This is a genomic window from Microbacterium altimontanum (assembly GCF_058349865.2).
Map to the genome: position 1 here is coordinate 225,441 of NZ_JBYRJB020000006.1, position 55,602 is coordinate 281,042.

The 55,602-nt window shown below is 71.4% G+C and carries 55 protein-coding genes (2 of these 55 running past the window's edge); 27 read left to right on the plus strand and 28 right to left on the minus strand.

The features are described from left to right. Positions 1-121: the start of a PadR family transcriptional regulator gene (locus tag AC3RX1_RS12615; RefSeq protein WP_491501589.1), read on the minus strand. Its footprint begins 215 nt before the window's first position; 121 of the gene's 336 nt are visible here — the first part of the coding sequence; it begins with the start codon at positions 119-121; its stop codon lies off the left edge, out of view. A gap of 156 nt (positions 122-277) precedes the next feature. On the opposite strand from AC3RX1_RS12615, the gene AC3RX1_RS12620 reads away from it, so the two are divergent. Then, positions 278-1,252 carry an o-succinylbenzoate synthase gene (locus AC3RX1_RS12620; protein ID WP_491501590.1) on the plus strand — a complete coding sequence of 325 codons (975 nt, stop codon included), beginning with the start codon at positions 278-280 and terminating at the stop codon, positions 1,250-1,252. Positions 1,253-1,254: 2 nt separating this feature from the next. On the opposite strand, the gene AC3RX1_RS12625 is transcribed toward AC3RX1_RS12620, so the two are convergent. Beyond that, complete coding sequence (locus AC3RX1_RS12625; protein ID WP_491501591.1) at positions 1,255-1,407, minus strand: hypothetical protein; 153 nt, start codon at positions 1,405-1,407, stop codon at positions 1,255-1,257. 182 nt (positions 1,408-1,589) lie between these two features. Here AC3RX1_RS12625 and AC3RX1_RS12630 point away from each other — a divergent pair, with 182 nt between their 5' ends. Next, positions 1,590-2,597, plus strand: coding sequence for a patatin-like phospholipase family protein (locus tag AC3RX1_RS12630; protein WP_491501592.1), 1,008 nt, complete (start codon positions 1,590-1,592; stop codon positions 2,595-2,597). Positions 2,598-2,606: 9 nt separating this feature from the next. On the opposite strand, the gene AC3RX1_RS12635 is transcribed toward AC3RX1_RS12630, so the two are convergent. Then, positions 2,607-3,239, minus strand: a complete 633-nt coding sequence (locus tag AC3RX1_RS12635; RefSeq protein WP_491501593.1) for a TetR/AcrR family transcriptional regulator — start codon at positions 3,237-3,239, stop codon at positions 2,607-2,609. Between the two features lie 159 nt (positions 3,240-3,398). On the opposite strand from AC3RX1_RS12635, the gene AC3RX1_RS12640 reads away from it, so the two are divergent. Beyond that, positions 3,399-6,242 carry an MMPL family transporter gene (locus AC3RX1_RS12640; protein WP_491501594.1) on the plus strand — a complete coding sequence of 948 codons (2,844 nt, stop codon included), beginning with the start codon at positions 3,399-3,401 and terminating at the stop codon, positions 6,240-6,242. Then, positions 6,239-8,353 (plus strand): YhgE/Pip family protein, encoded by a 2,115-nt coding sequence (locus AC3RX1_RS12645; protein ID WP_491501595.1) that lies wholly within the window; start codon positions 6,239-6,241, stop codon positions 8,351-8,353. The genes AC3RX1_RS12640 and AC3RX1_RS12645 overlap by 4 nt, the downstream gene beginning before the upstream one ends. 66 nt (positions 8,354-8,419) lie before the next feature. Here the strand turns inward: AC3RX1_RS12645 and AC3RX1_RS12650 are convergent, their stop codons facing one another. Next, the gene (locus AC3RX1_RS12650; RefSeq protein WP_491501596.1) at positions 8,420-8,734 is read right to left on the minus strand and encodes a DUF2277 domain-containing protein; all 315 of its coding nucleotides are present in this window, start codon (positions 8,732-8,734) and stop codon (positions 8,420-8,422) included. Between the two features lie 246 nt (positions 8,735-8,980). Between AC3RX1_RS12650 and AC3RX1_RS12655 the strand changes: the two genes are divergently transcribed. Next, on the plus strand, positions 8,981-10,120 hold the full coding sequence (locus AC3RX1_RS12655) for a DUF4232 domain-containing protein (RefSeq protein WP_491501597.1): 1,140 nt from the start codon (positions 8,981-8,983) through the stop codon (positions 10,118-10,120). 138 nt (positions 10,121-10,258) lie between these two features. On the opposite strand, the gene ccsB is transcribed toward AC3RX1_RS12655, so the two are convergent. The 6 genes from ccsB to AC3RX1_RS12685 form a co-directional block, all read right to left on the minus strand. Further along, the gene (ccsB, locus tag AC3RX1_RS12660) at positions 10,259-11,281 is read right to left on the minus strand and encodes a c-type cytochrome biogenesis protein CcsB (RefSeq protein ID WP_491501598.1); all 1,023 of its coding nucleotides are present in this window, start codon (positions 11,279-11,281) and stop codon (positions 10,259-10,261) included. 5 nt (positions 11,282-11,286) lie between these two features. Continuing rightward, complete coding sequence (resB, locus tag AC3RX1_RS12665) at positions 11,287-12,984, minus strand: cytochrome c biogenesis protein ResB (RefSeq protein WP_491501599.1); 1,698 nt, start codon at positions 12,982-12,984, stop codon at positions 11,287-11,289. Between the two features lie 13 nt (positions 12,985-12,997). After that, positions 12,998-13,759, minus strand: a complete 762-nt coding sequence (locus AC3RX1_RS12670) for a cytochrome c biogenesis CcdA family protein (RefSeq protein WP_491501600.1) — start codon at positions 13,757-13,759, stop codon at positions 12,998-13,000. Then, entirely contained in the window at positions 13,756-14,364 is a 609-nt protein-coding gene (locus AC3RX1_RS12675; RefSeq protein ID WP_491501601.1) for a TlpA family protein disulfide reductase, read from the minus strand. Before AC3RX1_RS12675 ends, AC3RX1_RS12670 begins: the two co-directional genes overlap by 4 nt. Further along, a complete protein-coding gene (locus AC3RX1_RS12680) occupies positions 14,364-14,993 on the minus strand; it encodes a histidine phosphatase family protein (protein ID WP_491501602.1) in 630 nt (209 codons plus the stop codon). Before AC3RX1_RS12680 ends, AC3RX1_RS12675 begins: the two co-directional genes overlap by 1 nt. Positions 14,994-15,114: 121 nt before the next feature. Then, on the minus strand, positions 15,115-16,581 hold the full coding sequence (locus AC3RX1_RS12685) for a pyridoxal phosphate-dependent decarboxylase family protein (RefSeq protein WP_491501603.1): 1,467 nt from the start codon (positions 16,579-16,581) through the stop codon (positions 15,115-15,117). 102 nt (positions 16,582-16,683) lie between these two features. Between AC3RX1_RS12685 and aspS the strand changes: the two genes are divergently transcribed. Continuing rightward, the gene (aspS, locus tag AC3RX1_RS12690; RefSeq protein WP_491501604.1) at positions 16,684-18,024 is read left to right on the plus strand and encodes an aspartate--tRNA(Asn) ligase; all 1,341 of its coding nucleotides are present in this window, start codon (positions 16,684-16,686) and stop codon (positions 18,022-18,024) included. Positions 18,025-18,094: 70 nt separating this feature from the next. Here the strand turns inward: aspS and AC3RX1_RS12695 are convergent, their stop codons facing one another. The 7 genes from AC3RX1_RS12695 to AC3RX1_RS12725 all read right to left on the minus strand — a co-directional run bounded on the left by AC3RX1_RS12695 (position 18,095) and on the right by AC3RX1_RS12725 (position 21,224). Continuing rightward, positions 18,095-18,391, minus strand: coding sequence for a Dabb family protein (locus AC3RX1_RS12695; RefSeq protein WP_491501605.1), 297 nt, complete (start codon positions 18,389-18,391; stop codon positions 18,095-18,097). After that, positions 18,388-18,660: a glutaredoxin family protein gene (locus AC3RX1_RS12700; RefSeq protein ID WP_491501606.1), complete on the minus strand. Its 273-nt coding sequence runs from the start codon at positions 18,658-18,660 to the stop codon at positions 18,388-18,390. Before AC3RX1_RS12700 ends, AC3RX1_RS12695 begins: the two co-directional genes overlap by 4 nt. 66 nt (positions 18,661-18,726) lie before the next feature. Continuing rightward, on the minus strand, positions 18,727-19,020 hold the full coding sequence (locus tag AC3RX1_RS12705) for a rhodanese-like domain-containing protein (protein ID WP_491501607.1): 294 nt from the start codon (positions 19,018-19,020) through the stop codon (positions 18,727-18,729). A 72-nt stretch (positions 19,021-19,092) separates the two neighbouring features. After that, on the minus strand, positions 19,093-19,191 hold the full coding sequence (locus AC3RX1_RS12710; RefSeq protein WP_003792170.1) for a 30S ribosomal protein bS22: 99 nt from the start codon (positions 19,189-19,191) through the stop codon (positions 19,093-19,095). Positions 19,192-19,274: 83 nt separating this feature from the next. Then, positions 19,275-19,466, minus strand: a complete 192-nt coding sequence (locus AC3RX1_RS12715) for a helix-turn-helix domain-containing protein (protein WP_491501608.1) — start codon at positions 19,464-19,466, stop codon at positions 19,275-19,277. 142 nt (positions 19,467-19,608) lie between these two features. Next, a complete protein-coding gene (locus AC3RX1_RS12720) occupies positions 19,609-20,790 on the minus strand; it encodes a glycosyltransferase family 4 protein (RefSeq protein WP_491501609.1) in 1,182 nt (393 codons plus the stop codon). Positions 20,791-20,813: 23 nt separating this feature from the next. Continuing rightward, entirely contained in the window at positions 20,814-21,224 is a 411-nt protein-coding gene (locus tag AC3RX1_RS12725) for an ArsR/SmtB family transcription factor (protein WP_491501610.1), read from the minus strand. Between the two features lie 103 nt (positions 21,225-21,327). On the opposite strand from AC3RX1_RS12725, the gene AC3RX1_RS12730 reads away from it, so the two are divergent. The 3 genes from AC3RX1_RS12730 to AC3RX1_RS12740 all read left to right on the plus strand — a co-directional run bounded on the left by AC3RX1_RS12730 (position 21,328) and on the right by AC3RX1_RS12740 (position 24,017). Continuing rightward, complete coding sequence (locus tag AC3RX1_RS12730; protein WP_491501713.1) at positions 21,328-22,722, plus strand: TrkH family potassium uptake protein; 1,395 nt, start codon at positions 21,328-21,330, stop codon at positions 22,720-22,722. Next, positions 22,715-23,386 carry a potassium channel family protein gene (locus tag AC3RX1_RS12735; protein WP_491501611.1) on the plus strand — a complete coding sequence of 224 codons (672 nt, stop codon included), beginning with the start codon at positions 22,715-22,717 and terminating at the stop codon, positions 23,384-23,386. Before AC3RX1_RS12730 ends, AC3RX1_RS12735 begins: the two co-directional genes overlap by 8 nt. 247 nt (positions 23,387-23,633) lie before the next feature. Next, positions 23,634-24,017 carry a YybH family protein gene (locus AC3RX1_RS12740; protein ID WP_491501612.1) on the plus strand — a complete coding sequence of 128 codons (384 nt, stop codon included), beginning with the start codon at positions 23,634-23,636 and terminating at the stop codon, positions 24,015-24,017. A gap of 52 nt (positions 24,018-24,069) precedes the next feature. Here AC3RX1_RS12740 and proC read toward each other — a convergent pair whose 3' ends face one another. Beyond that, on the minus strand, positions 24,070-24,903 hold the full coding sequence (gene proC, locus AC3RX1_RS12745) for a pyrroline-5-carboxylate reductase (RefSeq protein ID WP_491501613.1): 834 nt from the start codon (positions 24,901-24,903) through the stop codon (positions 24,070-24,072). 93 nt (positions 24,904-24,996) lie between these two features. Here proC and AC3RX1_RS12750 point away from each other — a divergent pair, with 93 nt between their 5' ends. The 3 genes from AC3RX1_RS12750 (at position 24,997) to AC3RX1_RS12760 (ending at position 28,169) form a co-directional block, all read left to right on the plus strand. Further along, complete coding sequence (locus AC3RX1_RS12750) at positions 24,997-26,103, plus strand: alpha/beta fold hydrolase (RefSeq protein ID WP_491501614.1); 1,107 nt, start codon at positions 24,997-24,999, stop codon at positions 26,101-26,103. Positions 26,104-26,275: 172 nt separating this feature from the next. Then, positions 26,276-27,238 carry a cation diffusion facilitator family transporter gene (locus AC3RX1_RS12755; RefSeq protein ID WP_491501615.1) on the plus strand — a complete coding sequence of 321 codons (963 nt, stop codon included), beginning with the start codon at positions 26,276-26,278 and terminating at the stop codon, positions 27,236-27,238. 4 nt (positions 27,239-27,242) lie between these two features. Beyond that, the gene (locus AC3RX1_RS12760; protein WP_491501616.1) at positions 27,243-28,169 is read left to right on the plus strand and encodes an LLM class F420-dependent oxidoreductase; all 927 of its coding nucleotides are present in this window, start codon (positions 27,243-27,245) and stop codon (positions 28,167-28,169) included. Between the two features lie 16 nt (positions 28,170-28,185). Here AC3RX1_RS12760 and AC3RX1_RS12765 read toward each other — a convergent pair whose 3' ends face one another. After that, entirely contained in the window at positions 28,186-28,641 is a 456-nt protein-coding gene (locus tag AC3RX1_RS12765; RefSeq protein WP_491501714.1) for a nucleoside deaminase, read from the minus strand. Positions 28,642-28,702: 61 nt separating this feature from the next. On the opposite strand from AC3RX1_RS12765, the gene upp reads away from it, so the two are divergent. Together upp and AC3RX1_RS12775 are read left to right on the plus strand one after the other, a co-directional pair. Next, positions 28,703-29,335 carry a uracil phosphoribosyltransferase gene (upp, locus tag AC3RX1_RS12770; RefSeq protein WP_491501617.1) on the plus strand — a complete coding sequence of 211 codons (633 nt, stop codon included), beginning with the start codon at positions 28,703-28,705 and terminating at the stop codon, positions 29,333-29,335. A 196-nt stretch (positions 29,336-29,531) separates the two neighbouring features. Beyond that, on the plus strand, positions 29,532-29,882 hold the full coding sequence (locus AC3RX1_RS12775; RefSeq protein ID WP_491501618.1) for a hypothetical protein: 351 nt from the start codon (positions 29,532-29,534) through the stop codon (positions 29,880-29,882). A gap of 6 nt (positions 29,883-29,888) precedes the next feature. On the opposite strand, the gene AC3RX1_RS12780 is transcribed toward AC3RX1_RS12775, so the two are convergent. Both AC3RX1_RS12780 and AC3RX1_RS12785 read right to left on the minus strand, forming a co-directional pair. Further along, complete coding sequence (locus AC3RX1_RS12780) at positions 29,889-30,191, minus strand: DUF3467 domain-containing protein (RefSeq protein ID WP_491501619.1); 303 nt, start codon at positions 30,189-30,191, stop codon at positions 29,889-29,891. Positions 30,192-30,476: 285 nt separating this feature from the next. Beyond that, positions 30,477-33,989 (minus strand): TM0106 family RecB-like putative nuclease, encoded by a 3,513-nt coding sequence (locus AC3RX1_RS12785; protein ID WP_491501620.1) that lies wholly within the window; start codon positions 33,987-33,989, stop codon positions 30,477-30,479. Between the two features lie 77 nt (positions 33,990-34,066). On the opposite strand from AC3RX1_RS12785, the gene AC3RX1_RS12790 reads away from it, so the two are divergent. Continuing rightward, positions 34,067-36,130 carry an NAD(+) synthase gene (locus AC3RX1_RS12790; RefSeq protein ID WP_491501621.1) on the plus strand — a complete coding sequence of 688 codons (2,064 nt, stop codon included), beginning with the start codon at positions 34,067-34,069 and terminating at the stop codon, positions 36,128-36,130. A gap of 1 nt (position 36,131) precedes the next feature. On the opposite strand, the gene AC3RX1_RS12795 is transcribed toward AC3RX1_RS12790, so the two are convergent. After that, positions 36,132-36,728 (minus strand): hypothetical protein, encoded by a 597-nt coding sequence (locus tag AC3RX1_RS12795; RefSeq protein ID WP_491501622.1) that lies wholly within the window; start codon positions 36,726-36,728, stop codon positions 36,132-36,134. A gap of 119 nt (positions 36,729-36,847) precedes the next feature. On the opposite strand from AC3RX1_RS12795, the gene AC3RX1_RS12800 reads away from it, so the two are divergent. The 3 genes from AC3RX1_RS12800 (at position 36,848) to AC3RX1_RS12810 (ending at position 40,775) form a co-directional block, all read left to right on the plus strand. Next, complete coding sequence (locus AC3RX1_RS12800; RefSeq protein WP_491501623.1) at positions 36,848-38,311, plus strand: phytoene desaturase family protein; 1,464 nt, start codon at positions 36,848-36,850, stop codon at positions 38,309-38,311. Between the two features lie 4 nt (positions 38,312-38,315). Then, positions 38,316-39,797 (plus strand): lipase maturation factor family protein, encoded by a 1,482-nt coding sequence (locus tag AC3RX1_RS12805; protein ID WP_491501624.1) that lies wholly within the window; start codon positions 38,316-38,318, stop codon positions 39,795-39,797. 66 nt (positions 39,798-39,863) lie between these two features. Then, a complete protein-coding gene (locus AC3RX1_RS12810; RefSeq protein ID WP_491501625.1) occupies positions 39,864-40,775 on the plus strand; it encodes a DUF4190 domain-containing protein in 912 nt (303 codons plus the stop codon). 3 nt (positions 40,776-40,778) lie between these two features. On the opposite strand, the gene AC3RX1_RS12815 is transcribed toward AC3RX1_RS12810, so the two are convergent. Continuing rightward, positions 40,779-43,784, minus strand: a complete 3,006-nt coding sequence (locus AC3RX1_RS12815; protein WP_491501626.1) for an AAA family ATPase — start codon at positions 43,782-43,784, stop codon at positions 40,779-40,781. Then, positions 43,781-44,929, minus strand: a complete 1,149-nt coding sequence (locus AC3RX1_RS12820) for an exonuclease SbcCD subunit D (protein ID WP_491501627.1) — start codon at positions 44,927-44,929, stop codon at positions 43,781-43,783. The genes AC3RX1_RS12815 and AC3RX1_RS12820 overlap by 4 nt, the downstream gene beginning before the upstream one ends. A 91-nt stretch (positions 44,930-45,020) precedes the next feature. Between AC3RX1_RS12820 and AC3RX1_RS12825 the strand changes: the two genes are divergently transcribed. Further along, positions 45,021-45,857, plus strand: a complete 837-nt coding sequence (locus tag AC3RX1_RS12825; protein ID WP_491501628.1) for an MOSC domain-containing protein — start codon at positions 45,021-45,023, stop codon at positions 45,855-45,857. A gap of 24 nt (positions 45,858-45,881) precedes the next feature. Here AC3RX1_RS12825 and AC3RX1_RS12830 read toward each other — a convergent pair whose 3' ends face one another. Further along, complete coding sequence (locus tag AC3RX1_RS12830) at positions 45,882-46,181, minus strand: GNAT family N-acetyltransferase (protein ID WP_491501629.1); 300 nt, start codon at positions 46,179-46,181, stop codon at positions 45,882-45,884. A 469-nt stretch (positions 46,182-46,650) separates the two neighbouring features. Between AC3RX1_RS12830 and AC3RX1_RS12835 the strand changes: the two genes are divergently transcribed. The 3 genes from AC3RX1_RS12835 to AC3RX1_RS12845 all read left to right on the plus strand — a co-directional run bounded on the left by AC3RX1_RS12835 (position 46,651) and on the right by AC3RX1_RS12845 (position 48,938). Further along, a complete protein-coding gene (locus AC3RX1_RS12835) occupies positions 46,651-47,385 on the plus strand; it encodes a winged helix-turn-helix domain-containing protein (RefSeq protein ID WP_491501630.1) in 735 nt (244 codons plus the stop codon). Positions 47,386-47,471: 86 nt separating this feature from the next. Then, positions 47,472-48,482, plus strand: a complete 1,011-nt coding sequence (locus tag AC3RX1_RS12840; RefSeq protein WP_491501631.1) for a DNA-3-methyladenine glycosylase family protein — start codon at positions 47,472-47,474, stop codon at positions 48,480-48,482. A 39-nt stretch (positions 48,483-48,521) separates the two neighbouring features. Further along, positions 48,522-48,938 carry a VOC family protein gene (locus tag AC3RX1_RS12845; protein WP_491501632.1) on the plus strand — a complete coding sequence of 139 codons (417 nt, stop codon included), beginning with the start codon at positions 48,522-48,524 and terminating at the stop codon, positions 48,936-48,938. A 70-nt stretch (positions 48,939-49,008) separates the two neighbouring features. Here AC3RX1_RS12845 and AC3RX1_RS12850 read toward each other — a convergent pair whose 3' ends face one another. Beyond that, on the minus strand, positions 49,009-49,845 hold the full coding sequence (locus AC3RX1_RS12850; protein ID WP_491501633.1) for a siderophore-interacting protein: 837 nt from the start codon (positions 49,843-49,845) through the stop codon (positions 49,009-49,011). A 68-nt stretch (positions 49,846-49,913) separates the two neighbouring features. Between AC3RX1_RS12850 and AC3RX1_RS12855 the strand changes: the two genes are divergently transcribed. Beyond that, complete coding sequence (locus AC3RX1_RS12855; RefSeq protein WP_491501634.1) at positions 49,914-50,498, plus strand: YdeI/OmpD-associated family protein; 585 nt, start codon at positions 49,914-49,916, stop codon at positions 50,496-50,498. Next, on the plus strand, positions 50,495-50,713 hold the full coding sequence (locus AC3RX1_RS12860) for a hypothetical protein (protein WP_491501635.1): 219 nt from the start codon (positions 50,495-50,497) through the stop codon (positions 50,711-50,713). The genes AC3RX1_RS12855 and AC3RX1_RS12860 overlap by 4 nt, the downstream gene beginning before the upstream one ends. Before the next feature lie 27 nt (positions 50,714-50,740). Here the strand turns inward: AC3RX1_RS12860 and AC3RX1_RS12865 are convergent, their stop codons facing one another. Then, positions 50,741-52,819, minus strand: a complete 2,079-nt coding sequence (locus tag AC3RX1_RS12865; protein WP_491501636.1) for a S9 family peptidase — start codon at positions 52,817-52,819, stop codon at positions 50,741-50,743. A gap of 27 nt (positions 52,820-52,846) precedes the next feature. Beyond that, complete coding sequence (locus AC3RX1_RS12870) at positions 52,847-53,680, minus strand: aldo/keto reductase (RefSeq protein ID WP_491501637.1); 834 nt, start codon at positions 53,678-53,680, stop codon at positions 52,847-52,849. A gap of 118 nt (positions 53,681-53,798) precedes the next feature. On the opposite strand from AC3RX1_RS12870, the gene AC3RX1_RS12875 reads away from it, so the two are divergent. The 3 genes from AC3RX1_RS12875 to pgi form a co-directional block, all read left to right on the plus strand. Next, positions 53,799-54,044: a hypothetical protein gene (locus AC3RX1_RS12875; protein ID WP_491501638.1), complete on the plus strand. Its 246-nt coding sequence runs from the start codon at positions 53,799-53,801 to the stop codon at positions 54,042-54,044. A 78-nt stretch (positions 54,045-54,122) separates the two neighbouring features. Beyond that, positions 54,123-54,758 (plus strand): NADPH-dependent F420 reductase, encoded by a 636-nt coding sequence (locus AC3RX1_RS12880; RefSeq protein ID WP_491501639.1) that lies wholly within the window; start codon positions 54,123-54,125, stop codon positions 54,756-54,758. An 80-nt stretch (positions 54,759-54,838) separates the two neighbouring features. Then, positions 54,839-55,602 carry the start of a glucose-6-phosphate isomerase gene (gene pgi, locus AC3RX1_RS12885; protein ID WP_491501640.1) on the plus strand. The gene runs 913 nt beyond the window's last position, so the window shows 764 of its 1,677 coding nt (coding positions 1-764); it begins with the start codon at positions 54,839-54,841; the stop codon falls past the right edge of the window.

A 55,602-nucleotide genomic window follows, 5' to 3' on the forward strand; every position in this document is an offset into this window, starting at 1 on the left:
TGAGCTCCTCGAGCAGGCCGTACCCGTAGCCCGGCTCGACGAGGATGCGCAGGCACGCCAGCACCACGGTGCCGCGACGCAGCTCCTGCAGGTGCGTCTCGAGGGTGTCGTTGTCGCTCACATCCCACACTATACAGTGTGGCACACACCATAGTGCAACCCACAGTTCGTCGAAGTCGTACGATCCCGTCGACAGCACATGAAACTGCGCGCGGGATGATGTGGTTTCGCGGGGATCGTACGATCTCGCCGCAGAGGGCAGGATGGGAGGGTGAGGATGCCTTCGCTCGATGAGCTGCGCTCGTCCGCCCGCGTTGTCGCACTGCCGCTCGCGACGCGCTTCCGGGGAGTCACGACCCGCGAGGCCCTGCTGCTGGAGGGCCCCGAGGGCTGGACCGAGTTCTCGCCGTTCGTCGAGTACGACGACGCGGAGGCCGCTGCCTGGCTCTCCGGGGCGATCGACTTCGGATGGAAGCCGGCGCCTGCCCCTGTGCGCGGATCCGTACCGGTGAACGCGACGGTGCCCGCGGTTGCCGCGGTCGACGTTCCCGCCGTGCTCGCGCGGTTCGACGGATGCCGCACCGCGAAGGTCAAGGTGGCCGAGCGGGGGCAGACTTTGGCCGACGACGTCGCGCGCGTGCAGGCCGTGCGAACCCTCATGGGTCCCGAGGGCCGCGTGCGCGTCGACGCGAACGGCGGATGGAACGTCGACGAGGCCGAACGCGCCGTGCACGCTCTCGCCGACTGCGACCTCGAGTACGTGGAACAGCCGTGCCCGACGATCGAGGAGCTCGCCGAGCTGCGCACGCGCATCGCCCGGTGGGACATTCCGATCGCGGCCGACGAGAGCGTCCGCAAGGCCGCCGACCCTCTCGCCGTCGCCCGCGCCGGCGCCGCAGACGTGATCGTCGTCAAGGCGCAGCCGCTCGGCGGAGTGCATCGCGCGCTGCAGATCGTCGCGGAGGCGGGACTGCCCGCCGTCGTCTCGAGCGCCCTCGACACGTCGGTCGGCCTCGCGATGGGAGTGGCCCTCGCCGCAGCGCTCCCCGACCTCGAGTTCGACTGCGGCCTGGGAACGGCATCCCTCTTCACAGCGGATGTCGCAGCCCCCGCCCTGCGACCGTCAGGCGGAGGACTCCCGGTCGCGCGCGTCACCCCCGATGCGGCTCTCCTCGACGCCGTCGCGGCGCCGCCCGATCGCCGCGCGTGGTGGCTCGAGCGGCTCGAACGCTGTCACGCGCTGCTGAGCTGAGCTCAGTCCTCCGGACCGTCCGTCGCGCTCGACGCGGGCGCAGTCTGCCTGCGTGCGGCAGCGTCGGCGATTCCCGAGGCGACCGCGCGCCGGACGACCCAGTACAGCACGAAGAAGGATACGGCGGCGAGCGCGACCGAAGTGAGCGGGTCCATGGCGGCATTCTGGCAGGCTTTCCCGCCGCCCGTGCTAGCGTCCTTCTGATCGTGATTCGACCGCAGGAGGTGAGCCCCATGAACGCAGTATCCGCAATGGGTGCTCCCCGCATCGCACGATCCGGCGACTGAGACCGTCGCCCGGGAGCCGCCCGACAGGCACATCGCGAAAGGCGACTCCCATGAACACCACTTCCCCTTCGGCCCCCGCCTCCACCTCCCGCGCCCTCGTCCTCGCCGGCGGCGGCGCTGCAGGCAACGCCTGGCAGATCGGCCTCATCGCCGGACTCGCCGACGCGGGCGTCGATCTCACCGCCGCCGAGCTCATCGTCGGCACGTCCGCCGGGTCGACGGTGGCCGCACAGATCACGAGCGGAATGACGCCCGCCGACCTCTACTCCGCCGTCCTCGCCGAACCCGAGCGAGCGAGACGGACGCCGCAGCCCGAGCGGACGGGTCGCGCTCCTCAGCCGTCACTGCGATCAGGCCGCTCTCCGCATCGTCTTCCGGATCCAGACGGGCAGGAGCACGAGACATCCCGGCAGGGCGGCGGTCCCGCTCCGAGCGTCTCCGGGTCCGACTATCTCGCCTGGTCGGACGCGATCATCGCCTCGGCGTCGGATGCGGCGGACATGCGGCGCCGCATGGGTGCGGCCGCGCTCGCCCGCGACGCGTCCGACGGAGCGGACACCGCCCGGTGGCGCGACGTCGTCGCGGCTCGCCTGCCGCGTCACGAGTGGCCGGCGCAGCGCATCCTCATCACCGCCGTCGATGCGCACACCGGCGAGCCTGTCGTCTTCGATCGCGACAGCGGCGTCGATCTGATCGATGCGGTCGCAGCGAGCACGTCCTCCATGGTCCCGTATCGCATCGGCGAGCGGCGCTACCTCAACGGCGGCTACCGTCGCAGCGAGAACGCCGACCTCGCCGCAGGCTGCGGTGTCGTGGCGGTGCTCTCCCCGTTCGGCGGCAGGTCACGCATGCCCGACGGCTGGGGCATGGACCTCGCAAGCCAGGTCGCCGAGCTGCGCGCCGGAGGGAGCCGCGTCGAGACCGTGTTCCCCGACGCGGGCGCCGGCGACGTGTTCGATGCGAACGCCCTCGACCCGTCCACCCGCCGACCGGCCGCACAGGGCGGATTCACGCAGGGTCGGACGCTCGCACCGGAGTTCGCCGCGCTCTGGCGCTGACGCACCGGCTCAGTCGGAGAACCCCTCCACAACAGCCGCGGCGAGCATCTGCGTGCGCGCACTCATGAGCCTGCTCGTCGCGGCATCGTCGAGGCCGTCGATCACGGCGTTGACGGAGGTGGCCTCCCACATCTCGAGCATGACCTGCGCGAACTCCTCAGCGGGGATCCGCATCCGCAGACCGTAGGAGGCGACGAGATCATCGGCGATGCCCGCCACCCGCTGCGTCATGTGCCGGCGCCAGTCGCGATACTCGGCAGCCATGCGCTGGTCCCGCATCGCGTGGATGCGGATCTCGCTCATCAGCAGCACGCCCTGGCGGGTGTCGAGGGACACGTCGACGAGGCGCTGCACCATCTCGGCGGGGCCTGCGGCGGGCCGCCCCGCATCCTTGATGCCGCGCACCCACTCGGTGATCGTCTCGAGCTTGCGCTCCGACACCGTGGTCATGAGCTCGAGGAACAGCTGGTCCTTCGACTCGAAGTTCGAGTAGAACGCCCCGCGGGTGAAGCCGGCGCGCTCGCAGACCGCCTCGACGGAGGCAGCGTCCAGCCCGACATCGGCGAACACGTCGAACGCCGCGTCGAGCAGTCGCGCGCGGGTGTTCTCGCGGCTCCTGATCGTCGCCGGTGCGTCAGTCACACTCTCTCCTCGGGTCTCTCGGCCGGCATGGCCGCACATTCACAAGTCTTCACCAGTTTCAGCATGAGTGGCGGGATTACGATACACAACCGTATCCGATACATTTGTGTATCGGATACGCCGGCGTATCAGCATCCGTCCGTCCGATCCGGAGGCCCCGTGTCCACTCTTCTCGCCGCGCTCGGCCGCTGGTCGTTCCGCCACCCCTGGCGCGTGCTCGTCGCCTGGATCATCCTGCTGGGCATCGCCGGCGGCGGTACGGCGCTGTTCATGAAGGGCACCGACAACTCCTTCTCGATCCCCGGCACCGAATCGCAGGCCGGCCTCGAGCAGTTGAGCCGCACCTTCCCCCAGGTCTCCGGCACGAGCGCGCAGCTCATCGTGGTGGCGCCGGATGGCGAGTCCGTGGATGCCGCGGCCTACACCTCCGACATCGAGGCGGCGATCGACCGCATCGAGAAGCTGCGCGGCGTGCTCGCCGTGAACGATCCGTTCTCCCAGCAGGTCACCGGCATGGTCTCCGACGACAAATCGGCGGCGATCGTGCAGATGCAGTTCTCCGGACAGGTCACCGACGTCAGCGCCGACACGAAGGCCGATCTCGCCCACGTCACCGACCAGCTGCGCGACGAGCTGCCGGCCGGCTCCCAGGTCGAGCTCGGCGGCGACCTGTTCGCGACCTCGATGCCCACGATCTCGATCATCGAGGCGGTCGGAGTCGTGATCGCGCTCCTCGTGCTCATCGTGACGTTCCGCTCGTTCGTCGTCGCGGGCATGCCGCTGGTCACCGCGCTGCTCGGCGTGGGTCTGTCGATGGCCCTGATCTTCCTGTCCACCGCGTTCGCATCGATCTCGTCGACCACTCCGCTGCTCGCCCTCATGCTCGGCCTCGCGGTCGGCATCGACTACGCGCTGTTCATCATCTCGAGGCATCAGGACCAGGTGCGGGACGGCATGGATGCCGAGGAGTCCGCCGCTCGGGCGACCGGCACCGCCGGCTCGGCCGTCGTGTTCGCCGGCGTCACCGTGCTCATCGCCCTCATCGGCCTCGCGTTCGCGCAGATCCCGTTCCTCACCACGATGGGGATCGCCGCCGCCGTCGCCGTGGCGATCGCCGTCCTCGTGGCCGTGACCCTCACCCCTGCTTTCCTCGGCTTCGCCAAGGGCCGCGTCATCGGATGGAAGCGCCGCACACGGAAGGCCCGCCCGGCGACCGCTGAATCCCGGCCCCTGAGCGAGCCCGCGCGTCGCGCGCGCGAGACGAAGGGCGCCGCCCGCTGGGTCGGCATGGTGACGACGCATCCGATCGTCACGACCGTCGCGGTGGTGCTCGGCCTCGGCATGCTCGCGATCCCGGCGACGAGCCTCGCCCTCGCCCTTCCGAACGCCGGGATGCTGCCGAAGGACGACCAGGCGCGCAAGACGTACGACCTCATCTCCGAGCATTTCGGCCCGGGCTTCAACGGTCCGCTCATCATGACCGGAACGATCGTGCAGAGCAACGATCCGCTGAACCTCATGAAGGACATCGGAGACGACATCGAGAAGCTCCCGAGCGTCGCATCCGTCGCCCTGGCGACCCCGAATGAGACCGCCGACACCGGCATCGTGCAGGTCGTGCCCACGACGGCGCCCGACGACCCCGCCACCGCCGACCTCGTGCGCGAGCTGCGCGCACAGCATGACCGCATCCTCGACGAATACGGCGTCGACATGAAGGTGACCGGCTTCACCGCCGTCGCGATCGACATCTCCGACCGGCTCGGGGGCGCCCTGCTGCCGTTCGGCGTCTTCGTCGTGGGGCTGTCGCTCATCCTGCTCGCGATCGTGTTCCGCTCGGTGTGGGTGCCGCTGAAGGCGACGGCCGGTTACCTCCTGTCGGTCGCCGCGGCGTTCGGCATCGTCTCGCTCGTGTTCGTGCACGGGTTCGGCGCCGACCTGCTGCACGTCACGAAGGTCGGCCCGATCATCAGCTTCATGCCCATCGTGCTGATGGGGGTGCTGTTCGGCCTCGCGATGGACTACGAGGTGTTCCTCGTCTCGCGCATGCGCGAGGACTACGTGCACGGCCGGCGCCGCAACGACGGCAGGTCCGACCGGCAGGTGGCGAGGGATGCCGTGCGCAGCGGCTACACGGCCTCGGCGCGGGTCGTGACGGCCGCGGCGGTGATCATGTTCGCCGTGTTCGCCGCGTTCGTGCCCGAGGGGGACACGAACCTGAAGCCGATCGCCCTGGGGCTCGCGGCGGGCATCGCGATCGACGCGTTCCTCGTGCGCATGACGCTCGTTCCGGCCGTGATGGCCCTTCTGGGGGCGAAGGCGTGGTGGATGCCGCGCTGGCTCGAGCGCATCCTCCCCCACTTCGACATCGAGGGCGAGGCCGTCGAGCGCGAACTGTCACTCGCCGACTGGCCGGAGCCGCGCACGACCGCTGCGGCCGTCGCCGACGGGCTCGAGCTCGCCGACGACGACGGGACCTGCCTGTTCCACGACATCGCACTGCGGGTGGAGCCCGGCGGCAGCCTGCTGCTGACCCGACCCGACCACCGCTCCGCGCAGGCCCTCGCCCTGACGCTCGCGGGCCGCGTCGCTTCCACCGGCGGTCGTCTCAAGGTCGACGGCCACCTCCTGCCGGAGCGCGCGGTCTGGGTGCGCGCGCACGTCGGCGTCGCGCTTCTCGCGGGCGCCGCCGATCCCGCGGCAGAGGTGCAGGCGGCCCTGCGCCGTCGCACGCGGATGCTCGTGGTCGACTCCCTCGACGCCGTGACCTCCGCCGGCGCGCGCGACCAGGTGACGGCGGCACTGCGCGACGCGGCATCCGTCACCGACCTCACCGTCGTGGCGACGGCCACGGATGCGTCGGCCGCCCGGCGACTCCTGGCAGAAGCGGGCCGCACCGACGTCGCACTCGTCGAGGTGCCGCCCCCGCACGCCGCCCATCCGGCGCCCGCGGCGTCATCCGCAACCCCCGAATCCGCAGCCGCACCCGAGGTGACAGCATGACCGTGAACATCGAACGCGCCCGCACCCGCCGACCCGTCACGTGGCTGACGCTCCTCGGCGTGCTGCTGCTCCCGGTGCTGATCGGCGGCATCCTCGTGGCGGCCCTCTACAACCCCACCGAGCGGCTCGATGCGATGCACGCGGCGATCGTGAACGACGACGAGCCGGTCTCGCTGAACGGCCAGACGGTGCCCCTGGGTCGCCAGCTCACGGCGGGCATCGTGAAGGGCTCGGACGAGCAGTCGAGCAATCTCGACTGGACGATCTCGAACGCCGACGACGCCGCCAGCGGCCTGAAGGACGGGACGTATCAGGCCGTCGTGACGATCCCGGAGAACTTCTCGGCCGCCGCCGTCTCGCCCGGGCAGGAGATCTCCGGCACGGACGAGACCGCACGCCAGGCCACCATCCACGTCGAGACCGCGCCCGACGCGCGGGTGATCGACGATGCGATCACCGCGCAGGTGTCGGCGGCGGCGACGACGGCGCTCGGCCAGACGCTGTCGAGTTCGACGATGGAGAACGTGTTCCTCAGCTTCACGACGCTCGGCGACCAGCTGGGCAAGGCGGCCGACGGAGCGGCGACGTGGGCCGACGGCGCGCGGAAGACCGCCGACGGCACGGTGAGCCTCGCCGACGGCATCCGTCAGCTCTCCAGCGGCGCGTCGACACTCGCCGACGGCGCCGACGGCATCTCGTCGGGCGTGTCGCAGCTCTCCATCGGCGCGGCGACGTGGGCGTCGGGCGCGCGCGAGGCCGCCGACGGGCTCGACACGTGGGCGTCCGGGGCCCAGCAGCTCGCGGGCAGCACCTCGCAGCTGGCGGGCAACCTGTCGAAGATCGCCGCCGGATTCTCGCAGGCGCCGCAGATCCCGCAGTCCCTCGTCGACGCGACGCACCAGCTCGCCGCGAACAAGGACCAGGTGAGTGCGGCGGTCACCGGCACCGCGAAGCAGCTGAAGGATGCCGCAGCCCAGTGCAGCGCGCAGAACGGGTCCGCGGAGCTCTGCGCGACCCTGACCCAGCTCGCGGCGACGGCCGAGCAGTCGCTGCCCCAGCTGACCGCCGTGATCGACAACTCCGATGCGATCGCGCAGGGCGTCGACGGGCTCAGCCGGCTCTCGGCGGCGGGTGCGGGGCTGAGGCAGATCTCCGACGGGATGACGAAGGTCTCGGGCGGGATCACCGGCCTCGCCGACGGCGCGACATCCGCCTCGGCGGGCGTGGACAAGCTCGCCGATGGCGCGGGATCGCTCGCATCCGGTGCAACGCAGGCGGCATCCGGCGCCTCGCAGTGGGCTGACGGTGCGCACACGTGGGCGGCAGGAGCCGAGAAGTCCGCAGACGGCGCCGACACCCTTGCGACGGGCGTCGACAAGCTCGCAGGCGGCGCCGATTCCCTCTCGTCCGGGCTCGACAAGGCAACGGATGCGCTGCCGTCGTTCTCCGACCAGCAGGCGAAGAGCCTCGCCTCCGTCGTAGCCGATCCGGTCGCCGCGAAGGGACTCGGCGACAGCCTCTTCGGCGCCTCGGCGATTCCGCTGCTGGCGATGCTGGCACTGTGGTTCGGCGGCCTCGGGTCGTTCATCGCGCTGCAGGCGGTCTCGCGCCGGGCCCTGACATCCCGTCGCCCGTCGGCCCTGCTGGCGCTGCGGGCGTTCGCACCGGGCGCCGCGATCGGCGCCGTGCAGGGGCTCCTCGTGGCGGGCGTCGTGCAGCTGGCAGCCACGTACGACTGGGGGACATGGTCGGTGTTCGCCGCCGTGTGCGTCGTCGCCGGTGTCGCCTTCGCCGCGGTGAATCAGGCGCTCGTGGCGGTGTTCGGCGGCGCGGGGCGCTGGGTGGCGGCCCTCGTCGGGGCGTTCGCCGTCGCGACCGGAGTGGTGTCGACGGTGCCGCCGATCCTCGTCGCGATCGCGTCCTGGCTGCCGACGGCACCGGGACTGGCGGCCGGGCTCGCCGCGCTGAACGGCGCGCCCGGCGTCGGCGCTGGGATCGCCGGGCTCCTCATCTGGGCGCTGCTCGCCTTCGGAGCGACGGTGCTCGCCGTGATGCGCCGCCGCACGACGTCGGTCAAGACGCTGCTGAAAGGCGCTCCCGCCACCGCCTGAGGGGCGGCACAGGCTCCGTTCGGGCTCGGGCGTTCGGAGCGGCGGGCGGGGTGTGCGGGTCGCTGCTCAGGATGCCGGGCGGGCGGCGCGCTTCTCCTGCTGGTACGCGCGGAGCGCTTCGTAGCGGTCGGCCGACCGTGCCTGGCGCTTCGCGGCCTCGTCCTCGCGCCTCTTCGGCGGCGCCGTCGTGACGAGGCCGTCGATGAGGTGTCGCGTGGCGTGTGCGATGTCGGCGACGGCCTGGTCGAACACCGCCTGGTTGGCCTTCGACGGCTTCGTCGTCCCGGCGATCTTGCGGACGAACTGCAGGGCGGCGTCGTGGCACTCGTCATCCGTCGCGGCGGGCTCGAAGTTGTTGAGCGGAACGATGTTGCGGCACATGCCGACAGACTAGGCCGCTTTCCCGGCGAGCTGAAGGTGCTCAGGCGGTACCGGCCCTTCGACTCGCTCCGCTCGCTCAGGGACCTGACAGGACCAACAGGTCCCTGAGCGAGGAGCGCAGCGACGAGTCGAAGGCGCTCGGGCGTCTCGAGACCGACAGGTCCCTGAGCGAGGAGCGCAGCGACGAGTCGAAGGGCCGCCGATCGATAGAGTCGAGTGCCACGCCCCCGACGAAGGAGATCGCCGATGCCACGCAGACTGATCGCGGGAGCGGTGCTGGCGCTGCTCTGGCTCGCGTGCGGTTGGGTCCCCTTCTTCCTGCAGCAGATCGGCGGGTCGGCCGCGACGCTCGCCCGGATGGTCCCCTCGCCGATGCGGGGCGGCTTCTTCGGCTCCCCGGTCGGCTGGTCTATCGCACTGCGCGCGCTCGCGCTGGTGCTCGTCGTCGCTGGTTACGCCGCGATCGCGTCGCTGCTCGCGCGTCGAGGTGAGGTCTCCTTCGCTGCCGGATGGCTCGCCGCCGTGCTGACGGCATTCGCGCTGGGGGCCGTCCTCGACCTGGGCGACGTCGTCGCGTGGTGGTCGCGCCTCGGCGTCGCCGGCGCGCTCGGCACCACAGGAGCCGCCAGCCTCACGGTCTTCTGGGCGCTCGTCGTGGGCTGGATTCCCGCGCTGGTCGTCGCTCGCGAGGGACCACGGGATGCCACGGACTCCGCCATGCGCCGCGGCCCGATTCGCTCGGGTCTCGCCGCGGTCGGAGCTGTCGCCGTCGTCGCGGCCCTCGCGCTACCGTTCGCCGTCGAGGGAGCGCACGCCGCGACCCAGGCGCAGCTGCGCCAGGATCAGGCTGCCGCGCAGGCGGAGGCCGCCGCCCACGCCGATCCCGACGGTGCGGCCCCGCGCGACCCCGATGCAGCGGGAGAACCGGTGCCGACGGCGGCACCCTCGACCACCCCGATTCCGGCCGATGCCTGCACCGCGGAGAACTCGACGCTCATGGCTCCGGCCGCGGATGCGGCGACGGGACACCGTCTGCAGCCGCTGCAGCTGTTCAACAGCTCTGAAGAGCCGTGCACGGTCTCGGAATACCCCGACGTCGCGTTCGGCGACCAGAACGGCCACCTTCTCCCGGTCACGATCGAACGCGGCAGCTCGTTCATGGCGACGGATGCCGGACCCTCGGCGATCACCGTCGCACCGGGTTCGTCGGTGCGGGCCGGGATCGGCTGGGACGCGAACTCGGTGCACGGCCAGCTCGCCGCACGGACACTCTGGATGAGTCCGCTTCCCGGAGCTCAGCGTCTCTCCTGGGATGTCTCGCTCGACATCATCCCGGGGACCGTCGTGCACGTCACGGCATGGGGGGCCAGCGCCCCGGTGGGATGACCCCGGCCCTTCGACTCGCTGCGCGATTCCTGAGCGAGGAGCGCAGCGACGAGTCGAAGGGCGCTCGGGACGGTCGGCAGGTACCGGCCCTTCGACTCGCTGCGCTCGCTCAGGGACCTAACCGGGGGCGGACGAGGGTCAGTTCGTCAGGCCGCTGTAGGCGTGGAGGCCCTTGAAGAACACGTTGACGATCGAGAAGTTGAACAGCACCGCCGCGAAGCCGATGATCGACAGCCAGGCAGACCGGGTGCCGCGCCAGCCGCGAGTCGCCCGCGCGTGGATGTACCCCGCGTAGAGCACCCAGATGACGAACGTCCACACTTCCTTCGTGTCGAAGCCCCAGAACCGGCCCCACGCGTCGTTCGCCCAGATCGAGCCCGCCATGAGCGTGAACGTCCAGAAGATGAAGCCGACGATCGCGAACCGGTAGGCGAGGGACTCCAGCGCCTCGGACGACGGCAGCGTCCTGAGGAAGCCCCAGCCCTTCGCCGGCGTGCCGGCCGCCTCGGCGGCGATCGCCTTGCGCTCGCGCCGCGACTGCAGGAGCTGCAGCACCGACAGGCCGAACGTCAGGGCGAAGAACGCGGTGGCCAGCGACGCGACGAACACGTGGATGACGAGCCACGGCGACTTCAGCGGATCGGACAGCGGCGCGACCTGGACGTAGAACGCGAGAGTCGCCCCGCCCAGCAGCAGCACCACGAGCCCGGTGATGAGCGCCCCGAGGAACCGCAGGTCGTACCGGAACAGCACCGCCAGGTAGACCGCCACCACGAGCAGGGTGCCGGTCAAGGCGAACTCGTACATGTTCGCCCACGGCACGCGGCCGGCCGCGACGCCGCGCAGGACATCGCCGCCCAGGTGGAACAGGAAGCCGAGCCACGTCAGCGACGTGCCGATGCGTGCGAACATCGGGCGGGCGCGCCGCGACGGCGCGACGGCGAGCGGCGAAGGCTCCGTGGCCCCCGCACGAACGCCGGAGACGACATCCCCGCCGCCGGCGGCCACGAGTTCGCGCTCGCGCACCGCCGCGGCATCCTTCGCATCGAGCGCCTGCGCCGAACGACGCGACAGATCGATCGTGTAGAAGATGAACGCGAGCGCGTAGATGGCGACGGCGGTCCACACGAGCAGGAGCGACACCGAGTCGAGCGAGGGCATGGCGCTCAGTCTACGCTCGCGGCCTGTGCCGCCGACTCGGGGGGATCAGCGGATGCGGCGGCTCCGAGTGCCGCGCCATGCTTGGCCGCGAGCGCCTCGACGGCGCCACCGAGCGTGGGATCCTCGCCCCGCGCGAGCCCGGCGTACTCGAGCGTGAGCACGCGCCCCTCCGCACGCGCCTTCACCCACATCCGCCGGCGCGGGACGAACAGCGCGAGCATGAGGCTGCCGAGCGCCAGCACCGCGAACACCAGCACCCACGGTCCGCTGACGTCGCGGTGGATCGACAGCGACACGAACCGCTTCACCGACTGCGACGCATCCGTCGCGTCCTTCGGGGATGCGTCGTCGAACGTGACGGTGCCGAGCCCGTTCGGCAGCGCGGCGCTCTTGCCCGGCTCCAGCTCGATCGACTTCACGCCGGTCTTGCCGCCGGTCAGCTGCGTCATGCCCGACGTGTCGAGTGCGTACACCGACCGCGGGATCCCGTTGTCGATGCCGAGGTCGCCCTCGTACACGTTCAGCGTCAGAACCGGGTTGACGAGCGCAGGGTACGCCGACGTGAACGCGCCGGTGTCGTTCGCGATCTGGGTCGGATAGAAGAAGCCGACCATGCCGATCTGCTCGCTGAGCCCGTCGGGAACCTTGATCACGCCGAGGGAGGTCATGTTGTTGTCCTGGGGCAGGAACGGAATGGTGTCGTGGTAGACCACGTCGCCCGCGGTGTTGCGCACGGTGATCGTCGGCGCATATCCGTTGCCCATGAGGTAGACCCGGTCGCCGCCGATCGACAGCGGATGGTTCACGCGGATCTCGTCGTCCACGGGCTTCTGACCCGGCAGCGTCGTCGTCATGTGCGCTACGAAGTCGCCTGCCTGCCCTGCCGAACCGGAGCCGAGGGGCTGGTACGACACGTCGAACCTGTCGAGGCGCATCGTGTACGGCGTGAGCGAGTCGGGGTCGACGAACCGGCCCGGATTGAACGACGAGTAGTCGGTGCCCACGGAGTTGACGAACGTCGTGTCCTGCACGATCACGCGCTGGCCGGTGTAGGTGAAGCCGCCGCCCACGCCGACCGAGACGAGTACGCCGAGCAGCGCGATGTGGAACAGCAGGTTGCCCGTCTCGCGCAGGTAGCCGCGCTCGGCCGACACCGAGAAGGTGCCGCGGCCGTCGCACCGCTCGACCCGGTAACCGCCCGCCTTGAGCTGGGCGGCCGCGATCTCGACGGCACGGGATGCCTCGGTCTCCGGATCGGCCCCGGGCGACAGCTCGACCAGCGACTCCCGGTGGTCGGCGAGCCGCGACAGTCGCGCCGGCGTGCGCGGGGGCCGCGCCCGCAGCGCCTTGAGGTGGTGCTTGACGCGCGGGATGACGCATCCGATCAGCGAGATGAACAGCAGGATGTAGATCGCCGAGAACCACGCCGAGGTGTACACGTCGAACAGCTGCAGCTTGTCGAGCACGGGCGCGAGCTGCGGGTTGTCCTGGAAGTACTTCGTCACGCCGTTCGGGTCGGCGCTGCGCTGCGGGACGATCGAACCCGGCACCGCGGCGATCGCGAGCAGCAGCAGCAGCACGAGCGCCGTGCGCATGCTGGTCAGCTGCCGCCAGCCCCAGCGGAGCCAGCCGACGAAGCCCAGCCGCGGCGAGGCGACGTCGTCGCGGCCGTCGACGTGGTCGGACGGGCGGAGCGGATCCACCGACGCCTCGGATTCAGAGCGCGGGCGTGACACCGGCGATCACCCCCTGCAGCTGCGACATGAGCACTCCCCACACCCCGGTGACCATGAGCACGCCGAGGACGATGAGCACCGCTCCCCCGACGAGGTTCACGGTGCGGATGTGGCGGCGCAGGAACGCCACCGAACGGGTCGCCCAGCCGAAGCCGAGCGCGATGAGAAGGAACGGGATGCCGAGGCCCAGCGAGTACGCGAGACCGAGCACCGCACCGCGGGAGGCGGACGCGGCATCCAGCGACATCCCCAGGATCACGGTGAGGGTCGGGCCGATGCACGGCGCCCAGCCGACGCCCATGGCAAGGCCCAGGAGCGGAGCACCGACGAGTCCCAGGTTGCCGCGCACCTCGGGCTTGACAGTGCGCTGGGCGAAGCCGAACAGGCCGATGAACACGAGGCCGAGGAGGATGATCACGACGCCCATCACCCGCGTGATGAGGTCGCGGTAGGTGAGGAAGAAGAGCCCGACCGAGCCGCCGAGGATGTTCATCGCCATGAACACGACCGTGAAGCCGGCGATGAACAGCAGTACGCCTCCGACCAGGCGGCCCCGGGCGACGGTGGCGGTGCCGCGCCCTGCAGCGGCGGTTGCCCGGCGCGGCGCGACGGCGCCGCCGATGAAGCCGAGATAGCCGGGCACGAGCGGGAGGACGCACGGCGACAGGAAGGAGACGAGCCCGGCGAGCACGGCGATCGGGATGGCCACCCACAGGGCGCCGCCCGCGACGAGGTCGGTCACGACTTCTCGCCGAGTGCGGTCTTGATGAGCGCTGTCAGGATCGACGCATCCGGAACCGCGCCGACGATGCGTGCCGTCGGGCGCCCGTCGGGGCCGAGCACGACCGTGGAGGGCGTGGCGCTGAGCGGCACGATCCCGGCGAACGCCGCCGTCACCGACTTCGTGTCGACATCGATGACGCTCGGGTAGGTGACGTCGAACTCCTTCGCGAAGCTGCGCGCCGTCGCAGCCTGGTTGTACGTGTTCACACCGAGGAACGCGACATCCTCACCAGCCGATTTCTGCAGCGCCTTCTCGAGGATCGGAGCCTCCTGCCGGCACGGCGCGCACTCCGCGTACCAGAAGTTGATGACGGTCACCTTGCCGGCGTAGTCGTCGCTCGAGACCTTGCTGCCGTCGTCGAGCGTGCCGGAGAAGTGGATCGCCGCAGGTCGGTCGGCCCCGCTGTACTCCTTCACGGCGCCGTCACCGGAGATGTACCCCTTGTCGTCTCCGGAGCGGTACTGGGCGGCGAGGTCGTCGCCCGTGCCGGTGCAGGCGGTCAACCCCGCTGCGAGCACGAGTGCGGCTGCGGCCGCGGCGGCCGCCTTCAGGACGTTGCGCATCACACAGCTCCCACGTCGATCGAGCCCGCGGCGGTCGCGGGCTCGGCGTATCCGACCTCGACCCATCCGGCGTCGGTGCGCTCGAAGCTCGTGACGCTCGAGAGCGCGCAGCGCCGCCGGCGCGGATCATGCGGGGCGGGGAGCCCGGCGATGGAAAGGTGCGTGACCCAGATGGGCAGCTGGTGTGAGACGATGACGGCGTCACCGGTCTCGGTGCGGTCCCACGCATCGGTCATCGCGGCGTCCATGCGCGCGACGACCTCGGCGTACGGCTCCCCCCAGCTGGGGACGGCCGGGCGGCGCAGGTGGCGCCAGTTCAGCGGATTGACGAGCGCGCGGCGCATCCGTCTGCCCTCGAAGACGTTCGTCGGCTCGATCACGCGCTCGTCGACGAGCGGCTCGATGCCGAACAGCTCGGTGAACGGCTCCGCCGACTCGCGGGCGCGCTGCAGCGGCGAGCACACGAGCGCCGTGACCGGCCGCTCGAGCCCGTGCACGTACTCCGCTGCCTGCCGCGCCATCTGGCGCCCGGTGGTGCTCAGCCGGTAGTTCGGGAGTCGCCCGTAGAGCACGCGGCGGGGGTTGTGGACCTCCCCGTGGCGCACCAGATGAAGGCGATCAGCAGGCACCGCTCAAGTCTACGGTGCGTCCCCTTCAGAGCGGGCTGGGAGCCGGCGGGACCCTTCGCCTGTCGCGAATCGACCTCCCTTCCCGCCGGAAGGTCGATGTGCGACAGGTGAGCGGTCCGGGTCAGGGTTCGACGGCGCGCGCGAGCAGTTCGGTGAGCAGGCGCTCGGTGACCGGATGCGGCAGCGCCTCGATGAGCGCCATGAACGGCGCCATCTGCGCCGGCAGTGCTCCGCCGCCGCGGAGACCGATGCCCGCGAGCAGGCTGGCCGCCGTGTCGGAGTCGAGCCGCTCGGGCAGCTCGTCCGGCAGCGCCCCGAGCACCTGTGCGGCATCGACGGGCGGCACGCCGCGGACGGCGTCGGCGGCGGCCACGAGCGCCGGCACGAGCTCGTCGAGCCCCGCCTCGGTGACGGGGGTGACGGTGAGGTGCGTGGTGTGCGGGAGACGGATGCCGTCGGCCTGCGTCAGTCCGGGCTGCTGCTGCAGGATCCACCCGTGTGCGCGCACGGCGTCGGCCCAGTGGTGCGGGTCGACGCGCCGCTCGGGCGCCGCGCTCTCATCGGTCGCCACGGCGAACAGCGGCCCGGTAGGCCGACCCACGACCTTCAGGCCTTCGATGCCGTCGATCGAGGCCAGGAGCGCGTCGGTCGCCCGTGCAGCCTTCGCCGTCAAGTCTGCGAACCCTTCGGCGCCGAGCGCGCGGATGATCGCCCATGCCGCCGCCAGCGCCCCGGCGGGCTTCGAGCCGAGCAGCGTCGGGTTGACGACCGGGTATCCCGGCCAGTCGGTGGTGGCGAAGTACTGCGCCCGGTGCCGATCGCGCGCGGAGTGCAGGAGCACGCTCACACCCTTCGGCGCATAGCCGTACTTGTGCAGGTCGGCCGACAGGCTCGTGACGCCGGGAACGCGCAGGTCCCAGGCCGGAAGGGACGCGCAACCCCCGCCCTCGCCTGGCCAGAACGGCAGCACCCATCCGCCGATGCACGCGTCCACATGGCACGAGACGCCGGCTGCCAGGCATGCCGCTGCCACCTCGGCGACCGGGTCCATCCCCGCGAAGGGGTACGACGGCGCCGAGACGACCACGAGCGCGACGTCGGTGCCGATCCGCTCGATGAGCGCCGGCGCCTCGAGCGTTCCGGTCATCGCAGAGACGGGCACGCCGTCGAAGATCAAGTCGAACAGCTCGGCGGCCTTGCGGAAGGCCGCGTGCGCGGTGACCGGCGCGACGATCCGCGGCGTGCCCGTGCCGCCGGCCGCGCGCCACAGGTCGCGCGCGGTCCTCACGGCGAGCAGGCACGATTCCGTGCCGCCGGACGTCACCGAGCCGACCACATCCTCGCCTCCGCCCAAGATCGAGCGGGCGAACCCGACGACCTCGCGCTCGAGCGCCGCCACAGAGGTGAACGTCGTCGGGTCGAGTCCGTTCACCGGCTGCATGCGCCGGGCCGCCTGTGCGGCGAGCTCGTCGAGGGCGGCATCGCCCGAGTCGTAGACATAGGAGAGCACGCGGCCGCCGTGCGTGGGGGCGTCGTGGGCGCGGAGCTCGTCGAGCTCCGCCAGGATCACTGCGTCGTCGAAGGTCACGCGGTCATCCTAGGCGGCCTCGGCCGCCGCCCCCGGGCCGGCACCGGCCGCCGCCCGGGCGCCCGCATGGCCGACGCATCCGGCCCCGTAGACTTGACGCTCGTGAGTGAACGTATCCTCGTCAGCCAGCTCGCCGCCCGCGAAGACGGCCCCGTCTCCGTCTCGGGATGGGTCGAGACCGTCCGCGACCAGAAGAAGGTGCAGTTCGTCATCCTGCGCGATGAGACCGGCGCCGTGCAGCTCGTGAACCCGGCGACGCGTCCCGACCCCGAGAAGGACGATCAGGATGCCGCGGCCCTGGCCCTGACCGAGGAGATCTCGAATCTCGCCCACGGCACCTTCCTCACCGTGACCGGCGAGCTCAAGCACGACGAGCGCGTCAAGCTCGGCGGGATCGAGATCAAGATCTCCGGCCTGGAGGTCGCATCCGCTGCGCACCCCGAGACGCCGATCGCCGCCGACTCCAGCATGGACAAGCGGATGGACTGGCGCTTCCTCGACCTGCGCCAGCGTCGCAACAACCTCATCTTCCGCGTCTCCACGACCCTCGAGCACGCGATGCGCCAGTACTGGATCGACCGCGACTACGTCGAGATCCACACCCCGAAGCTCATGTCGAGCCCGTCGGAGTCGAACGCCGAGCTGTTCGCGCTCGAGTACTTCGGCGACCAGACCGCGTACCTCGCGCAGAGCCCGCAGCACTTCAAGCAGATGGCGCAGGCCGCCGGCTTCGGCAAGGTCTTCGAGATCGGCGACGTGTTCCGCGCCGACCCGAGCTTCACGAGCCGGCACGCCACGGAGTTCACGAGCGTCGACGCCGAGATCAGCTGGATCGATTCGCATGAGGATGTCGCGACGATGCAGGAGGAGCTGCTCGCGGCTGCGATCCAGGCGGTCAAGGACAAGCACGGCGACGAGATCACCGAGCTGTTCGGCATCGACATCGTCGTGCCGACGCTGCCGTTCCCGCGACTCCCGCTCGCCGAAGCCCGGGAGATCGTGAAGGCCCGCGGCTACGACAACCCGCGCACCGACGGCGACCTCGACCCGGAGAGCGAGCGCCAGGTGTCAGCGTACGTCGAGGAGACGTACGGGCACCAGTTCGTGTTCGTCACCGACTACCACCCCGAGATCCGGCCGTTCTACCACATGCTCGACGAGAGCACGGGGCTCACCCGCAGCTACGACCTGCTGTTCAAGGGCGTGGAGATCACGACCGGCGCGCAGCGCGAGCACCGCATCGAGGTGCTCGAGAAGCAGGCGCTCGAGAAGGGCCTGAAGCTCGAGGGCCTCGAGCACTACCTCGACTTCTTCCGCTACGGCGTGCCACCGCACGGGGGGTTCGGCATGGGCCTGGCGCGCGTGCTCATGCTGCTGCTGGGCGAGTCGTCGATCCGCGAGGTGACGTTCCTCTTCCGCGGCCCGACGCGCCTCGCCCCGTAGCTCCCGGTCCCTGCGCTCCCTCGCCCGACGACCGGCGAGGACGGTCGCGAGTCAGATCTCGAAGTCGGACTCAGATCTCGAAGTCGACGGCGACGCGATCGCTCATGACGCTGCGGATATAGGCGAGCACTTCCTGGTGCACGGGATGCGTCGCATAGGCCTCGAGCCCGTCGCGGTCGTCCACGTCGACCACGAGGGCGACATCCCAGTTCCCCTCGATGACGCCCGGGCCGGCGGTGACCGACCTGATCGCGGGCACCACTGCGTCGAGCGCCCGGATGCGCGCGGCGATGTCACGCGCCTGCTCGGCGCGCACCGCGGGATCGTCGGCAGCGAGGCGGAACGCCACCACGTGCCGGATCGTCACCGGCCGACCGCCGCGGCGTCGAGCAGCGCGTCGTGCAGCCGCTCGGGCGCGACCCGCCAGTGCGCATGCAGCGTACCGTCGATCAGGACGACCGGGATCTTCTCCCACCACTGCGCGTACAGCGCAGGGTCGTCGGCGATCGAGCGTTCGACGACCTCGACGCCGTCGGCGACGCGCTCGGGGAGTTCGGCCAGCACCTGCTCGACGACGCCGTGGGCGACCTCACAGAGATGGCAGTCGGGCTTGCCGATGAGGGTCACGGTCGTCACAGTCTCATCCTACGTTCGCCGCCCGGCGCAGGATGCGGGGCGCACCGCGCGCGGCGGAAGCAGCGCTCAGTGCTCGAGTGGGAACCCGCTCGCCGCCCACTCCCCCGTGCCGCCGTCGACGTTCGTCGCGTCGTGGCCGCGGGCCTCGAGCGCCTGCACGACGCGGGCCGAGCGCCCGCCCGCCTGGCAGATGACGTGGAACGGCTCGTCGGGCAGCTCGTCGAGGTGCTCGCCGAGCGTCGACAGAGGCAGGTTGATCGCCCCGGGCACGTGGCCGCTCGCGTACTCGTCGGGCTCGCGCACGTCGATGAGCGGTGCTCCGCTGCCGACACGCAGCTGCTGCACGGTGATGGACTTCATGGGATCCTCCGCGGGTTCGGGCAGAACACGAAGCGCCCGTCCAGGCGGACAGGCGCTCGGTGTCTGGGCCGCTTACTTCTTGTTGCGGCGCTGGTGGCGAGTCTTGCGAAGCAGCTTGCGGTGCTTCTTCTTCGCCATGCGCTTGCGGCGCTTCTTGATGACAGAACCCACGGAAAACCTCACTAAGTCGGGGTCTGGACGCGGTCACACACCGCGGCCGGGAACGGGCAGATGTAAATATGCCAGGGGACAGTTTAGCCGACGTCGGCGATGGGCCGGTGCAGGGCCTCGGCGACCGCCGACTCGGGCACCCGGTAGCTCCGCCCGAACCGCACCGCCGGCAGTTCGCCGGCGTGCACCAGCCGGTACACGGTCATCTTCGAGACGCGCATGATCTCCGCCACCTCGGCGACCGTCAGAAAGCGCACGTCGGGCAACTCGGCCATGTCTTCTTCCCTCTCCCCAGTTGAGTGATTTCCCCAGATCGCTGATCACTCTATGGTGTCAGTGCGAGTTGTGTAAACCCATGATGCCGGTGTGACGGATGCGGGTCACCCGCGCCCGTGCTTCGCGGCCGCTGAGTCGGGCTCAGCCCCGGGGCGCTGCGTCGGCGATCACGTCGCGCAGCGCCTCGGCATGCCGGTCGGGCTGCCGCTCGCGGGCATACGCGAGCGCACGCTCTCCCGCCCGGACCAGCGGCTCACGGTCGCGCACGAGTGCGATGAGGGATGCGGCCAGCCCCGCAGCATCCGGGGCCGCGGTGCCGACGGCAGCGCCGTCGAACTCCTCGGCGAGCACCGGGTCGGTGACGATCACCGGGCGCCCGCGCGTGAACGCCTCGAGCGCGATCATGGGCTGGTTGTCGAAACCGAGCGAGGTGATCAGCACGGCGTGCGACGCCGCCACGAGCTCGGCCACCCGCTCCCCCGGCACGCGGCCGTGGAACACGACGTCGGGCTGCGCACGCCCCTCGCCCCCGGCGACGTGCAGACGGATGCGTCCCGGGCCGACGGTCTCGCGGGCGTCGCGCACCGCCTCGAGCGCGACGTCCACCCGCTTCTCCGGCGCGAACCGCGCCGCCCACACGAGCGTCAACGGCTCGGCCGGCGGCTCCGGTGCCGGCTGCAGCGGCTCGGCGACGTTCGAGAACGCGCGGGCCGATGCCACCCCTGCGCTCTGCAGGGCTGTCGCCTGGTGCGCCGACGGCGACAGCACGGCGTCCGCCCGCAGCGCGACGCGCAGCGTCATCCCGCGCAGCGCGTTGTTGATCGCGGTGCTGCCCGTGTAGCGCTGCGTGGTCGGTATCCCGGTGATCCGGCGATGCAGCATCCGCACGAGCGGGGCGAGCGGGGCGAGCGCGCGGGGGGCGCGCCAGAAGAACGTGTGCACGGTGTGCAGCACCGGCACGCCGCGCGCTGCTCCCGCCGTCAGCGCGGCAGCGGCGAGCGCGAACTCGGAATGGACCACGAGCGCCCGCACGTCGTGGCGGTCGATGAGCTCGCCGAGGCGCACCGCGAGCTCCGCCGGCGCCCCGAGCACGGGCAGGTCGAGCACGGGCAGCGTCCAGCGCACCCGGGGCGGGACGGGAACGATGTGCGGTGTGCCGGCGAGCACATCGGCGTCCGGGGCGACCACGATGACCGTCCATCCCTGGGCGGCGAGGCTGCGGGCTTGCCGGAGGAACGCCGTCTGGGCGCCGCCGAGGTACCGCAGCGAGTAGTCGCACAGCAGCATGACGGCCGTGCGGCCGTGCGCATCCGGTGGTGTCATCGTGTTCGGAATCGGCACCCGGCTCAGCGCCCGGGAAGCTTCTTCAGTGCGCTCTCGAAGGCGTGCTTGGCGGATGCGGCGGCCCGCCCGACGACCTCGGCCGCGTGCGCGGCGGGCTCGGGCAGTGCGACGGGCGCGATCTCCTCCGCGGGGCTCGCCGCCTGGTCGAGGAACGGGACGATCCAGTCGTCCACCTCGTCGAGCGGGTGCGGCTGCAGCCGGTAGAAGCGGTGCTGCCCTTCTTCGCGCACGACGACGAGCCCGGCTTCGCGCAGCACCTTGAGGTGCTTCGAGACGGTGGGCTGGCTCACACCGAGCTCGGCGACGATCTGCGAGACGCTCGTGCCGTTGTGGCCGGCGGCGGACCGGTCGAGCAGCAGTCGCAGGATGTCGCGCCGGGTGCCGTCTGCGATCACGTCGAAGATGTCCGCCATGCCCTTAGGTTAGCCGGGCGCCCGGCTGAGTACCATGACACAGGTGTCAGCACATCCGGAGAGGGGCGCCCGACGCAGGACCGTCGTGCGACGGCTCCTGACGATGCTCGACGACCTGCGCGACGGGCTGCGGGAGCTCACGACGGAGTCGCCGGCGCGGTTCGCGGTCGGCATCTTCCTCATCCTCATCACGGTCTTCACGGTGCTCCTGTCGCTTCCCGCCGCGACCGCCGACGGGAAGACGACGCGGTTCGCCGATGCCCTCTTCACAGCGGTCTCGACGGTGTGCGTGACGGGCCTGTCGACGGTCGACATGGGGACGCACTGGTCGCCGTTCGGCCGCCTCGTGATCTACATCGGCGTGAACGTCGGAGCGCTCGGCGTCCTGACTCTCGCGTCGATCCTCGGCCTCGTGATCTCCAAGCGCCTGGGCCTGCGCGCCAAGCTCATCGCCGCCGGCGACACCAACCCGCTTCGCGTGCACGGCGGTCCCGTGAATGAGGGCCAGACGGTGCGCCTCGGCGAGGTCGGCTCGCTGCTGGCCACCGTGGCGCTGTCGACCCTCATCATCGAGGCGGGGCTCGCCGTGCTGATGTACCCGTCGCTCCTCGTGGGCGGAGTCGACCCGGTGCGTGCGCTCTGGGAGGCGCCGTACTACGCGGCGATGTCGTTCACCAACACGGGATTCGTGCCGAACCCGGAGGGCCTCGAGCCGTTCCAGCACGACTACTTCTTCCTCACCGTGATGATGACCGGCGTCTTCCTCGGCTCGATCGGGTTCCCGGTGATCTACACGCTGGCCCGTCAGCGGTGGCACGTGCGCCAGTGGTCGCTGCACGCGAAGCTCACGATCATCACGACGGTGCTGCTGTTCGTGCTCGGTGCGGCGGTGTTCCTGCTGCTCGAGTACGACAACCCCAAGACGTTCGGCGACCGTGATGCCTGGGACACGGTGTATCAGTCGTTCTTCCTGTCAGCGATGACCCGGTCGGGCGGCTTCTCGACGATCGACATCAGCAGCATGCACGGCTCCTCGCTCATCGTCGGCTCCATGCTCATGTTCGTGGGCGGCGGGTCGGCGTCCACGGCGGGCGGCATCAAGGTGACGACGCTCGCGGTGCTCGCCCTCGCGGTGTGGAGCGAGGCGAAGGGCCGCCCGTCGGTGCAGGCGTTCGGCCGACGCATCCCGAGCGATGTGCAACGGGTCGCCCTGTCGGTGGTGGCGTGGGGCGCGACCCTGGTGGCGGTGTCGACCGTGACGATCGCGCAGATCACGAAGGCCCCCGTGGCCGACGTGCTGTTCGACGTCATCTCGGCGTTCGCCACCGTGGGTCTGTCGTCGGGTCTCACCGAGACGCTGCCGGATTCGGCGAAGTACGTGCTGGCGGGCACGATGCTCTTCGGCCGCGTTGGTACAGTGACACTCGCCGCGGCGGTCGCCGCGACGTCGCGTTCGCAGCTGTACTCGCTGCCGGTGGAGAGGCCGATCGTTGGTTGAGCAGATCCGTGGGGATGCGCCCGTCCTGGTGATCGGGCTCGGCCGGTTCGGCGCGGCGTGCGCAGGCGAGCTCGACCGCCTCGACCGCGATGTGCTCGCGATCGACGCGAACCTCGAGCTCGTCCAGAAGTGGAGCGAGCGCGTCACGCACGCCGTGCAGGCCGACGCGCGCAACATCGACGCTCTGAAGCAGATCGGAGCGCAGGACTTCCAGGTGGCGGTCGTGGCCACCGGTTCCTCCATCGAGGCGTCGGTGCTCATCACGGCGAACCTCGTCGACCTGAAGATCCCGCAGATCTGGGCGAAGGCGGTGTCGCAGGCGCACGGGAAGATCCTCGCTCGCGTCGGCGCGAACCACGTCGTCTATCCCGAGCGCGAGGCCGGCGAGCGCGTCGCGCACCTGGTGAGCGGCCGCATGCTCGACTTCATCCGCTTCGACGACGACTTCGTCCTGGCCAAGATGTACCCGCCGAAGTTCATCCGGGGGATCGGCCTCAACCAGTCGGGCGTGCGCACGAAGTTCAACGTGACGGTGGTCGGCGTGAAGAGCCCCGGCCGGCCCTTCCGCTACGCGGAGGCCGACACCGTCGTGACGAACCACGACCTCATCATCGTGTCGGGCACCAACTCCGACATCGAGCGGTTCGCCTCACTCGAGCGCTGACGCGGGTCTCTCCGCTCTCTCCTGCGCGCCCTCTGCGGCGAAGTCGTACGATCTCGCCGAATGCACATCGATCTGCGCGCGGAGTGATGTGCACCCGCGGGTTTGATGTGCAGTGGCGGCGGGGGCGAGGAGGACCCGCGGGGCACGGCGATGGACGGCGCGAGCGGCTGGCCCGGCGGGTGTCGGCGGCGGGCGGGGAGGGCACGGGCGCGCGGCGGATGTCAGTGGCCCGGGCCAGGCTGGCGGCATGGACAACACCGATGAGCAGGATGCGGCGATCCGCCGCTGGCTGGCCGGCTACGAGCAGGCGTGGGCGTCGAACGATCCCGACGACATCCGCACGCTGTTCACCGACGACGCGGAGTACCGCACCGCTCCCTGGCGGGACCCGTGGCGCGGCGTCGACGAGATCGTGGAGAACTGGCTCGAGCGCCGCGACGAGCCGGACACGTACACGTTCCGCTGGGAGGTGCTGGATGCCTCACCGCGCCGGCACTTCGTTCGGGGCGAGACGACGTATCTCGGCGACGAGCCGTCCCGCTACAGCAACCTCTGGATCGTCGAACTGGCGCCGGACGGCCGTGCACGCGGGTTCACGGAGTGGTGGATGAACCAGGCGTCGACGTCGTAACCGTCCCGCGGAGCGGTTCCGCGCTCTTCCGCGGCGGCGGGGTGGCCCCGGCTCAGCGGCCGGCGGCCATCTCGCGGGCGCGCGCCAGCGCGGCATCCGTCGCCCGGCCGAACAGCTCGTCGAGGTGGGCGTCCTCGAGCACCGCGACGGCCTTCTCGGTCGTCCCCTTGGGGCTCGTCACGCGGCGCCGCAGCTCGGCGGGCTCGTCGCCGGATGCGTCGAGGAGAGCGGTCGCGCCGATGAACGTGCGCTCGGCCATCGCGCGGGCCTGCTCGCGGGTGAAGCCCTTGGCCTCGGCTGCAGCGGTGAGCTTCTCGATGAGCAGGAAGACGTAGGCGGGGCCGGAGCCCGAGATCGTGGAGAGCGCGTCGATCTGGCCCTCGTCGACCTCGATCACGGTTCCCACGGTCTCGAACAGCTCGCGCACGACGGCGACGTGCTCGGGGTTCGCGAATGAACCCGCGGCGAGCCCGGTGACGCCCTTTCCGACGAGCGACGGGGTGTTGGGCATCGAGCGCACCACGGGGACGCCGTCGCCGAGGATCTCCTCGAACGTCGCGATCGTGACGCCCGCGGCGATGCTCACCACGACCGTGCCCGGCCGCAGGGCCGGTCCGATCTCGCGCAGCAGATCGGGGACCATCGCCGGCTTGACGCCGACGAGCACGACATCCGCGGCGGCCGCCGCATCCCGGTTGCCCGACGCCGTCCGCTCGAGCGCGATGCTCACGACGCCCGGCAGGTCGGCGAGGGCGTCGGCCTTGGCCGCGGTGCGGTTCGTGACCGTGATGGTCCGGGCGCGCTGCGAGGAGACGAGGCCGTGCAGGATCGCACCGCCCATGGAGCCGGCGCCGATGATCGCGAGAGGAGGCAGCATGCGGCTCATCCTACGGCGCGCGCTCCGCAGGGCGTGATGCGCACGGTCGGGGAGCGCACCGCGCGGATATAGTCGAGACAGGAGCGCTGAGGAGGCCGATCCATGACCGTGTTCGACGGCATCGCCGCACGCATCGTCGAGGGCACGGGGGTGAGCATCCTCGAGCGCACCGCCGACGATCCGAGCACCCCCGGCGAGCGGACCGTGGTGTTCGTGCACGGCAACGTCTCGTCGGCGCTGTTCTGGCAGGAGATCATGGAGGACCTGCCCGGCGACATCCGGGCGATCGCCGTCGACCTGCGCGGGTTCGGCGGCAGCGAACCACGCCCGGTCGACGCCACCCGCGGGGTGCGCGACTACGCCGATGACGTGCACGCGGTCGTCGAGGCGCTCGGCCTGGGTGCCGTGCACCTGGTCGGCTGGTCGATGGGCGGAGGCGTCGTGCTGCAGTACGCGCTCGATCATCCCGTGCTGAGCCTCACCCTGCAGGCGCCCGTCTCGCCGTACGGATTCGGCGGCACCCGCCGCGACGGTTCCCGTGCCACCGACGACGACGCCGGATGCGGCGGCGCCGCCGCGAACCCCGACTTCGTCGCGCGACTCGCCGCCGGCGACGAGACGGATGAGGCTCCCACCTCGCCGCGCAGCGTGTTCCGGTCGAGCTACGTGTCGCCGGACTACGTCACGGCGCACGAAGACGTGTGGGTCGCGTCGATGCTCAGCACGTCGACGGCCGAGGGGAACTACCCCGGCGACGGCGTCGAGAGCGCGAACTGGCCAGGCTTCGCGGCGGGCGACGTGGGGGTGCTGAACACCATGGCGCCGAAGCACTTCGATGTCTCCGGCATCGTCGACCTCTCCCCCAAGCCGCCGATCCTGTGGGTGCACGGGACCGCCGATGCGATCGTGTCGGACGCCTCGTTCTTCGACATCAACCAGCTCGGCAAGGCCGGGGTGATCCCCGGCTGGCCGGGCGAGGAGGCCGCTCCGCCGCAGCCCATGGTGAGCCAGACCCGTGACGTGCTCGAGGCGTATCGCGCCGCCGGCGGCGCCGTCACCGAGCTGCAGATCGAGGGCGTCGGTCACGCGCCGCACCTGGAGCGGCCCGGGGTCTTCCGCCGGGCACTGCTGCAGCAGATCGGCTACATCGGCCCCCGTCACGATCCCGCCCCGCCGACGGAGACCATCATCCTCAAGTCCGAGGACTGACACGCATCCCCCACCGAGGACCGTTCCCCTGTCGCAGATCGACCTCTCCGGCGTCCGAGAAGGTCGATTTGCGACAGGCGAGCGGTCCCGTCGGGGACTCCGCACGGCCGGGAGACGAGGATGAGCGGTCCCGCCGTCGGGAACCACGGACGGCCTTCCCTAGACTCGTCGCATGAGCGCATCGGGCGGCAGTAAGGCGATCGTGGCGGCATTCGCCGCGAACCTCGGCATCGCAGTGGCGAAGTTCGTCGCGTGGCTGTTCACCGGGTCGGCGTCGATGCTCGCCGAGGGCATCCACTCCGTCGCCGACAGCGGCAACCAGGTGCTGCTGCTGATCGGCGGGCGCCGCGCCCGGCGGCTCGCCGACCGCGAGCATCCGTTCGGCTACGGCCGTGAGCGCTACGTCTACGCGTTCGTCGTCTCGATCATCCTGTTCTCGGTCGGCGGCGTGTTCTCGATCTACGAGGGAGTGCAGAAGCTGACGCATCCGCACGAGCTCGAGAACGTCTGGGTGGCGGTGCTCGTGCTGGTGATCGCGATCTGCCTCGAGTCGTTCTCGCTGCGCACGGCGGTCAAGGAGTCCGCGCCGCATCGGCAGAAGGGCGAGTCGTGGCTGGCGTTCATCCGTCACGCGAAGGCCCCCGAGCTGCCTGTGGTGCTGCTGGAGGATGTCGCGGCCCTCACGGGTCTCGTGTTCGCGCTGTTCGGCGTCGGGCTTTCGTGGCTGACGCACAACCCCCTGTTCGACGCGATCGGCACGCTCATGATCGGCACCTTGCTCGTGCTCGTCGCGATCACCCTCGGGATCGAGACGAAGAGCCTGCTGGTCGGCGAGGGCGCGAACCGGCGTGACGTCGACGCCATCGTCCGGGCGATCGAGTCGGGTTCGGAGGTGAGGAACATCATCCACCTGAAGACCCTCTACCTCGGCCCCGACGAGGTGCTCGTCGCGGCGAAGCTGGGATTCCCGGCCGACCGGTCCCTCGGAGCTGTCGCCGCCGACATCGACGTCGTGGAGTCGCGCATCCGCGAGGCGGTTCCCGCCGCGCGGGTCATCTACCTCGAACCCGACGTGTACCGCCCCGCCACCGCCGCGCCGCCGACCGAGGCGGTCATCCTGAAGGCCGAGGACTGATCCGATGGAGTTCGTCGTCTTCACCGAGCCGCAGCAGGGCTTCAGCTATGACGACCAGCGCGCGTCGGCCCAGGCCGCCGAGCGGCTGGGGTTCGACGCCTGGTTCCGCAGCGACCACTACATGCGGATGGGCGCGGGCGATCCACTGCCCGGCCCCACCGACGCGTGGACGACGCTCGCGGGGCTCGCCGTGCAGACGACCCGTATCCGGCTGGGCACGCTCGTCTCGTCGGCCACGCACCGCCACCCCGGAATCCTCGCGATCCAGGTCGCTCAGGTCGATGCGATGAGCGGCGGCCGGATCGAGTTCGGGCTCGGCACCGGCTGGTTCGAAGCCGAGCACGGGGCCTACGGCATCCCGTTCCCGGCGAAGCGGTTCGGCATGCTGGAGGAGCAGCTCGAGGTGATCACCGGCCTGTGGGCCGCCGAGGGCGCCTACTCGTTCGCCGGCGAGCATTACACGCTCGAGGATGCGCCGGCGCTGCCGAAGCCGGTGCAGACGCGGGTGCCGGTGATCGTGGGCGGCGGCGGTCCGCACCGCACTCCGGCGATCGCCGCGCGGTTCGCGACCGAGTTCAACATCGGCTTCCAGCCCGAGGATGTCATCGCCGAGAAGTTCGCCGGCGTGCGTGCCGCCTGCGAACGGATCGGGCGCGACCCCGACACGCTGAAGCTCTCCGTCGCGCTGCCGACGCTCGTCGGCAGCGACGAGGCGGAGCTGTCACGCCGCGCGAAGGCGATCGGGCGCAACCCCGACACGGTCCGCCGGCCCGACGTGATCGCGGGACTGCCCGACGAGATCGTCGAGAAGGTGCAGCGGCTGCGAGCCCTCGGCGCGGAGCGCGTCTACTTCCAGCTCATGGACATCCGCGACCTCGAGCACCTCGAGCTGCTCGGCACTGCGGTGCTGCCGCGCCTGGGCGCCCTGTGACGCCGATCCGCCGCAGTCAGCGACGCACGTCGAAGAACGCGCGCAGCAGTGCCGACGCCTCGTCCTCGCGCACACCGCCCACGACCTCCGCCCGGTAGGGAAGGCGCCGATCGCGCAGCACGTCGTACATCGACCCGGCGGCGCCCGCCTTGTCGTCCCACGCGCCGAAGACGACGCGGCCGACGCGAGCCTGCAGGATCGCTCCGGCGCACATGAGGCAGGGCTCGAGGGTGACGACGAGCGTATGGCCCTCGAGGTTCCACGATCCAGCGGATGCCGCGGCCTCGCGCAGCGCCACGAGCTCGGCGTGAGCGGTGGGGTCGCCGACGGCCTCGCGGCGATTCATCCCCTCACCGACGGTACGCCCGTCGGCATCGAGCACCACCGCTCCCACGGGCACGTCGCCGCCCTGGGCCGCGAGGACCGCGAGCGCCAGCGCGCGGTCCATCGCCGCGTCGATCGCCGGGTCCATCGGGGTACCGGAGGGAATCGTCACGTCTCGAGAGTACGGGGCCGTGCCCTACCCTGAGTACATGCGCGTGCACATCGCAGACCACCCTCTCATCACCCACAAACTGACGGTTCTGCGTGACGAGCGCACACCGTCGCCGGTGTTCCGCCAGCTCACCGAAGAGCTCGTGACGCTGCTCGCCTACGAGGCGACGCGGGACGTGCGCGTCGCCCCCGTCGACATCACGACACCGGTGACCACGACGACGGGCGTGCGCATCGACGACCCCCGTCCGCTCGTCGTGCCGATCCTGCGCGCCGGTCTCGGCATGCTGGAGGGGATGGTGAAGCTCCTCCCGACCGCGGAGGTCGGCTTCCTCGGGATGGTGCGCGACGAGGAGACGTTCGAGCCGACGACCTATGCCGAACGGCTGCCGACCGACCTGTCGGACCGGCACTGCTTCGTGCTCGATCCGATGCTCGCAACGGGCGGTTCGCTGGGGGCTGCGATCGACTTCCTGTTCCAGCGGGGTGCGCACCAGATCACGGCGATCTGCCTGCTCGGCACCCCGGAGGGCATCGCGAAGATCGAGGAGCAGGTCGGCGATCGCGATGTGACGCTCGTGCTCGGTGCTCGGGATCAGGGCCTGAACGAGCTCGGCTACATCGTGCCGGGCCTCGGCGACGCCGGCGACCGTCTGTACGGCACGGTCTGAGACGGCGATGCGGCGATCATCGCCGGCGATCCGGCTCGGAACGGCGACCGCCGCCGGCTGCCTCGCGCTCCTCCTGACGGGGTGCCTCCCGGAGCCGACGCCGACACCAACCGTCACCGCGACCCCGTCGCCCACCGCGACAGCGGCCGCGCGCCCCACCGGCGCGCCCGGTCCGTGCCAGGATGCGGTCCCTTCCGTGCCTGTGGACGACCCCGCCGAGGTGGAGCAGCTGGGCGGGGTGACCCTCGCGGTGCCCTTCGACCGCGGGCCGATGCGGTACGCGACCGGCGAGGCGATCCTCGCCGACGGGGTGCCCGTCGCGTACAAGGTCGCGCCCGGCGACGTGTTCTCCCTCGTCGCTGCGCGCCTGTGCATCGGCGAGCAGTGGCTGCACTGGGTCAACTCGGTGCGCCGCGACAGCGACGAGCTGTTCGCCGGCGACACGCTGAACCTCGACGCCCACACGATCACGAGCGTGGGCGATCAGAACGGCGTCGTGTACGACAATCGGCTGCCCGACGGGTTCGTCATCCCGCCGCAGCGCTGACCCGGGTCAGGAGGGCGAGCGCTTCCCGGTCTCCTGCTCCCAGAACTCCAGCTGCTGCGTGAGGGCCTTGGCGAGCTCGAACACCTGCTCGGGCGGGATCCGGATGCGGCTCACGACGCGCGCCGGCACCACGGCGACCGTCTCCCCCGTCTCGGGGTTCGTCTGCTCGCGCGGCGGCTGGGCGAGCGTGACGAAGTCCATGACGAACACCGTCGGCGTGTGCCACACATTCGCGAAATCGGCGTAGTTGCCCGGAATGATCTCGGGCGGCAGGTCGATCTCGAACTGCTGCGGCAGGTCTTCGCTCATGCGCCGAGTCTACGGGCGGCATCGCGCAGGAGCAGACGGATGACGCCCACCGTCACGGGACGGCCCCTCATCGGCTGGGGCTGCACCACTCTGCTGATGCGCCAGGAAAACACAGGCGCATCAGCGGGAAGCTGCAGCCCCGGGGAGAACACACCCGCATCAGCGGGAAACTGCAGCCCCGGGGAGAACCCGCCGCATCAGCGGGAAGCCGCAGCCCCGGGGAGAACCCACGTGCATCAGCGGGAGCTCGCAGCCCCGGAAGCCGGCCCGCCGGTCGACGCCCCGTCAGGACGCGTCGACCAGCCGGGCGAACGCGCTGAGCCGGGCGACGCCCTCCGGCGTCCACGGCAGGTCGTCGAGGAGCCCCGGCGCGTACACGAGGTAGGCCGCGACCTTCGCGCGCGAGATCGCGACGTTCAGCCGGTTCTGCAGCAGCAGGAACTCGAGCCCGCGCGGGGCGTCCTTCCCGCTGGAGGCGGCAAACGACACGATCGAGACGGCGGCTTCCTGTCCCTGGAAGCGGTCGACCGTCCCCACCGGGACGTCTCCGAAGCCGGCATCGGCGAGCGCCTGCTCCACCATGACCTGCTGCGCGTTGTACGGCGTGACCACGATGATGTCCGCCTGGGTGAGCGGGCGCGCCGGCAGCGCCTGGTCGCCCTCCACCTCGGTGAACGCCCGCCCGAGCAGGTCGCGCACGATCCGCACGACCTCCGCCGCCTCCTCCGCGGACTGCGTCGCGTTGCCGTGGTGGCGGACCGGCACCGGGTGCACACCCGGTTCCACACCCTCGACGGCACGCAGCGCGGCACACGGGTGCGACGCCAGCTCGCCCGCGTATGACAGGTGCGAGACCGCCCGAGCGACGTCGGGGTGCATCCGCCACGTGCGGTCGAGGAAGAAGCCGTACTCGGCGGGCAGCACGGCGGCGCCGTCCATCACCCAGCCGAGCGCCGACTCATCCACCGGCTCGGGGTGGGTGCCCTGGCTCACCTGCGGCAGCTGCTGCGGATCGCCGAGCAGCAGCAGCCGGTCGGTGCTCGCGGCGACGGCGATCGTCGAGGCGAGCGAGAACTGCCCGGCCTCATCGACCACCAGCAGATCGAGGGAGCGGCGCGGAACGCGTCCGGTGTGGCTGAAGTCCCACGCCGTGCCGCCGACGACGAAGCCCTCCTCCGCGTGCTCCTCGGTGAACCCGGCGAGGGCGTTCTTCGCGAACGCCGTGAACGACACCTCGCCGTCCGCGCCGGCCTTGCGCGCCTTGCCGACCTGCTCGGCCGGAACCCCGGCGGCGACGACCTGGTCGAGCATGTGCTCGACCACCGCATGCGACTGCGCGACGACGCCGATCTTGTAGTGATGGTCGCGCACGAGCGCGGCGATGACATGCGAGCCGACATACGTCTTGCCGGTGCCGGGCGGACCCTGCACGGCCAGGTGACTGCGATCGAGGTCGAGGATGGCCTGCGTGATCGCCGCCACCTTGTCGGAGCGGTCTGTCGGCAGGGCACCGCTCCGGGTGCGGGGAGGCCGGCGGCGCAGGATGTCGGTGGCGGGGTCGGCGGGGAACCGCGGAGATGCCGCGACCAGTGCGTCGGCCCACTCGTCGATCGCACCCTGCTGGTTTCCGGCGCGTGGCGGCGACGCCGGGGTGAGGGCGACCGGCAGCCGCGACCAGGTCTGCCCGTCGACCGCCGTCTCGGCGACGACGGCGCCGTCATCGAGCACCTCGAGCACCTCCACCTCGCGGGCCAGATGCACCCAGCGCGGCATCGTGGCGGCGCTGAACGGGGCGGGAAGCTCGTACAGCGCGAAGGGCCGCGACCCCTCGCTCAGCCGGGTGCCGGGCGCCAGGTCGCCACGCAGCCGGACCACGCGGCGGATCGACCGCGGCCCCGGCACCCACTGCTCGACGAGCTCGCTGCGCTCCCCGTCGACCACCACGACGTCGCGGGTGTCCTCCCACACCGAGACCGGCTCGCGCAGCCGCAGGAAGTGCGCCGCCCAGAACGCCTTCGCCTCGCGCGGGTAGTAGTCGATGGCCGCCGCCCCGAGCCGCAGCGCCTCGACATCCGCCTCGACCGCACCGGAATCCTCGGCCCCGCCCGCGATCCGCAGCAGCGCCTCCGATCGGGGCGAGGGCGCGTATGCGGTCTCGACCGACTCGACGTCGCGCGAGGGGACGAGACCCGCCTCCCGGGCGCGCTCCACCAGCCAGTCCCGCAGGCGCCGTGTCGACACGCAGTCGTACCGGTTGTAATCGGCGAGGTCGTCGAGGACCGCCTGCGCCTCGGCCTCCTGGCCAGCGTCGCGCAGCGCGCGCGCCTGCACGTACTTGACGATCGAGTCGTCGCCGCGCTGCACGTCGCTCGTGCGCACCTCGTCGCCCATGTACAGCGGCTCGAGCTTCTTGATCGAGTACGAGCGCGATCCGACCTTGAGCGCCCGGCGCACGATCGGGTACAGATCGACGAACACGCCGTCGCGCAGCAGCGTATCGATCTCGGCCTCGCGCACGCCGTGGCGCGCCGCCATCGCGAGCAGGTGCGTCGGCTCGTACGGCGCGTAGTGGTAGATGTGCATTCCGGGATGCGCCGCCCGCAGCGCCGCGACGATGTCGCAGAACCGCTCGAGAGCCGCCTTCTCCTCGGCGAAGCTGTGCGCCCACAGAGCCGAGTACTCCTCACGCACATCGACCCAGCCGAACAGGTAGTCGATCCCCCAGTCGCGGGCCGCGCCCTCGGTGTACAGCGGATCGCCCTCGAAGTCGAAGAACAGGTCGCCGTGATCGGGCCGAGGCAGGGCCCCGATCCCCTTGGGGAACACGACCTCGTACGTCGGCACCGCCGGGTGGGCGGAGCCTTCATCCGCCTGCTCGTACAGGGCGGGGATGCCGGCGGGGCTCTCGAGCTGCAGGCGCGCCTGCGTGCGCAGCATGCCGAACGTGTCGGCGCTCATGCGCGGCGGAGGCGCGGGCGCCGCCGCGAGCTCGTCGATCGTGGTGACGCCGGCGGCGCGCAGCCGCTCGCGCTGCACGGGCCGCATCCCGGCGACCAGCAGCAGATCGCGGAACGCGACGACCTCGCGGTCGCAGGTCGGGCACCGGCCGCAGGCGACGACGCCGAGCTCCCCCCGCTCGTCGCCCCAGGCGATGGCCGGGTGGTCGCCGGCGAGGTCCAGCCGGCGGTCGGCGACGAGGGCGCGCAGCCGCTCACGGCGCAGCCGGAACACCGGCGCGAGGTCGTCCACGGCGTGCACGCTCGTCGTGCCGTCGCCGAGGAGCAGTTCGACCCGATCGGCCCGCGGAACGCCGAGCCTGTCGAGCTGATCGACATATGCCGCCAGCTGCATGAGAGCGGTCACCCGCGCGTGCCGGGCGAGCTTCGAATCCTGCACGACCCACCGGCGATCGCCGTCGCGCACGAGGAAGTCGGCGAAGCCGACGAACTCCGCGGTCGCGAACGTCGCCTGATAGATGACCTCCACCGCGTCGTCGCGCAGCGCCGCCGCGGTGGCGGCGACGGCCTCCGCCATCGCGGCCGCGTCGGAGGAGTGCGTCTCGGCGATCTCGACGACGGCGTCGCCGAACCGCTCGCGATACGCGACGAGGACGCGCCGCTCATGCTCGGTGCCGAGCAGTCCCGCGCGCTTGAGCGTCTCGTCATCGGGGTCGGGAACCGCGGCGACCCGGCCGAGCTTCGCGTCGATCGCGCGCAGCCAGGCGAACTCGCATTCCGCGGCCGCCTTCAGATCGCTGGCGCTCCAGACGATCCGGCCTTCGTCCTCGATGTACCGCATACCTTCCCTTCCGCTTCGACCCTAACCGCGGTGTCGGACACTCCCCGCGCGGCGAGAGAGGGTGCCAGACTGAGGGGATGAGCCTGCCCTTCGACAGCGCCTATCGGCACGGGTTCGCCCGCGTCGCCGCGTGCACCATCCCTGTGGCCCTGGCCGATCCCTCGACGAACGCCGACGCGGTGCTCGCAGCCGGGCGCCAGTGCCACGACGAGTCCGTCGCCGTCGCGGTCTTCCCCGAGCTGTGCCTGACGGGTTATTCGATCGAAGACCTCGTGATGCAGGATGCCGTGCTCGACGCGACGGTCGCGGCGCTCGACCGCATCGCTACCGCGTCGGCCGGACTGTTCCCCGTGATCGTCGTGGGCGCGCCGCTGCGCCACGGCAACCGGCTGTACAACTGCGCGGTGGTGATCCACCGCGGCGAGATCATCGGCGTCGCACCGAAGGCCCATCTCCCCACGTACCGCGAGTTCTACGAGCGCCGCTGGTTCGCCCCGGGCCGACCCTGGTCGGGCGAGGCGATCCGGATCGGCGAGCGCGAGGCCCTGTTCGGCACGAACCTCCTGTTCGACGTGCGGGATGTCCCGGGTCTCGTGCTGCACGCGGAGGTCTGCGAGGACGTATGGGTGCCGGTGCCGCCGTCGTCGCACGCGGCGCTCGCGGGCGCGACGGTGCTCGTGAACCTCTCCGGCAGCCCGATCACGATCGCACGCGCGGAGGACCGCAAGGACCTCTGTCAGTCGCAGTCGCTGCGATGCCTCGCGGCATACGCGTACGCAGCGGCGGCCACGGGCGAATCGACGAACGACGTGTCCTGGGACGGTCAGACCATGGTCTGGGAGGGTGGAAACCTCCTCGCCGAGACCGAGCGCTTCCCCGACGGGCCGCGCCGTTCGATCGCCGACGTCGACCTCGACCGGCTGCGGCAGGACCGCATCCGTCAGGGCACCTTCGACGACAACCGCGCGACCGCCGGCTCCCCCGATTTCGTCACGGTGGACCTCCTCCTCGACCCGCCGGCCACCGACATCGGCCTGCACCGCCCGCTCGATCGCTTCCCGTTCGTGCCCGACGACGCCGAGCGGCTCGCGCTCGACTGCTACGAGGCCTTCAACATCCAGGTGTCGGGCCTCGTGCAGCGGATGACCGCGATCGGCGGTCCGAAGCCGGTGATCGGCGTGAGCGGCGGTCTCGACTCCACGCATGCCCTTCTCGTGGTCGCCCGGGCCATGGACCGGATGGGCCGCCCGCGCAGCGACATCCTGGCGTACACGATGCCCGGCTTCGCCACCAGCGAGCACACGCGCTCGAACGCGGTGGCCCTCGCCGAAGCCGTCGGCGCGACGATCGAGACGATCGACATCCGCCCGATGGCGATGCAGATCCTCGAGGGGATCAAGCACCCGTTCGCCTCGGGCGAGCCGCTCCACGACGTCACGTTCGAGAACGTGCAGGCGGGCGCGCGCACGGATTTCCTCTTCCGGCTCGCCGGCCGCAACGGCGGCCTCGTGATCGGGACATCCGACCTGTCCGAGCTCGCCCTCGGCTGGGCGACGTACGGCGTCGGCGACCAGATGAGCCACTACGCGGTGAACGCGGGAGTGCCGAAGACCCTCATCCAGCACCTGATCCGCTGGGTCATCGCGACCGGAGCCGACGAGGGCTGGATCGACGGGTCCGCGGCGCGGGTGCTGACCTCGGTGCTCGGAACCGAGATCAGCCCCGAGCTCGTCCCGGCCGACGCCGAGGGGAAGATGCAGTCCACAGAAGACCGTATCGGGCCCTACTCCCTGCACGACTTCACCCTGTTCCACGTGCTGCGCTTCGGCTTCCGCCCGTCGAAGATCGCGTTCCTCGCACAGCGGGCATGGGCGGATGCGGATGCCGGCGCCTGGCCGCCAGGCTTCCCCGGGCAGGACCGCGTTTCGTATGATCTGCCCGAGATCGTCCGGTGGCTGCAGGTGTTCCTGGAGCGGTACTTCGGGTTCGCGCAGTTCAAGCGCAGCGCCATTCCGAACGGGCCGAAGGTGTCGCCGGCGGGTTCGCTGTCGCCACGCGGAGACTGGCGCGCCCCGTCGGACGGCAACGCCCGGGCGTGGCTCGACGAGCTGAAGGCGGCCCTGCCGGACCTGGTCGACTGACTCAGTCGGTGCCGGGCGTCCCGTACGCGAGCGTGATGATGAAGCCGTTGCGCGACAGGTCCACGAGCGTGAACGCGGCCTTGCGGTCGGGCGTCCAGGCCTTCGCGAACGGCGGGTCGAGTCGCACCTGCTCGGGCCGGATGCTCACACCGCGCGGATCGGCCTGACGCACGGCCTGCACGCGCGACCAGTGCAGCACGAGCATCTCGTTGCTCGCCTGCTCCCACAGGCTGCCGCCCCACAGGTGGGAGTGCCCACGGATCTCGTGCAGCATGGCCTCGTCGGCCTGACGCTCGTGGATGTCGAGTCCGACGAGCAGCCCCGGATCGGCGACCGCCACCACTGAAGCCGAGCGGATGCTGGCGGTGCGGACCGCGACCGGCACTTCGCGCCCGTCGACGACGGCGATCGGCTGCGGGTGGTGCCCGAACTGGGCCGGCTCCTCCCGGTCGACGTGCACATAGGCGGCGTCGATGTCGAGCCGGTCGGCGAGGATCTCCTTGGTGAGGAGGGCGATGCGATCGGCAGGCTGCGAGCCGGGCTGCCAGCCCAGGCGGGCGGTGATCCCTGCCGGCGCGTCAAGATTCGTCGACTCCATGTCGGTCATCCTCTCCGTCGTGTGCGTGGGATTACATCATTGCGCGTTCCGGCGGCAGGATGGGCACCGGCGGGTGTCAACCCCCTGCGGGCGCGCAGAGCACATGGAAGACTGAGGGCATGGCGCGACGGGCGACGATCGTCGGGAGCGGGCCGAACGGCCTGGCCGCCGCCGTCGCCCTTGCCCGCGCGGGCTACGAGGTGCGTGTCCTCGAGGCGGGGGCGACCCCCGGCGGCGGGCTGCGGACCTCCCCTCTCACGCTGCCCGGCTACCGTCACGACGTGTGCTCGGCGGTGCATCCGGCCGCCCTCAGCTCCGCCTTCTTCCAGGCCTTCGGCCTCGACCGCATCGACTGGATCGTCCCCGACGCCTCCTTCGCCCACCCGCTCGACGGCGGCCGCGCGGCGATCGCGTGGCGCGACCTGCCCCGCACCGTGGCGGAGCTGGGAGCGGACGGGCCGGCGTGGCGTCGCGTCATGCGGCCGCTGAACCGGCACCTGGCCGGCGTCGCGGATTTCACGGGACACCAGCTGATCCGGGTACCCCGGCACCCGGTCACCGCCGCGCGGTTCGGGCTGCGGATGGCGCAGCTCGGCACGCGCGCCGGCCGCCGCATCCTGCCTACCTTCCGCACCGAGGAGGGCGGGGCGCTGGTGGCCGGCGTGGCCGCACATGCGAACACCACGCTGCCGTCGCTGGCGTCGATGGCATCCGGGCTGTTCCTGCTCGCGCATGCGCACTCGACCGGCTGGGCGTACCCGCGGGGCGGCGCGGATGCGATCGCGCACGCGCTCATCGCCGACCTCGAAGCCCATGGCGGCATCGTCGAGACCGGGCACCGGGTCGGCGACCTGTCGGCGCTCGACTGGGGCGACCCGGCCGCGGGCGATCTGCTGCTGCTCGACTGCGCGCCCCGGCTCGCGCTCACCCTGCCCGATGTGCCGGCCGGATACGCCCGCGCCATCCGCCGCTATCGATACGGGCCGGCGGCCGCCAAGGTCGATTTCGCGCTCGACGGGCCCGTTCCCTGGGCGAATCCGGATGTCGCAGCCTCCCCCACGGTGCACGTCGGCGGGAGCCGCGCCGAGGTGGAGCGCAGTGAGAACGCCGTGGCGGCGGGTCGGGTGGACGAACGGCCGTACGTGCTCGTGGTACAGCCGTCGGTGCTCGACGACACCCGTGCGCCCGCCGGCCATCAGACGCTGTGGGCCTACATCCACGTGCCGTCCGGGTCCGATCTCGACCCGACCGAGCTCGTGACACGGCAGGTCGAGCGGTTCGCACCCGGCTTCCGCGACCGCATCGTCGCATCGCATTCGATGACGGCTGCCGCCCGCCACGCCTACAACCCGGCCGACATCGGCGGGGACATCCTCGGGGGCTCGTTCACGATGCTGCAGGCGTTCCGGCGTCCGGTGATCTCCACGACGCCGTGGCGCACGCCGATGCGCGGGGTCTACCTCGCGTCGGCCTCGACACCGCCCGGTCCCGGGGTGAACGGGATGCCCGGCTGGCTGGCCGCCCGGCAGGCTCTGCGCGACGGTGGCGACCGCGCGATCGACCTCGACGACCTCTTCCGGTGACGCCATGGGCTCCTTCGCCGCCGTCGACTTCGCGTTCGCGCGCGAAGTGCTGCAGCGCGGCATCGCGGCGCTCTTCCTCGTCGCGTTCACCTCGACGCTGAACCAGTTCCCCGCCCTCCTCGGCGACCACGGCCTGCTGCCGGCCCCGCGACTGCTGGAGTGGGTGCGCTCCTCGAAGCGTGCGAGCCGGATGCTGCGCCCCACGCTGTTCCGGTGGGTGCGGTACACCGACGGGCGTCTGCGCGCCCTGTGCATCGGGGCGATCGTGGTGGCCGCGGCGCTCGTGGTCGGCGTGCCGCAGCTCGGCCCGGCGTGGGTGCCTGCGCTGTGCTTCCTGGCGCTGTGGCTCGGGTACATGTCGGTCGTCTCGATCGGGCAGACCTTCTACGGGTTCGGGTGGGAGATGCTGCTGCTGGAGGCGGGCTTCCTCGCGGCGTTCCTCGGCTCGCGTGACCAGCCGCCGCCGGTCGCGGTGATCGTGCTCTTCTGGTGGCTCGTGTTCCGGCTCGAGTTCGGGGCCGGGATGATCAAGATCCGCGGGGGCAGCGAGTGGCGCGATCTCACCGCGATGATGTACCACCACGAGACGCAGCCGATGCCGGGGCCGCTGAGCCGTCAGGCGCATCTGCTGCCGGCATGGTTCCACCGGCTCGAGGTGCTCGGCAATCATTTCGCCCAGCTCGTCGTGCCCTGGTTCCTGTTCGCGCCGATCCTCGGCTACTGGATTCCGGGGCCGGTGCCCGCCGTCATCGGTGCCGTCGCGGCGGCGATCGTCGTCGCGACGCAGCTGTGGCTCGTCGTCACCGGCAACTTCGCGTGGTTGAACTGGGCCACGATCGTGCTGGCGTTCTCGGGTTTCGGCGTGCCTTCCGCCCCCCGTCCGGCTCACGACGGGGCATGGGGCCCGCTGGCCGGCATCCCGTTGTACTGGGTGATCGTCACGTGCGCGGTGTTCGCGCTGTACGTCGTGCTCAGCTGGTGGCCGGCCCGCAATCTCGTGGCTCGCCGGCAGCTGATGAACGCCAGCTTCAACCGCTGGCAGCTGGCCAACGCCTACGGCGCGTTCGGAACAGTGACGAAGGAGCGCATCGAGTATGTGGTGGAGGGGACGACGGATGCCGACCCCGACGTGGCGACCTGGAGCGAGTACGTGTTCAAGGGCAAGCCCGGTCCGGTCCACCGCATCCCTGGACAGTTCGCGCCGTATCACCTGCGGCTCGACTGGCTGATGTGGTTCCTGCCGCTCGGGCGATCGCTGGAGGACTGGTTCCAGATGCTGCTGCTCCGGCTGCTGGAGGCGGATGAGCCGACGCTCGCGCTGCTGCGCGACGACCCCTTCGCGGGGCAGGCGCCGCGGTGGGTGCGGGTCGTCGCGTATCGCTACCGCTTCACGACGCGAGCGCAGCACCGCCAGACGGGCGACGTGTGGGTGCGGGATCAGCGGCATGTGCTGGTGCGGCCGGTGTCTCTCGGCGCTCTGACATGAATCATCCAGCTCTTGCATAGGGATTGCTAGGCTCGTCGGACACACCCACGTCCTTGGAGGACCCCTGTGAGCACTCCCCACGACCCGGCCGGCGACGAGAACCAGCCTCCGGCCGCACCGCCGGCACCCCCGATGGCGCCCGGAGTCGGTCCCGCGGCCGCCGGGCCGATTCCGCCGGCCGGCACCGGCCCGGTCCCGCCCAACGCCACGGCGCCGTACCCGCAGGGCGGCTATCCGCAGGGTCCCGGTTACCCGCAGGGCGGCTATCCCGCTCCGGGCGGTCCCGTCCCGCCCGACAACCGCCCGAAGAAGCTCGCCCGCATCGCGCTGATCCTCGCGATCGCCGGCTTCGTGCTGACGCTCTGCGGCTTCGTGCCGATCGCGTTCGGCAGCCTGGTCGCGGTGCTCGTCGGGAGCCTCGCGCTCCTGGCCGCGTTCATCCTGTCGATCGTCGCGCTCGCCAGCAAGGCGCAGGGCGGCAAGGGCATGGGCATCGCGGGCCTCATCGTGTCGGTGATCGGCGGATTCGTCACGATCTTCGCGCTCACCGCCTCGTTCCTGTGGATCGGGCTCGCGACCTCCCACAGCCTGAACTCCGCCCTCGCCGAGGCGTCGCAGAGCGCGTTCCCGAGCGACGAGGCCAGCGACCAGGCAAGCGACGAGCCGACCGACGCCGTCACCGGCGGCAGCTACGACGAGGACGCCTACATCGCCGACGTGCGCCCGAAGCTGCGCGACCTGATGAAGGATGTGCAGCCGGAGGCGACCGACGAGCAGATCGACGCGGTCTTCCCCGACTCCACTCTCGTGCTCATCGGTTCGCAGCTGCTCGACGAGTACAACACCCTCGGCGACGATGCGCTCGCCACCGAGGCCAAGGCGATGGTCGACTCGTCGAGCGGCGTGTTCGACGAGTCCCAGGCCGAGCGGTTCATGCGCGCGATGCTCGACTCGGCGCAGCAGTACCTGGAGAAGTAGCGATCACACCGGGTCGAGCACGGGCTGGCGAACCGTGCTCGGCCCGTGCGCTGCCGCCTCCACCAGCAGCTGCGCGGGCAGCTGCTCCTTCATCGCCTCGACGTGACTGATGACCCCGACCGTGCGTCCGCCCTGGCGCAGCTCGTCGAGGGTCCGCATCGCGAGTTCCAGCGTCTCCGGGTCGAGGGACCCGAAGCCCTCGTCGATGAACAGCGTGTCGAGACGGATGCCGCCCGCTCGCGAGGTCACGACCTCGGCGAGGCCGAGCGCGAGCGCAAGCGATGCGAGGAACGTCTCGCCGCCCGAGAGCGACTGCGCCGGGCGCGCCTGCCCCGTGAACGCGTCGACGATCTCCAGGCCCAGGCCGCTCGCGGCGTTCCGCGCCGCGAGCGCATCCGTGTGCTTCAGCCGGTAGCGGCCCGACGACATGTCCTCCAGGCGCAGGTTCGCCGCCGCCACGATCTGCTCCAGCTCCGCGGCGAGCACGAACGTCTCGAGGTCCATCTTGCGGTCGTTGCGGCCCGCGACGGCGTGGGCGACTCCGGCGATGAGACGGTGCCGTGCCTCCCGCTCCGCGATCTCGGCGTGCGCAGCGCGCGCCCGTTCGATGTGTGCGGTCAGCGCCGTGACGGCCTGTGCGGCCTCTGCCGCCGCGGCGGTCGCCGCATCCGCCCGCGCACGGGCGTCGGCGAGCGCGGCGGCACTGGCCGACAGGTCGGGAAGCGGATCGGGCGCGCCGGCGAGCTCCATCTCGAGGTCCATGAGGCGCGCGCGCTGCACCTCCAGCGCGGTGCCGTGCTCGCTGATCCGGTCGTCGAGCGCTCGGCGGGTGCTGTCGTCGCGCAGGGCGGAGCGGGCGTCGGACGCGTCGGCGAACGCGGATTCCGCGATCCTGGTGTCGCGCTCCCGCGCGGCCTCGTCAGCGGCCGCCGTCGCGCTGCGCAGAGCCGAGATCGCGTCGCGCAGAGCGACGGCGAGATCACGCCGACGGCGCCCGTCGACAAGTCGCGCGGCAACGGTCTCGAAGTCGCCGCGGGCCTGTGTGACGGTCTTCTCGGCGGCGGCGAGCCGCTCGGCGAGCGTCGCGGCCTGCTGCTGCAGCTCGGCCAGAAGAGCCCGCTGCGCCTCGAGGTCGCGGGAGGTCTCGGCGTCTTGTGCGTCGAGCGCGTCCAGGGCACCGCGGCGCTCGTCCCGCTCGGTGATGGCGGACTCCGCATCGGCGAGACGCTGCGCCGCCGCGTCGAAGGCGGACTGTGCGCTGTCGGCGTCCATGCCGGCAGCCCGCGCTGTCGCGTCGGCGTGCGCCGTTCGCGCTTCGGCTGCCACCGCGGCCGCTTCTCGCTCACGCTCACGCGCGTCGTCCTCCTGCTGCGCCGCGACCTCGAGCTCCTCGTCGGTCACGGGCTCGTCGGCACGCGGCGCGGGGTGCGGGTGCTCCCGCGAGCCGCAGACCGCACAGGGCGCCCCGTCTTCGAGCGCGGCGGCCAGTTCGCCGGCACGCTCCTGCACGCGCCGGCGCAGCAATGCGGTGGTGGCCGCGGCGGCATCCGCGGCGGCGCTCTTGCGGCGCAGGTGCTCCCACTCCGCGGTGGCGAGTCGCTGCGCACAGGCCTGCGCGTCGCGTGCGGCGTCACGTCGGAGGCCGGCGTCCTCGCGCGCCTGGCGGGCGTCGGCGAGTCCTCCGGCACGATCTGCCAGTTCGTCGATCGCCTCGCGCAGCGCCCGGCGCCGTTCGGGGAGCGTGGCGCGCTGCGCCTCCAGCCCGGCGATGCGGTCGGCGGCGGCGGTGGCATCGGCGCGCCGAGCGTCCCGCTCGGCGTGCAGGGACTCCAGCGCGTCCTCCGCGTCGCGGGCAGCCCGCCACACCGCGAGGTGACCGGTCAGCTCCTCGATGACGCGGTCGAGGTCCTCTCCTGCCGGTGTGCCTCCCGCGGCCCGCCAGGCCTCCCGCGCCTGGGCCTCGGCTCGCGCGGCGGACTCAACGGCGGCGTCCGCACGATCGGATGCGTCGAGTGCGGTGCGCAGCGCCTCCGCGCGGCGGGCGCGATCGAGCGTGACGCGTGCCGCCGCGATCTCGTCCGTCTCCGCCTCGAGCGCCGCGAGCGCCTCGCGCGCGTCGTCGCGGGCAGCGGAGCGATCGTGCCGTCGCGCGAGCTCCTGGTGATCGGCGGCAGCGCGGTCGCGGGCGTCGGCTGCCGCATCCCGTGCCTGGACGTTCACGCTCACCCGGTAGGCGCCGCGCTCGAGAGCGCGCTCCAGGGCGGCCAGCCGCTCCGGCACGGCGGCGGTCGAACCCGTCGCCGAGGACGGATCGGCCGCGGCGTCGCCACCGAACCCGTGCGCGGCCACGAGACGGCCCGCCTCGTCGAGGATCGACTCCACCCCGCGCAGTCCGGCGGCCACGGCGGCCTCGGCATCCTTCCGCCGGTCCTCGAGGGCGCGCTGGTAGTCCTCGTAGCGACGGGTGCCGAACAGCGTGCGCAGCAGCGACTGCCGATCGTCGTTGCGGGCGAGCAGGAACTGCGCGAAGCGGTTCTGCGCCAGCAGGATGACCTGCTGGAACTGCTCCCGATTGAGACCGAGGATCTCGTCGAGCACTTCGGCGGCTTCGCGGGGCTTCGCCGCCCGGCCGATCCAGTCGCCGTCGACGAGCTCTTCCACGAGCGCGCGGTGATCCTCCTTCGTGACGCCGCGGCCGTTCTTCTTCGGCCGTTCGTACTCCGGGGAGCGTGTCACCCGCCAGCGTCGCTCGGCGACGGTGAACTCCAACTGCACCTCGGTGGGGTCCTCGGGCCGACAGTGGTCGCTGCGCAGCCGCTTCGCCCCGCCGTCGTAGCGGGGCACACCGCCGTAGAGCGCGAAGGTCACGCCGTCGAGGATGCTCGACTTGCCCGCGCCGGTGCGGCCTGCGATGAGGAAGATGCCGTCGTCGTCGAACGCGTCGAAGTCGACTCGCTGCCGCTGCAGGAACGGCCCGAAACCGGCGATCTCGAGGCTGTGCAGCTTCATGCCGTGACCTCGGCGGCGGCGCGCTCGCCGAGCACGTCGCGGATCAGGTCGGCCTCGTCGTCGGTCGCGGTCTCGCCGTTTCGCACATGGGCGAGGAACTGGTCGACGAGTTCGCCGTCCGATCGCGCGGCGCCGACGCGGTCCGCGAACGAGCGGGTCTCGGGCGAGGCGACCTTCTCCGGGGTGTGACGCACCTCGGCGCAGTGCGGAAAGCGCTGCTGCAGGCGTCGCATGGGGTCGACCTGTGCGGCGGTGTCGGTGTAGCGCGCGCTCACCCAGGCCCCTTCCGCATCCGCGAACCGCGGATCGGCGAGCAGCTCATCGAGCGCCCCCGTGATGACGGTGAGCGGACGAGGAATGGGCAGCGCGACCCACTCGACCGACGTGAGCCCCTCGGCGTCGAGCTCGACGAGCCATGCGCCCCGCGGCTTGTCGCGCTCGCCGAAGCTGTAGTGCAGCGGGGCGCCGGCGTACCGCACCCGGTCGCTGAGCACGCTGCGGCCGTGGATGTGGCCGAGGGCCACGTAATCGGGGCCCTCGAACACCGACACCGGCACGATGTCGAGTCCGCCCTGCTGGATGTCGCGTTCGAGATGCGGCGTCGCCTCGACGCCCGACGTGAAGCAGTGCGCGGCGACGACGTACCGACCGCCGCGGACCAGGGCGTCGGTCCGCACGATGTCCATGGCACGGTCGAGCGCCTGCGCCTGGGTGCGCACGCCCGGCCACAGCCGACGCACGAGGGCCGGCTCCAGGTAGGGGATGCCGTAGAAGTGGACGGGGCCGTGCTCGTCGGGGATCGTCACGGGAGTGGCGATCGCGCCCGGATCGGTGAGGACATGGATGCCGTCGCGCAGCAGCTTCGCCTGGAAGCCGAGACGGGCGGCGGAGTCGTGATTGCCGCTCGTGACGACGAGCCGCGCGCCGGCTTCGCGCACCGCCGCGAGCGTGTCGGTCAGCAACGTGTAGCAGTCGGCGGCAGGGGCGGCGGAGTCGAACACATCGCCCGCCACGACCACCACGTCGACCGCGCGGGATCGCACCTCGTCGACCAGCGCCTCCAGCACGCGGCGCAGCGCCGGCAGCGTCGGGCTGCCGTGGAACGTACGCCCGATGTGCCAGTCGGAGGTGTGGAGGATCCGCATGCCTTCCACGGTACGTTCGGGTGCCGACATCCCCCGCAGGACGAGCCGGGGGCGGCGGTCTTGCCCGGCTCGGATTGCTAGGTTGTCCCCCGTGCTCGTCGACTCGCTGACCGTCTATCCGATCAAGTCCACGCGTGCGCTCCCCGTGCACCGGGGGATCGTGCATCGGCACGGCATCGAGGGCGACCGGCGATGGGCGATCGTGGACGCGACCGGCGCCGTGCTGACTGCGCGTCGGCATGATGTCATGCTGCGGATCACCGCGACTCCGACGGAGACCGGGCTGGTGCTGTCGGCGCCGGATGCGGCTCCCCTCGAGGTGCCGTTCCCCGTCGACGGTCCCGCGGCGGAGGTGGGAGTGTCGCGGATGCCCCGCGCCCGGTACGCGGGCGACGCCGCCGCACAGTGGTGCTCGCGCATCCTGAACCACCCCGTGCGCCTGGTCTGGCAGGCCGATCCGCGCTCCCGCGCGGTGTCGGCCGAGCACGGCGGTCGGGATGGCGACCACGTCACCCTCGCCGACGCTGCCCCGCTGCTGATCGCGAGCGCCGTCTCGCTGCGCCGGTTGAACCACTGGATCGGCGAGACCGATCCCTCGGCGGTGATCCCGATCTCGCGGTTCCGTCCCAACGTCGTGATCGACGACGGCGACGGGCGGCTGGAGCCGTTCGCGGAGGATGACTGGGGGCGCGTGCGCATCGGAGGCGTCACGTATCGGTTCGGCGAGCACTGCGATCGCTGCGTGCTGACCACGATCGACCCCGAAACCCTCGCCCACGGCGAGGAGCCGATCCGCACCCTCGCCCGGCACCGCCGGTGGGCGGGGAAGACGTGGTTCGCGATCCGGGTGATCCCGGAGTCGACCGGGACGATCGCGGTCGGCGACGAGGTCGAGGTGCTCGAACGCCGGGAGCACGCGCCTGTCTGACGGCGCCGGCTCGGCGGGGCCGCGTCAGGCCGGTGTGCGCGGGTTCAGGATGCCGGCGTGCGCGGGATGGGCGGCGAACCAGTCGGCGACGTACCAGCAGACGGGAATCACGCTTCTGTCGCCGCGGGACTCGAGGTCGGCGACGGCGCGGGCGACGAGCTCACCGGCATAGCCGTTCCCCCGGAAGGGCGGCACGGTGTAGGCGCGGGTCAGGGCGACGCTTCGCCCGTCATCGCGATAATCGAGCACACTGACGAGGTCGCCGCCACGGTGCAGCGTGTATCGCGACGCATCGGGTTCGTTCGCGAAACGAAGATCACTCACGTCGCCAGGGTAACCCCGGATCGGCGCCGCGAGGCCCGATACCGGGTCGCACGCCAGCCGAGACCGCGTCGCAGCGGCGCGCATTGAGCAAAGTGTCACATTTCGACACGTTCCGGCGGCGACCCTGGTGCGATTTGACGCATGCGGACGCATTCCGTCATAATCAGCCACATGACTCACAACGCGCTTTCTCTGTCCGCCCGGGAGGCGAACAGGACTGCCGGCATCATGATGCCGGTGCGCGTTGTGATGTGTTGTCGAATGTGCCACTAGTCGGTAACCCCCGCCGGGCTCGCGCACACCACCCCTCACCCCGGGGTGACAGCGCTCGCAGCCCCCGAGCACCTCGGCGCACTCTGCGCAAGGATGCCTCGCACCCGGCCCGCTCTGGGCCGTGATCGCTGCACAGTCGTTCCCGAAGACGGCGTCATCCTGGCGCTGCGGGACCTTCCCTCCTAGGACACACATCATGTCGAACACCGCCCTCCTCGAGCGTCCCTCCACGACCACCACCACCCGCCCCGCACTCCGCCTCGTCACCGATGCCCCGGCCGCCGCTCCCGCCCCGGCGCCCGCCGTGGTGCAGCGCGCCCTTCCCTCGGGGACGACGCCGCGCGGATTCGCCCTCTACGTCGGCTTCGACGACGCGAAGGCCGCTGCTGCCGGCGTTCCGCTGGGTGCGATCGTGGAAGCGCTGCGCCGCACGCTCGCCGAGGTGGCGCCCGAGGCCGAGACGTATGCGACGGTCGCCCTCGCGCCGGTGGGCGCCGGCGGCCGCGACGTCGACGTCGTGCGGCTCGCGCTGCACGAGCCGAGCGCCGTGGCCCGTACCCAGCCCGAACCCGAGATCGACGACGAGCCCTCCGGCAGCGGCGTCATCGTGGACATCTCCCGCAAGCGCGTCGTGATCGACAACGAATCGGCCGCGCTCACGTTCAAGGAGTTCGAGCTCCTGCAGTACCTGGTGCTGCGCGAAGGACGCACGATCGAACGCACCGAGCTCGTCTCGTCGCTCTGGCAGACCGGCGACAAGGACGCTCCCGGCGAGCGCACGATCGACGTGCACGTGCGGCGACTGCGCGCCAAGCTCGGCCGGTACGAAGATGTCGTGCGCACGGTGCGCGGCGTCGGGTACCGCTTCGACCGGCACGCCGACGTGACCATCAACTACGGTCACGGGACGCCCTCGCCCGACCGCTTCTGACGCGGCAGCCGGGGAGCTTCGAGCCTCCCTCCGTGTGGCGCGCTGGCATCTCGGAATGTCGGGGGTGACCACGTAGGGTTGGTGGCATGGAGACGGGGGCGGGGATCACGGCGACGGCGACCGCCGTGCGGCCGCACCCGTCCGTGACCGGTGCCCGACCGGCGACGGTGCCGCGCGTTCCCCCGGCCCGCGAGACCGAGTACCGGCCCCAGCACCCGCTCGATCTGCTGCTGACGGTCGGCATCCAGCGCCGCGGAGCGCATGATCCGACGTTCGCGGTCTCGTCCGGGGTGATCTGGCGTGCGCTCCGCACGCCGTGCGGCGTCGCCACCCTGGCCCTGCGCGAGGTCTCCCCGGGGGTCATCCGCGCGGCAGCATGGGGTCCTGGCAACGACTGGGCGCTCGCACACGTGCCGGCGCTGTGCGGGGCGGACGACGATCTCGACGGATTCGACGCGTCGACGCATCCGCTCGTCGCCGACGTGCGCCGCCGTCACCCCGGTCTGCGCCTCTCGCGCACCGACCTCGTTTTCGATGCACTGGTCGGCGCGATCATCGAGCAGAAGGTCACCGGACTGCAGGCGTTCGGCGCGTGGCGACGGCTCGTCACCTGGTTCGGCGAGCGCGCGCCAGGACCGACGCCCGGGCCGATGTTCGCGCCGCCCTCCATCGAGGGCTGGAGGGCGATCCCGTCGTGGGCGTGGCATCGCGCGGGACTCGAGCCGCCGCAGTCGCGCGCGATCGTGGAAGCGGCGCGCCGCGGCCCGTCCCTCGTCCGCGCGACCGAGGCGGCGGCCGACGGGATCGCACGCGACGCGGTGCTCACGTCGGTGCGCGGCATCGGCGCGTGGACCGCCGCCGAGGCACGCATCCGCGCCCTCGGCGACCCCGACGCCGTCAGCGTCGGCGACTACCACCTCGCCCACGAGGTGGGCTTCGCCCTCACGGGCTCCCGCACCGACGACGAGGGGATGCTGCGGCTGCTGTCCCCCTGGGCGGGACACCGCCAGCGCGTCGTGCGGCTCATCCGCCTGAGCGGCGCCCGGGAACCCCGCCGCGGACCGCGGCTGCATCCCGAGGACCACCGGGCGCGCTGACCCCTTGCCGATGTCGGAGGCCGGCGTGACACTCGCCGCATGAGAACGCTCAACCCCTATCTGGCCTTGAACGGCGAAACACGTGAAGCCATGGGCTTCTACCAGTCCGTCTTCGGCGGGGAGCTCAACCTCGTGACCTACGCGCAGTTCCCCCAGGTGCCGCACGATCCCGTCGACGACGATCGCATCATGCACTCCCACCTGGAGACCGACGACGGGCTGGTGCTCATGGCCGCCGACGCCCCCACCGGGGCCGACCACTCCCCGCCGGCAGGCATCTCGCTCGCTCTCGGCGGTGACGACGCGGCCCAGATCGAGAAGTGCTGGGAGCGCCTGGCCGACGGCGGCACGGTGACGATGCCGCTGGATGCCGTGCCGTGGGGCGGTCGCTACGGCATGGTCGTGGACCGGTTCGGTGTCGAATGGGGTGTCACGATCAGTCCGACGGCGGAGTGATCGTGCTCGGCGACACGGGCGGCTCGGCAGCCGTGTCGCGGCGGGACGGGCGGGCGCGGGGCGATCGGCGTCAGTGGCCGTGGCGCCAATACCCGCAGAACGTGATGTCGGATCGCGGGACACCCGCATGCACCCAGTGCCGGCGGGCGCCCACGGCGAGCGACTGCTCGCCGACCGCCCAGCCGTAGAAGCGCTCTCCCGGCACGGCGAGCGCCTGCACCTCGGTGAGGGCGGCACGGCCGGGCACCGCGTCGGGGTCGGCGCGGACGATCCACCGCACCTCGACGCCGGCAGGCGCGTGCAGATCCCGGCGGTCCGACGCATCCGGGACCTCGATGACCGCGACGCCCCGCGCCCCGTCAGGCAGCGAGGAGAGGATGCCGGCGACCGCGGGCAGACCCGTCTCGTCGGCGACCAGCAGCGTGCTCTCGCCGCACTCGGGCGGCGCGTTGTACGACACTCCCTCGTCGAGCAGGCCGATCGCATCGCCCGGCGTGCACTGCAGCGCCCACTCGACCGCCGGACCCGCGTCGTGGCGGAGCCCGTCATCGAGCCCGTGGAGCACGAAGTCGATGTCCAGCTCCGCACCGCCTGTGCCGTCGGGGCGGAACCCGCCCACCGTGTAGTTCCGCAGGAGCGGTCGCTCGGTCTTTGCGATCGCGAGGTAACGCAGGTAGGAGAGCGTGTCGAGGCGCCGCGGAAGCCGGGCGAGCGACTTCTCGCCGACGGGCAGGAACAGCCGGAACCACTGATCGAAGCCCATCGGCACGAACTCCTCGAGGTCTCCCCCGCCGACCGTCACCCGGACGAAGCTCTGCGAGATCCGCTCCCGTCGCAGAGCGTGCGCCGTGAGCACGCGAGCCGTCTCGGGCTTGCGTCGCGTCGCGGTCATGTTGGTGCGGACCATCGCCCCTCCAAGTAAGGTGAGCCTGACCGACTAGCGCGCGTGTCGGCGGCCGGCACTACTCTCGACACGTGCAGAGCGAGATCGAGATTCTCGTCGTGGCGGATGCGAGCGCCTGGCGACGGTGGCTGGACGCGAATGAGAGCACCTCCGACGGCGTCTGGCTCGCGCTCGCCAAGAAGGGCACGACAGATCCCACGACGCTGACCTACGCCCAGGCGCTCGACGAGGCGCTGTGCAGCGGATGGATCGACGGACAGATCCGCTCCCGGGATGCCGCGACCTTCCTGCAGCGGTTCACCCCGCGGCGCGCACGGTCGATCTGGTCGCAGCGCAATGTGGAGCACGTGGCGCGACTCGGCGAGGAGGGACGGATGCGACCGCGCGGCGTCGCGGAGGTCGAGCGCGCGCAGGCCGATGGCCGCTGGGAGCGCGCATACGCGGGATCCGCGTCCGCCGAGCCGCCGGCCGCGCTCGTCGAGGCGCTCGCCGCGGACCCCACCGCTCGCGCGGCGTTCGACGCGCTGAGCCGCGCGGACCGGTACTCGATCCTGCATCCTCTGCTCACCGCTGGGACCGAGGACGTGCTCGCCCGCCGTGTGGCGCGGGCGCTCGTGCGGCTGCGCGACCACGGTGCCTCTACGCTGGGGCCATGACGAAGAACGGATGGCCGCGCGGCCGCATCGGCTGGGTCGTCGGCACGATCGTGCTGATCGCGCTCGGGGCGATCGTCGGCGCGGTTCTCGCCAGCATCTGGCTGGGGCTCATGCTCGCGGCCATCGTCGCGATCGGCTGGATCATGGCGTACGAGTCGTGGCGCGGCAAGGCCCCGCATCTCGACGACCCCGACGACGACGGGGCGCGCCTCTGACCCGCGCCCCGTCACCCCGCACCCGGTTCAGCCGATGCGGTCCGGGCGCGCCCAATCCTTCTCGAGCACGTGCTGGGCGAGGAACGCGAGCACCGTCTCGTACCAGACCACCGCGTGCTGCGGCTTCAGCACCCAGTGGTTCTCGTCGGGGAAGTAGAGGAACTTGTGCGGCAGCGTGCCGTCCTCGGCGGCGAAGTGCTCGCCCAGCTCCGACCACAGTCGCAGCCCCTCGCCGATCGGCACGCGGTAGTCGCGGTCGCCGTGGATGACCAGAAGCGGCGTGCTGATGTCGCGGACGAACCGGTGCGGCGAGTTCTCGATCATCGCCTCTGGCGTGAAGATCTCCTGCCAGTAGGAGGAGTCGTCGGTCGTGCCGCCGAACTGGTCGAGCGCCCACAGGCTCGCGTGCGTCACGATCGCGCGGAAGCGGTCGGTGTGCCCGGCGACCCAGTTCGCCATGTAGCCGCCGAAGGACCCGCCCAGCGCCGCGGTGCGCGACTCGTCGATGTCGCCCCGTGCCACGACGGCGTCGGTGATCGCCATGAGGTCGGTGTAGGGCTTCGCTCCCCAGCTGTTCCACCCGCGCGCAATGAAGTCGAGTCCGTAGCCGGTCGACAGCGCGGGGTCGGGCAGCAGCACCGCATATCCGCGGGCCACCATGAGCTGCGGATTCCAGCGCCAGCTCCACGCGTTCCAGCTGCTCACGGGGCCGCCGTGGATCCACAGCAGCAACGGAGCCGGGGCGTCGGTCGACGCATCCGGGGGCAGGAGAAGCCAGCCGCGCACGCGCGCGCCGTCGTCCGCGGTCGCCTCGACCTCGGTCATCATGGCGGGAACGTCGGGCAGCGGCACCGGTCCGGCGATCGCCGTGACGGCGTCGTCGCCGATGCGGACGGGATGCGGCGGCACCATCCAGCTCGTGCGCAGGCCCACGAGATCGCCCGTCGCGCGATCGACCGTGACGTCGGTGTAGCTGAAGTCGTCGTCGGTGAGCTGGGCCGCGGCCGAGCCGTCGAGCGGAATGCGGAAGACCGGGCCGCGGCCGTCCTGATCGGCCGTCGCGACGAGCGCCGCGTCGTCGCCGTCGAACGCGATGCCGGTCGCCCACCGGTCCCAGCCGGCGGCGAGGCGCTGCACGTCGGATCCGTCGAGGGCGCTCGTCAGGAGCTCCTGGTCGGCAGGGCCGTCGGCCGTGCTGCGCGGTGTGCGGATCCACGCCAGGTGAGTGCCGTCGTGGCTGATGACGGGCTCCTCCTGGTCGACACGCTGCTCGTCATGCAGGATCGTCTGCTCAGCGGTCGCCACGTCGATCGACACGAGCCGCGACCGCTGCGAGCGGCCCTCGCGTGCGAGCATCGCGGCCACGACGGTCGCGCCGTCGGGGGTGATCGCGACTCCGCGCGTGGAGGCCGACCGGCCCGGGTGCGGGGTGAGGTCACGAGGGCGCGGGAGGTGCGCGGGATACGGGGCGGGAGCATCGTCGCCCTTCTCCGTCTCACCGGTGCGCGCGGATCCGACCTCCTCGACCAGCTCGCCGAGCCGGAGCGCGAAGAGGTGCGGCTCGTCGGGACCGAGGTCGTGGTCCCAGTACCGGACCGGATACTGCTCGTGCAGGATCGCGGCCACCTTGTGCTTGGAACGGTCGGCCCGCAACCGGGCGTCGTCGTCGATCGTGTCGGCCGCCGGCAGCAGCGGGGCCGAGACGATGACGACATCGGATGCCTCGGCCACCGCTTCGATGGACGACACGCCGCCGGCGAGCCGGGTCACCGGACGCGCCTCGCCGCCGCCGGCGGGGAGCAGCCACAGCTGCGCCGGGTCGTCGTCGTCCGCCGTGCCGTCGGGACGCGCCGAGAGGAAGAGCACGTCGCCGTCCGCCGTGTAGACCGGCGCCGATTCGCCCTTCGCTGAGCGGGTGAGACGGCGGGCCGGCGCATCCGTGTCGTCTGTCGCGACCTCCCAGAGGGCGCGGTCGTAGCCGGTGCCGTCCTTGTTCAACGTGGCGATCCCGAGGATCGCGCGGCGCCCGTCGGGCGAGAGTGCGAGGGACTCGGTGCGGGGCAGGGCGATGTAGTCGTCAAGGGAGTCGAACGGCGTTGTGCGCATGACCCCACGCTATCGCCGCGCCGGAGGCTACATCTCCTCGTGCGTGTCGGGGTCGCCGTCCCAGAGCCGGCCGCGCTCGAGAGCCGAGAGGGCCGCGACCTCGTCGTCGGTGAGCGTGAAGTCGAAGATGTCGGCGTTCTCCCGCTGCCGGTCGGCATGCGCCGACTTCGGAATGGGCGTCGAACCGAGCTGCACATGCCACCGCAGCACCGCCTGCGTGGGGGTGACCTCGTGGGCGGCCGCGACATCCGTCACCGCCTGCTCGCTCAGCAGCTCGCTGCGGCGGGCGAGCGGGCTCCAGCTCTCGGTGCGGATGCCGTGAGCGGTGTGGAACGCGCGCAGCGCCGACTGCGGGAAGTACGGGTGCATCTCGACCTGGTTCACGGCCGGGGTCACGCCGGTCTCGTCGATGAGGCGCGCCAGCATCTCTTCGGTGAAGTTCGAGACGCCGATCGAGCGGACGAGTCCCTCCTCACGCAGCCGGATCATCGCGCGCCAGCTGTCGAGGTACCGGCCGACGCTGGGGTTCGGCCAGTGGATGAGGTAGAGGTCGATGCGGTCGAGGCCGAGACGCTCCAGCGAGCCCCGCGCGCTCGCGAGGGTCTCGTCGAAGCCGTGGTCGCGCCCGGGGAGCTTCGTCGTGACGAGCAGCTCGTCTCGGTCGGTGTCGCTGCGGCGCACCGCCTCGCCCACCTCCGCTTCGTTGCCGTAGTTGACCGCGGTGTCGAGCAGCCGGTACCCGGCCGAGATCGCGGAGGCGATGGCATCCACCCCCTCCGATCCCGTCAGCTTGTAAGTGCCGAAGCCGAGCTCCGGGAAGTGGACGTCGTCGTTGAGGGTCACGGTGGGGATCGCGGTCATGACTCCATCCTGGCCGCCGATCGCCGGTTCGACACCCGGTTGACGCGGGCCCTTACGTCCACCGGGGCGCCACGTCAACGCCATGGCGACACGCAGCCGACCGGCGGAGAGTGGCGACATGGACACCGACGACATGACGATCGACCCCGGGATCCCGGGCGGTCCCCCCACTCCGCCGGGCGCACCGGAGCCCGGTCCGGCCGCTCCGCCGCAGCCCTCGCCGAGCCCGCCGACGCCGAGCCCCGCTCCGCCGAGCCCGGACCCGACGCCCGCGGAGCCGCCGGCGCCGAATCCGCTCGAGCCGCAGGTGCCGACGCCACAGGAGCCGACGGTTCCCACGCCGCCGCCCGAGCGCCCGATGTGAGCGTGTCTGCCGATGTGACATCCGTGGCAGAAGGCGCCCCGCGGGGAATGCGGTGCACCGCGGCGCGTTGGCCCTGATATGACCACTGTCGGAATCATCGGAGCCGGACACATCGGAAGCACCCTCGCGACGGGGCTCGTCGCCCGCGGATACGACGTCGTGATCGCGAACTCTCGCGACCCCGAGACCCTCGCCCCGCTGATCGAGAAGCTCGGCGGCAGAGCACGCGCTGCGACGGCGGCGGAGGCGGCGGATGCGGCGGACTGGGCGATCGTCACCGTTCCGCTGAAGGCGCTCGGCGACGTGCCGGTCGAGCCGCTGGCCGGCAAGACCGTGCTCGACACCTGCAACTACTACTGGGAGCGCGACGGCCGCATCGCGGCGCTCGACGAGAAGCGGACAACGACGTCGCAGCTCGTGCAGGAGCACCTGCGGTCGTCGAAGGTCGCGAAGGCCTTCAACCACGTCCGCTCGGGCGAGATCCTCACCGACGGCTCCCCCGCCGGCACCGAGAACCGGCGCGCCCTGGCCACGGCGAGCGATGACGCGGACGCCGCGCGCCTCGTCACGGACCTGTACGACGACTTCGGCTTCGACACCGTGAACATCGGCCCGCTGAGCGAGAGCTGGCGCGTCGAGCGCGACCAGCCGGCCTACGTCGTGCGGCAGAACGCCGAGGAACTGCGCACGAACCTCGCCGCCGCCCAGCGGTGAGGGGCTGGCCCGTCCGGGCCGTCCGGACGGCCGGGCGCAACCCTCTGACGCGGCGGCGCCGACCGGGCTAGCGTGGAGGCATGAGCGCTCCGATCGATCCCACCACGACATCGGCCTGGGCCGAGCTTCAGCAGCACAAGGCCGACCTGCGGCCCGATCTGCGCGGATGGTTCGCCGCCGACGCATCCCGTGCCGAGCGCTTGACGTTCGACGCCGCCGACCTGCACGTCGACCTGTCGAAGAACCTCGTCACCGACGACATCCTCGCCTCCCTCGTGCGCCTCGGCGAGCAGACCGGCGTCGCCGAGCGCTTCGCGCAGATGCTGCAGGGCGCCCACCTCAACACGACCGAGGACCGCGCGGTGCTGCACACCGCGCTGCGGCGACCCGAGGGGGCCGACCCCGAGCTCGTGGTCGACGGGCAGCACGTCGACCACGACGTCCACGAGGTGCTGGGCCGCATGCGCGCGTTCGCCGACCGGGCGCGCTCCGGCACATGGACCGGCGTCACCGGCGAGAAGGTCACGCACGTCGTCAACATCGGCATCGGCGGCTCCGACCTCGGCCCGGTCATGGTGTACGAGGCGCTCAAGCCGTATGCCACCGACATTCAGGCGCGCTTCATCTCCAACATCGACCCGACCGACCTCGCGCAGACCACCGCCGACCTCGACCCCGCGACGACACTGTTCATCGTGGCGTCGAAGACGTTCACGACGCTCGAGACGCTCACCAATGCACGCCTCGCCCGGGACTGGCTCTGGGCCGGGCTCCAGGAGTCCGGCGCGATCGACGACACCGACGAGGCGAAGAAGGATGCGGTGGCCCACCACTTCGTCGCCGT

Bases quoted from the DNA above. Each gene is read 5' to 3' on its own strand.
- AC3RX1_RS12620 (WP_491501590.1), top strand. From the start codon at position 278: ATGCCTTCGCTCGATGAGCTGCGCTCGTCCGCCCGCGTTGTCGCACTG.
- AC3RX1_RS12625 (WP_491501591.1), bottom strand. From the start codon at position 1,407: ATGGACCCGCTCACTTCGGTCGCGCTCGCCGCCGTATCCTTCTTCGTG.
- AC3RX1_RS12630 (WP_491501592.1), top strand. From the start codon at position 1,590: ATGAACACCACTTCCCCTTCGGCCCCCGCCTCCACCTCCCGCGCCCTC.
- AC3RX1_RS12645 (WP_491501595.1), top strand. From the start codon at position 6,239: ATGACCGTGAACATCGAACGCGCCCGCACCCGCCGACCCGTCACGTGG.
- AC3RX1_RS12650 (WP_491501596.1), bottom strand. From the start codon at position 8,734: ATGTGCCGCAACATCGTTCCGCTCAACAACTTCGAGCCCGCCGCGACG.
- AC3RX1_RS12655 (WP_491501597.1), top strand. From the start codon at position 8,981: ATGCCACGCAGACTGATCGCGGGAGCGGTGCTGGCGCTGCTCTGGCTC.
- ccsB (WP_491501598.1), bottom strand. From the start codon at position 11,281: ATGCCCTCGCTCGACTCGGTGTCGCTCCTGCTCGTGTGGACCGCCGTC.
- AC3RX1_RS12675 (WP_491501601.1), bottom strand. From the start codon at position 14,364: ATGCGCAACGTCCTGAAGGCGGCCGCCGCGGCCGCAGCCGCACTCGTG.
- AC3RX1_RS12705 (WP_491501607.1), bottom strand. From the start codon at position 19,020: ATGAAGTCCATCACCGTGCAGCAGCTGCGTGTCGGCAGCGGAGCACCG.
- AC3RX1_RS12715 (WP_491501608.1), bottom strand. From the start codon at position 19,466: ATGGCCGAGTTGCCCGACGTGCGCTTTCTGACGGTCGCCGAGGTGGCG.
- AC3RX1_RS12720 (WP_491501609.1), bottom strand. From the start codon at position 20,790: ATGACACCACCGGATGCGCACGGCCGCACGGCCGTCATGCTGCTGTGC.
- AC3RX1_RS12725 (WP_491501610.1), bottom strand. From the start codon at position 21,224: ATGGCGGACATCTTCGACGTGATCGCAGACGGCACCCGGCGCGACATC.
- AC3RX1_RS12730 (WP_491501713.1), top strand. From the start codon at position 21,328: ATGCTCGACGACCTGCGCGACGGGCTGCGGGAGCTCACGACGGAGTCG.
- AC3RX1_RS12740 (WP_491501612.1), top strand. From the start codon at position 23,634: ATGGACAACACCGATGAGCAGGATGCGGCGATCCGCCGCTGGCTGGCC.
- proC (WP_491501613.1), bottom strand. From the start codon at position 24,903: ATGAGCCGCATGCTGCCTCCTCTCGCGATCATCGGCGCCGGCTCCATG.
- AC3RX1_RS12750 (WP_491501614.1), top strand. From the start codon at position 24,997: ATGACCGTGTTCGACGGCATCGCCGCACGCATCGTCGAGGGCACGGGG.
- AC3RX1_RS12755 (WP_491501615.1), top strand. From the start codon at position 26,276: ATGAGCGCATCGGGCGGCAGTAAGGCGATCGTGGCGGCATTCGCCGCG.
- AC3RX1_RS12760 (WP_491501616.1), top strand. From the start codon at position 27,243: ATGGAGTTCGTCGTCTTCACCGAGCCGCAGCAGGGCTTCAGCTATGAC.
- AC3RX1_RS12765 (WP_491501714.1), bottom strand. From the start codon at position 28,641: ATGGACCCGGCGATCGACGCGGCGATGGACCGCGCGCTGGCGCTCGCG.
- upp (WP_491501617.1), top strand. From the start codon at position 28,703: ATGCGCGTGCACATCGCAGACCACCCTCTCATCACCCACAAACTGACG.
- AC3RX1_RS12780 (WP_491501619.1), bottom strand. From the start codon at position 30,191: ATGAGCGAAGACCTGCCGCAGCAGTTCGAGATCGACCTGCCGCCCGAG.
- AC3RX1_RS12785 (WP_491501620.1), bottom strand. From the start codon at position 33,989: ATGCGGTACATCGAGGACGAAGGCCGGATCGTCTGGAGCGCCAGCGAT.
- AC3RX1_RS12790 (WP_491501621.1), top strand. From the start codon at position 34,067: ATGAGCCTGCCCTTCGACAGCGCCTATCGGCACGGGTTCGCCCGCGTC.
- AC3RX1_RS12795 (WP_491501622.1), bottom strand. From the start codon at position 36,728: ATGGAGTCGACGAATCTTGACGCGCCGGCAGGGATCACCGCCCGCCTG.
- AC3RX1_RS12800 (WP_491501623.1), top strand. From the start codon at position 36,848: ATGGCGCGACGGGCGACGATCGTCGGGAGCGGGCCGAACGGCCTGGCC.
- AC3RX1_RS12805 (WP_491501624.1), top strand. From the start codon at position 38,316: ATGGGCTCCTTCGCCGCCGTCGACTTCGCGTTCGCGCGCGAAGTGCTG.
- AC3RX1_RS12815 (WP_491501626.1), bottom strand. From the start codon at position 43,784: ATGAAGCTGCACAGCCTCGAGATCGCCGGTTTCGGGCCGTTCCTGCAG.
- AC3RX1_RS12820 (WP_491501627.1), bottom strand. From the start codon at position 44,929: ATGCGGATCCTCCACACCTCCGACTGGCACATCGGGCGTACGTTCCAC.
- AC3RX1_RS12835 (WP_491501630.1), top strand. From the start codon at position 46,651: ATGTCGAACACCGCCCTCCTCGAGCGTCCCTCCACGACCACCACCACC.
- AC3RX1_RS12840 (WP_491501631.1), top strand. From the start codon at position 47,472: ATGGAGACGGGGGCGGGGATCACGGCGACGGCGACCGCCGTGCGGCCG.
- AC3RX1_RS12845 (WP_491501632.1), top strand. From the start codon at position 48,522: ATGAGAACGCTCAACCCCTATCTGGCCTTGAACGGCGAAACACGTGAA.
- AC3RX1_RS12850 (WP_491501633.1), bottom strand. From the start codon at position 49,845: ATGGTCCGCACCAACATGACCGCGACGCGACGCAAGCCCGAGACGGCT.
- AC3RX1_RS12860 (WP_491501635.1), top strand. From the start codon at position 50,495: ATGACGAAGAACGGATGGCCGCGCGGCCGCATCGGCTGGGTCGTCGGC.
- AC3RX1_RS12865 (WP_491501636.1), bottom strand. From the start codon at position 52,819: ATGCGCACAACGCCGTTCGACTCCCTTGACGACTACATCGCCCTGCCC.
- AC3RX1_RS12870 (WP_491501637.1), bottom strand. From the start codon at position 53,680: ATGACCGCGATCCCCACCGTGACCCTCAACGACGACGTCCACTTCCCG.
- AC3RX1_RS12875 (WP_491501638.1), top strand. From the start codon at position 53,799: ATGGACACCGACGACATGACGATCGACCCCGGGATCCCGGGCGGTCCC.
- AC3RX1_RS12880 (WP_491501639.1), top strand. From the start codon at position 54,123: ATGACCACTGTCGGAATCATCGGAGCCGGACACATCGGAAGCACCCTC.